A 57,195-nucleotide genomic window follows, 5' to 3' on the forward strand; every position below is an offset into this window, starting at 1 on the left:
CATCGACGAACGATGCCGGGCTGTCGGAGGTGAAGTCGACGGCTCCCGTGTTGGTGACCGTGACCGTGTAGGTCACGTCGTCGCCGGCACGAGCGGTCGCCTTGTCGACGCTCTTCGCCACCGCGTACTCCGCGACCGGCGTCACCGTCGCGCACGAGCCCTCCGTCACGCATTCGCCTCCGTCGCCGGGGACGACCGCGTTGGTGAGGAGGTGATCGCCCGTGTCGGGGTCGTTCACCGTCACCGAATAGGTGAGGACCGTGCTCTCACCCGCGGGGATGGCCAGCGACCACGTCAGCTCGGGAGCCGAGTAGACGGCCGTGTTCGTCGCGTCACCGTTGTAGGTGGCGTCGTCGATGACCTCCGACAGATCGTCGGTCACGACTGCCGGGCTGTCGACCGTGTAGTCGGCCGCTCCCGTGTTCGTCACCACGATCGTGTAGGTGAGCACGTCGCCGAGACTCAGCCGCGTCGCCGATGCCGACTTCTCGACGGTGAACGCAGCCAGCTCGTCCACGGTCGTGCACTCCGCGTCGGGATCGCAGTCGCCGTCCGGAGTCGTCGCCACCACGGCATTCGTGAGCACACCGTCACCGGTTCCGGTGGCGAGCACCGTCACCGAGTACGTGATGTCCAGCGAGTCACCCGCGGCGACCGCTCCCGACCACGTCAGGACGGTTCCGGAGACGACGGCGCCGTTCGTGGCATCGCCGTTGTAGGTCGCGTCGTCGAGCACCGGCGCGAGGTCGTCGGACAGCGCCGCCGGATCCGCGTCGGTGAAGTCGACCGCACCGGTGTTCGTCACCGTCACCGTGTAGGTCACGGTGTCGCCCACGTGGACGGTGCCGCCGGCCGACGACGTCTTCGCGACCGTGTAGGCCCGCAGCGCGTCCTCGGTGGTGCACGCGTTCACGCACGTGCCGTCCTCGCCGGGGACGACCGCGTTCGTGAGCACGCCGTCGCCGTCGCCTGCGTCATCCACGGTCACCGAGTAGGTGACCGTGACCGTCGCACCGGCGGCCAGCGGACCCGACCACGACAGCATCGTTCCCTCGACAGTGGCGCCCTGCGTCGCGTCGTCGTTGTACGTCGCGTCGTCCAGCACCGGCGACAGGTCGTCGGTGAAGGAGGCCGGCTGCGCATCCGTGAAGTCGACCGCGCTGGGGTTGGTCACCGTCACGGTGTACGTGAGCACGTCGCCCGCGCGCACCTGGCCGGTCCCCGACGAGGTCTTGGAGACCTCGAAGACGCCGACCGGGGTGTCGGTGGTGCAGTCGTCGGCTGTCGCGCACTCGCCGCTCGGGTCGGTCGGGACGACGACGTTGCCGAGGGCCAGATCACCACCCTCGCCGGCCGCATCGACCGTCACCGAGTAGGTGATCGTGACGGTGTCGCCGATGGCGAGCGGACCCGCCCAGGAGAGGGTGTTCCCCGTCACGGTGGCACCCTGGGTCGCATCGTCGTTGTAGACGGCGTCGTCGAGCACAGCGGTCAGGTCGTCCTCGATGGATGCCGGAGCCGCGGCCGTGTAGTCGACCTCCCCGTCGTTGGTGACCGTCACGGTGTACGTCACGACGTCACCGGGCATCGCCTGTGCGGCCGAGACCTCCTTCGCCACCGAGTAGTGGCGGATCGGGTTCTCGGTGTCGTCGCAGCCGCCCGGAGGACAGGTGCCGTCACCGTTGCTGAGCACGTTGTCGAGCACATGGTCGGCCTGCTGGGCGAACGGGTTGACCGTCACGGTGTATGTGACCGTCAGGGTCTGCCCGACCGGAACCGTGCCGGTGATGCCGAGGTCGGTGCCGGCGAGCGTGGCGGTCAGCCCGGCCGACGCCGTGGGGCCGGCCGTGAGCGTCGCGTCGTCGAGCACTCCCGCGAGCGAGTCGAGCGCATCGACCGTGGCCGGTGCCTGCCCGACGTTCGCGAACGACAGCGTGTACGTGACGGCCTGCCCGGCGTTCACCGCCGTGCCGTCGGCCGGATCCACCGTCTTGCTCATCTCGAGCTCGGCGGCGGGAACCTGTGCCTGATCGCACGCGGCAGCGGGGTCGAGGGCATCCGCTTCCGGCACGCAGACCGTGTTGAAGAGGATGTTGTCGCCCGCGGCGGCGTCGTACGTGACCGTGTACACGATGGTCGCCGACTGCCCGGAGGCGAGGACGCCCGACCACGACAGCTCGGGTGCCGCGTACGACACCGTACCGATCGTGGCGGACGCGTCGTCGTTGTACTCTGCGTCGTCGAGCACCTCGGTCAGGTCGTCCGCGAACGTCGCCGGGCTGTTGGCGGTGAAGTCACCGGGACCGGCGTTGGTGACGACGATCGTGTAGGTGACGGAACCTCCGTCGGCGGGCAGCTCCGTGACGTTCGGTGTCTTCTCGATCGTCAGCCGGGGCAACTCCTCCTGCGTCGCGTCGCACGGCTCGCCGCTGACCGGGTCGGTGCCCTGGTCGGTCCGCGGGTCGCAGGCCGGCACGTCGCCGTCGGCCGGCGGCGTGTTCGGTGCGGGCGGGTTCGCCGGCTGCCAGGCGACGTTGCGCACGACGCCGTCGCCGCCCGCCTGCAGCACGACCGTGTAGGTGATCGTGACCGACTCACCGACTCCGAGCGGCCCTCGCCACGACAGGAAGCCGGGGTCGATGTACGTCGGAGCGTCACCGACCGAGGCCGCCGCGTCGCCGTTGTAGGTGGCGTCGTCGATGATCCCGCGGACGTCGTCGTACACGACAGCGGGGTTCGCGTCGGTGTAGGCGATGTTGCCGTCGTTGGTCGCGGTGACCGTGTAGGTGACCGTGTCGCCGGGCCGGGAGTCCGCCGTCATCGACGTCTCCTTCTCCACGGACAGTGCGCGGAACGGGTTCAGCGTGTTGCTGTCCTCGATCGGCGTCGGCTCCTGCACGGACGACACGCTGGCGGTGTTGGTGTAATCGGTGATCGTGGAGGGCGCCGGCGTGTCCACCGTCACCTGATACGTCACGGTCATCGACTCGCCGACCGGGATGGTGAAATCGTCGTCCGGACTCACGAGGGAGCCGGCGACGGGGTCACCGCCGACCAGGTCGGGCGTCGCGCCGCCTGGCTCGTTGTCCAGCGTGATCGTGCCCTGGGTGGCGACGGTCGACTGCGGAACGTAGGTGACGCCCTCGGGCAGCACGTCGTCCAGCGTGATGCCGGTCTGCGGAATGGTGCCCGAGTTCGTCACCGTCACGGAGTAGGTCACCGTCTGGCCGCCCTCGACGATGCCGTCGGCGTCGTCGTTGGTCTTCGCGATCTGCAGCCCCGGAGGCAGCACCTCGATGGGGGCCGTGATCTCGGAGGTGTTCGGGCCGACGATGTCACCGATCAGTCCGCCCGCCGGGATCACGTTCGTCTGGGACCCTGGTTCCACGCCGATCACGGGGATCGTGATGGTGCAGCTGCCGGGGGTGAGACTGCCGTTGGGCCCCGTCGCCGGTGCCACCGTGCCGCCGGTGAGCGTCACGGTAGCGCCGCCCGGGTCTGCTGTCACCGTGCCGCCGGTGCAGGTGGTCGACGCTGTGCCCGTGGGGGCGACGCGGATGTTCGACGGCAGCGGATCGGTCAGCGTCACACCCGTGATGCCCGTCTCGGGGACGATGTTCGTGTTGTTGATCGTGATGGTGAGCGTCGTCGTCTCGCCCATCGCGATGGGCGACTTCGCAAACGCCTTCGAGCCCGTGAGCGGAGGCAGGCACGAGAACGCGGGCGTGTGGCCGTCAGGGAACGCGCCGAGCGCGGTCTGGTTCGGGGTGAACACCCACTGATCGGGCGTGCCGACGGTGACCAGGTGGTCCATCGTGCCACCGGTGCGCGCGGCGCCGCCGGTTGAGCTCGCGATGTAGACCTCATCTCCGATGGGCGACGCGACGGCGATGCGGGCGTTGTCGCCCCCGCCGTCGAGAGTGCGCAGGAGCGCGCCTGTCGACGCGTCGTAGACATAGGAGTTGCCGGTGGCGGTGCCCGTCGCGATCAGGTAGTTCGTGTTCGGGACGAACGTCAATCCGTGGACGTCCTCGGGCGCGGTGATGGTCCGCAGCAGCGGCGACGGTGCCGCCGTGCCGTAGATCTCGATCGTCGTGCGCTGGTCGGCCGAGGCGAGGAACGTTCCGTTGACGGCGACGGCGTGCGAAAGCGCGGACGGGATGATGCGCGACGCGGTGCTCGACGTGCTGTTCATGTCGATGACCGCGATTCCGGCGCTCCCGGCGCTCAGGGAGACGAACAGTTCGCTCCCGTACTGGTCCATCCATCCGGAGCCGGTCGGGATGGCCGCGTCTCCCACGGTCACGACCCGGGTCACGGTGTCGGAGGCGGTGTCGATCACGCTGACGGTGTTGGTGCCGTAGTTGGTGATGTACACCTGCGATCCGTCTTGAGAGCTCCACGCCCCCACCGACTCGGAGAAGGACGGATCGGAGATGGACGAGACCGCGAGCGTGGTGGGGTCGATGACCTGCACGCTCCCCGAGCCGTTGGCGACGTAGATCTTGGATCCGTCCGGAAGGGAGGCCACGCCGTAGGGCGTGCCGCCGACATCGATGGTGCGCACGGCCGTGTCCGTCCCGGTGTAGACCATCGAGACGGTACCGGCGTTCGTGTTGACGAAGTAGGCGATGCCCTGCTCGCTTGTGCAGTCGAAGTTGAACTCTGCTCTGGCGGGCGGTGGCGGAGTCGCTATCGCGACGAAGAAGCTGGCGAGAAGAGCGAACAGCGCGAGCAACGACCAGCGTTGCCTCGCTCGCTCTCTCCGAATGGACAGCACGCTGTGGCGTCCGGAGATGAACATGGGTAGACCCCTCGAACTAGACGATCCCCGCGCCGAGGGGATGCTATCGCCGTCAGGGCACTCCGGAATAGCGGATTCTGATGATTCGCTGATAAGCCAGACGAGGTCTGGACTCATGGCCAGGGCGTGGGTGACCTGAGGCGGACGCGGTCGCGACGTTGGTCGACTGCCGCTCCCGAACGAAGGGGCGGATCAGTCCTCCGCGGGGGAGATGCGCGGGGGCCAGGCGGTGGCGCCGAGCTCGCGGGAGATGTTCCTGGCGGTCTCCCGGAGCGCGTTCACGACCGCGTCCGGCGCGGGGGTCTGCGAGGTGGGCATGACCACGGCGACCGCGGCGACGATCGCATCCGAGGCGTCCGCGATCGGTGCCGCGAGCGACGACTCGCCGAGCACGGCCTCGTCGAACTCGCCCGCCATGCCGCGCTCGGCGATCGACGGCAGCTCCAGTGTGAGGCGGGCGACGTCGGTCACCGTGTCGCCGGTGAGGCTGCGCAGCGGCGCGGCGAACACGCTCTGCTGGAATCCCTGGTCGTACGCCAGCAGCACCTTGCCCATGGCGGAGGCGTGGGCGGGGATCGCCATGCCGGTCTCGAGCATCTGCTGGCTGTCGTCCGGACGCAGGTTGTGGTGGATCACGAGCACGTCGGTGAAGTGCGCGGCGCCCAGGCGCACGGAGAGGCGCGTGCGGCGGGCGAGCTCCTGGGTCCAGCGCATCGACCGGGCGCGCACGTCGAGGCTGTCGAGATACACGTTGCTGAGGCGCAGCAGAGTCGGGCCGAGCATGTACCGCTGCCCGCCGCGTTCCTTGGCGACGAGCCCGTGCGCGCGCAGTGATTTCACGATGCCGTGCACGGTCGACGGCGGCAGTCCGAGGGCCGTCGACAGGTCGGTGATGCCGAGGTGTCGTGCTCCCTGGAGCAGGTCGAGGATCTTCGCCGCGCGGTCGATCGCCTGGATCATGCCCGTCTCCTTCCGGTCGTCGTCGAGCCGGTCGCGCCGGTCGCCTGAACGATCTTGACAACCCGCCAGGCTCCGAGCATATTCGACATTAACGAATTCCTTTCGGATTTTCGCGACAGCCACGATGCATCAAAGGAGATCGCACGATGAAGAAGCTCATCAACGCCCCGGAAGACGTTCTCGTCGAATCCCTGAAGGGCGTCGCCGCCGCTCATCCGGAGCTGTCGGTCGACCTGGAGAACCACGTCATCACCCGGGCTGTGCCCAAGGCGCAGGGCAAGGTCGCGGTCGTCTCGGGCGGTGGCTCCGGGCACGAGCCGCTGCACGGCGGCTACGTGGGCACGGGCATGCTCGACGCGGCGGTCGCGGGAGAGGTCTTCACCTCGCCCACCCCCGACCGCGTGCAGGTGGCCACCCAGGCCGTCGACCGCGGCGCCGGCGTGCTGCACATCGTGAAGAACTACACCGGCGACGTGCTCAACTTCGAGATGGCGGCCGAGCTCGCCTCGATGGAGGGCATCGAGGTCGGCACGGTCGTGGTGGACGACGACGTGGCCGTGCAGGACTCGCTCTACACCGCGGGGCGGCGCGGCGTGGGCCTCACGGTGCTGCTCGAGAAGCTCGTGGGCGCCGCGGCCGAGGAGGGCCGCGATCTGGCCGCCGTCGTCGAACTGGCCAAGCGCATCAACGGACAGGGGCGCTCGATGGGCATGGCCCTCACCAGCTGCACCGTCCCCGCGGCCGGCAAGCCCACGTTCGACCTGCCGGACGACCAGATGGAGATCGGCATCGGCATCCACGGTGAACCGGGGCGGCACCGCGAACCCCTCGCGCCGGCGTCCGAGATCGCGCGCCAGCTCGTCGAGCCGATCCTGGGTGACCTCGACGCCGCCGGCCCCGCGATCGTGATGCTCAACGGCATGGGTGCGACGCCGCTGATCGAGCTGTACCTGATGTACGGCGAGGTCGCGGCGATCCTGGAGAAGTCCGGCGTGCAGATCGCCCGCAACCTGGTCGGCAACTACATCACCTCGCTCGACATGGCCGGCTGCTCCGTCACCGTGCTGAAGGCCGACGACGAGCTGCTGCGCCTGTGGGACGCGCCCGTGGTCACCCCCGGCCTGCGGTGGGGCGCCTGATGGCGGCCGTCGACACCGCCGTGCTGGCGGACTGGATCACGCGCTACCGCGACGCCGTCACGGCGCAGCGGGACTGGCTCACCGAGCTCGACTCCGCGATCGGCGACGCCGACCACGGGGCCAACATGGCCCGTGGCTTCGCGGCCGTGGGCGACAAGCTCGCCTTGGGGACCCCCGCCACGGTCGACGAGCTGCTGAAGACCGTCGGCATGACGCTCGTGAGCTCGGTCGGCGGGGCGAGCGGACCCCTGTACGGCACGTTCTTCCTGCGCATGGGCATGTCCGCCGGAGCGGTGGCCGAGCTGGACGGGCCCGGGCTCGCCGCCGCGCTGCGCGCCGGGCTGGAAGGCATCGTGGCGCGCGGCAAGCCGGAAGCGGGCGACAAGACCATGTTCGACGCGATGGCCCCCGCGGTGGATGCGTTCGATGCGGCGCTCGCCGGAGAGGCTTCCATGAGCGACGCGGCGCGCGCGGCCGCGGAGGCGGCGGCCGTGGGACGGGACGCCACGCTCGACCTCGTTGCGCGCAAGGGTCGCGCCAGCTACCTCGGCGAACGCAGCGCGGGGCACCTCGACCCGGGCGCGGCCTCCACCGCGCTCCTGTTCGAGACGCTCGCGGCGGCGATCGCGGACAGCGCCTGATGATCGGCATCGTCGCCGTCTCCCACAGCGCCCGGCTCGGGGAGGCGGCGCTCGAGCTCGCCCTCCAGATGGTGCCGGGTGGAGGCGTACGGGTCGACGTCGCGGCGGGCGCGGGGGTCGACGCGGACGGCACGCCCGTGCTCGGGACCGACGCGGTGGCCGTGGCGACCGCGATCGACGCGGTCGCGGCGGACTGCGACGGCGTGCTCGTGCTCATGGATCTCGGGTCGGCGGTGCTGAGCGCCGAGCTCGCCCTCGAGTTGCGAGCGAGCGACGTGCCGGTGCGCCTGGCGCCTGCGCCCTTCGTGGAGGGGCTGCTCGCGGCCGTGGTCGCCGCGGCGGCGGGAGCCGACCTCGATGCCGTGGCGGCGGAGGCCTCCGGCGCGCTGGCCGCCAAGAGCGGACAGCTCGGGGAAGCGGACGATGTCGCTGCCGGTGCAGGTGCGGGCACCGCCGATGCGGGCGCGGGCGGTGCGGACACGGGCGGTGCGGACGTGGGTGAGGCCTCCGAGGACGCCGTCGTGCGCCGGGTGACGGTGCGCAACCCGCTGGGCATCCACGCGCGGCCCGCGGCGCTGATCGCGGAGGCGGCCGCGGGGGCGGACGTGCGGCTGCGGCGGCTCCCGGACGGGATCGAGGCCTCGGCGGCGAGCCTCACCCGGTTGCTCGCCCTCGGGGCACGGCGGGGCACGGACTTCGAGCTGATCGGACGGGGACCCGGTGCCGCAGAGGCCGTGGAGCGCCTGGCCGCGTTGTTCGATGACGGCTTCGGCGAGGGCACAGAGGAAGCGCGGGGGGAGGCGACAGAGAGCGTACGACCGACCCCCGGCGGAGGAGCCGCTGCGGCCGACACCGGCGCCCCGGTCGCGATCGAGCCCGGTGCCGTGCTGCGCGGGCGCGGCGTGAGCCCCGGTCGGGTCGCGGGGCCTGTCGTGCACGTGGCGCCGCCGCTGCCCGAGCCCGACGCCGGCACCGTGATCCCGCCGGACCAGCGCGACGCCGAGGTCTCCGCGATCGAATGGGCCGCGGTGGCCGTGGCCGACCAGCTGCGCTCGCGCACGGCGCAGGCGACGGGCGAGGCCCGAGCGATCCTCGACGCCTCCCGGCTCCTGGCGTCCGACCCGGAGCTCGTGTCGGAGGCGACCGCGCTCGTGCGGACGAAGGGGCGCACGGCCGCGCGGGCGGTCTGGGAGACCGCCGCGGCGCACGAGCAGGCTCTCGTCGCCCTGGGAGGACGGATGGCCGAACGGGCCGCGGACATCCGCGACGTGCGGGACCGCATCATCGCCGAGATCCTGCGGGTGGACATGCCGGGCGTGCCCGACCGCGAGGAGCCGTTCGTGCTGGTGGCCACGGACCTGTCGCCGGCCGATACGGCGACGCTCGACGGCGGTCACTGCATCGCGCTGGTGACCGAGCAGGGCGGTCCGACCTCGCACACCGCGATCATCGCGCGGTCGCTGGGGCTGCCCGCCGTGGTGGGCCTGTCGGGGGCACTCGAGATCGCCGAGGGGACCGCTGTGCTGGTGGACGGCGAGCGCGGAACCGTGACGGTCGAACCGGGCGAGGCCGAGGTGGCGTCGGCGCGCGCGGCCTCCACGGTGGTGCGGTTCGACGGCCGCGGACGCCTCGGCGACGGACACCGCGTGCCGCTGCTCGCGAACGTCGGCGGTGCGGCGGATGCGACGACGGCGGCGTCGGCGCACGCGGAGGGCGTCGGCCTGTTCCGCACCGAGTTCTGCTTCCTCAACCGGGTCGAGGCGCCGACGATCGACGAGCAGGTGGCGGCTTACCGTGGCGTGCTGGCCGCGTTCCCCGGACGCAAGGTGGTCGTGCGCACGCTCGACGCGGGGAGCGACAAGCCGCTGCCGTTCGCGAACGCGGACGAGGAGGACAACCCGGCGCTGGGGGTGCGCGGTCTGCGCATCGCTCGCCGGAATCCGGCCCTGCTCGATGACCAGCTGCGCGCGCTCGCGCGAGCCGCGGACGCGGAGTCCGCCGAGGTCGAGGTCATGGCGCCCATGGTCGCCACGGTGGACGAGGCGGCCGGGTTCGCCGAGCGCTGCCGGGCGGCGGGGCTCGACCGCGTCGGCATCATGATCGAGACCCCGGCGGCCGCCCTGCTCGCAGCCGAACTGTTCGCGGTGGTCGACTTCGTGAGCCTGGGCACCAACGATCTCGCGCAGTACACGATGGCGGCCGATCGGCTGCTCAGCGACCTGGGCGAGCTGAACGACCCGTGGCAGCCGGCGGTGCTGCGCCTGATCGGCCTGGTCGGCGCTGCGGGACGTGCCGCGGGCAAACCCGTGGGCGTGTGCGGAGAGGCCGGCGGTGACGCCGCACTGGCCCCGGTCCTGGTGGGCCTCGGGGTGACCTCGCTGTCGATGACGCCGCGCTCGCTCGGACGGGTCGCCGCCGCTCTGGACGCCGTCACGAGCGAGGAGTGCCGGCGAGCGGCGGACGCCGCGCGGGGTGCTGCGACGGCGGTCGCCGCGCGGGAGGCGGCGGCTCGAGTGCTGTCCGAGACGGGCGAACGCTGACGTACGCATGCCGTTGACGGCATGCGATCCGTCTCATTCTGATATCGGTATGTTGCGGACGTCTCCGCGTGCCCCTTCGGCCACTACGGTGGCCGCAGGGGGGCCCAATCTGGGCGCACGCGAGGACAGGAGGGGTCATGGTCGCCATGACGCTGCACACGAGGAAGAACAGGCGAGCCGGCGTGCTCGCCGCGGTCATGGCGGGGGTACTGCTGGCGGTGCCGGCGTGCGCGTCCGACCCGGAGGCCGGGCCCAGTCCGAGCCCGTCGACCCCGGCCGAGACGCCCGATCCCTACACCGGTCCGCTCACCTTCGTGGGCGACGAGCTCGACGCGTTCGCCCTCACGCCCGAGGAGATCGCGACCCTGCTGCCCGGCGCTCCCGCGGGCGCGCTGACCGACGAGCTGGTGCAGTACTCCGACGGCGGCGGTCCGACGTTCGACCCCGCGGTGTGCGTGCTGTTCCTGACCGAGACCTCGATGCGCAGCGTCGGCGCGCGCACCGTGCCGATGGTCGACGCCCAGGACACCGCGAACAGCGGCAGGCAGGAGATCCTGCAGTTCGGGAGCGTCGAGGTCGCGGCCGAGCGCATGGACCAGCTCCTGTCGACGGTGGACGCGTGCGCGCAGTTCGACGCGCAGGGCCCTGGCTCCTTCGTCTCCGCGACGGCGCCGGAGAGCGAGGGCGTGCGTGCCTTCGCCGGCACGTTCGAGCTGACGTCGTCCGGCACCACGTGGCGCGCGCACCACGCGTTCGCCGCCGTGGGCAACGTGATCGTGCACCTGTCGCAGCCGTCCGCCGGCGACGAGGAGTTCGACGCGGAGGGGGCGGCGACGCTGCTGCGCGACCGTGCCGTCGAGGCGAAGGAGGCGCTCGTCGCCGAGCTCACCGCGCACCCGCCCGTGACCGAGACGCCGACTCCGGCCGACGCGAGCGCGCCGTGGAGCGAGTGGGAGATCACGACCACCGGGGTGGGCCCGCTCGTGTTCGGCACGGATCGCGAGACCGTGATCGCGGCGGTGCCCGGTGCCACGCTGCAGGAGGACGACTGGTCGACCACGCACGCGCGCCTCATCAGTGCGGACGGCGCCTCGTCGGTGGTGCTGCACTGGACGGAGGACGGCGGGACGCTGACGGCCGTGACGGTCGGCATCGCGAACATGCAGGGGGACACCGAGCCGGACGGCGCTGCTCTCCCGGCGGCGGGCGATGTGCGGATCGGGGCACCGCTCGCGGACGTCGTGGCGGCGTTCCCCGAGGGCACCCGGCTGCACGTGGTCTCCTCGGGTGAGTACTTCTACGAGTGGGCGGCGCGCGACGGCGGAGTGCTGCGGTTCCGCCTCGACCGGGACTTCGCCGATCCGGCTGCCGTCGTCACGGGCGTGACGGCCGAGGACGCGAAGCTCACGCCGCCGCTGGCGGTCGAGTGAGCGCGGCTCCCGGTGGGTCTCGGGAGCCGGGACTGTCTTACTGACCGATCGTTCAGTTAGTATGAGTGGGCGGGACGCTGGCGTCCCGCCCACTTTGTGCGCGACGAGGAGGTCGGCGATGACGGATGTGACGACGGAAGAGACCGCCGCGGACGTGCGGCCCAACCGCGCCATGATGGCCAGGGACCGCGCGGCCGGGTTGCTCGGCCTCGTCGTGGAGCGCGACGACCCCGGCCACGCCGTCGTCTCGATGCGGGTGCGCGACGACATGACCAACGGCTTCCGCATCACCCACGGCGGCTTCGTGTTCGCGCTCGCCGACACGGCCTTCGCGATCGCCTGCAACGAGGACGAGCGGGTCACGGTCGCGGCCGGCGCCGACATCGCCTTCCTCAAGCCGACCGTCGCCGGGCAGACGCTCACCGCCACGGCTGTGCGCCGTACCCGCACCGGGCGATCCGGGATCTACGACGTGACGGTGGTCGACGAGCAGGGCGACACCGTCGCCGAGTTCCGCGGACGCTCGCGCACCACACCCCAGACCCACTGACACCCGCCGAACCCGAGGAGCCCCCGTGTCGATGACGACCGCCCCCGCCTCCGCCCTCCGCCCGCCGTCCCTCGAGGAGCTCGACCCCGAGGAGCGCCTGAGCCGCCCCGAGCTCGAGCGCCTGCAGCTCGAGCGCCTGCAGTGGACCGTGCGGCACGCCTACAGCCGCGTCCCGCTGTACACGCGCAAGTTCGACGAGGCGGGCGTGCACCCCGACGACATCCGCTCGCTCGACGACGTGCGGCGACTGCCCTTCACGACCAAGGACGACCTGCGCGAGACGTACCCGTTCGGGATGTTCGCGGTGCCCATGGACGAGGTCGCCCGCATCCACGCCTCCAGCGGCACCACCGGCCGCCCGACCGTGGTCGGCTACACCCGCGGCGACCTCGACCGGTGGGGCTCGCTCGTGGCGCGGTCGCTGCGCGCGAGCGGCATCCGGCGCGGCATGAAGGTGCACAACGCGTACGGCTACGGGCTGTTCACGGGAGGGCTCGGCGCGCACGCGGGCATCGAGGCGCTCGGAGCGACCGTGATCCCGATGTCGGGCGGCCAGACCGCGCGGCAGGTGCAGCTGATCCGCGACTTCGAACCGGATGCCATCCTGTGCACGCCGAGCTACCTGCTCACGATCGCCGACGCCATGGTCGCGCAGGGCATCGACCCGCGGTCCACGTCGCTCAAGGTCGCGGTGCTCGGCGCCGAGCCGTGGACCAACGAGATGCGGCGCGAGCTGGAGCTGCGCCTCGGCCTCGACGCGCTCGACATCTTCGGCCTGAGCGAGGTGATGGGGCCGGGCGTGGGCAACGAGTGCCTGGAGACCAAGGACGGCCCGCACCTGTGGGAGGACCACTTCCTGCCCGAGGTGATCGACGGCGACACGCTCGACGCCCTGCCGGACGGGGAGCGCGGCGAGCTCGTGTTCACCTCGCTCACGAAGGAGGCGTTCCCCGTGATCCGCTACCGCACGCGCGACATCACCCGGCTGCTGCCCGGCACGGCGCGACCCGGCATGCGGCGCATGGAGAAGGTGACCGGCCGCAACGACGACATGATCATCCTGCGCGGAGTGAACCTGTTCCCGACGCAGATCGAGGAGCTCGTGCTCGGCATCGAGCAGCTCACGCCGCACTTCATCCTGGAGCTGTCGAAGGAGGGCCGCATGGATGCGCTGACCGTGCGCATCGAGCGGCACCCCGAGCTGTCGGTCGAGACGTGCCAGGCGGCCGCGGAGGTGCTGGCGCAGCGCATCAAGGTGTTCGTCGGTTCCACCGTCGCGGTGCGCCTGGAGGAGCCGGGCGCTCTGCCGCGCAGCGAGGGCAAGTACAAGCGCGTCTACGATCTGCGCTGACACGCGTCCCCGGAGCGCGCCGCCTGCGCGGGCGGCGGGCGTGGCGATGGGAGACTGAGGGTGATGTCCGAGATGCAGACCACGCGGCGCGGCCGCCCCGGGTACGACCAGCAGGGGATCCTCGACGTGGCCGTCGCCGCGTTCATCGAGCACGGCTACGACGCCACATCGATCGGCCGGCTGGCGGAACGCCTCGGGCTGTCGAAGTCGGCGATCTACCACCACTTCGCCTCGAAGGACGAGATCCTCGACCGCGCGCTCGACGCCGCCCTGGGCGGGCTGGAGGCCGTGGTCGACGCCCCGCCGCCCGCGCCGGACGGAGCGGGGGAGCCCGCGGCCGTCGCCCGCCTGGAACACGTGCTGCGCGGTGCCGTGCACGTGCTCGTGGAGCAGCTCCCGGCCGTGACGCTGCTGCTGCGCGTGCGCGGCAACACCGACGTCGAGCGCCGCGCCCTCACCCGCCGCCGGGCGTTCGACCGTCGCATCACCGCGCTCGTGGTGGAGGCGCAGGCGGAGGGTTCGCTGCGCTCCGATATCGACGCCGCCGTGGTCGCCCGGCTCACGTTCGGCATGATCAACTCGATCGTGGAGTGGTACCGCCCGGGCGGACGGGAGGGCGCGGACCGCCTCGCGGACGACGTGGTCGCGATCGCCCTGGACGGCCTGCGGAAGCGCTGAGGCGCCAGACCCTGGTCCCGTCCGGCGCCCCGAGCGGTCAGGCGGCGGCGAGCTCCTTGGCCACGAGCGTGAGCACGTCGTAGGTCGCCACGATCTCGTCGTCCTGGTTCTTCAGCACGGCATCCCACCGCACCTCGCCGTACTCGTCGGTCTCGCGCGGCGTGATCTGCTTCGCGGTGAGCTCCACCCGGATCTCGTCCCCGGGGGACACGGGCGTCACGAAGCGCAGGTTCTCCAGGCCGGAGTTCGCCAGCACCGGGCCCGGCGCCGGGTCGACGAAGAGTCCGGCCGCCCACGACACCAGCAGGTAGCCGTGCGCCACCCGGCCGGGGAAGAACGGGTTCGCCGCGGCGGACTCCTCGTCCATGTGCGCGTAGAACGTGTCGCCCGTGAAGGCCGCGAACGTCTCGATGTCCTCGAGGGTCACGGTGCGCGAGGGGCTCGCCACCTGATCGCCGATCCGCAGCTCGGCCAGCGACTTGCGGAACGGGTGCACGCCGTCGTTCGCCTCGAACGGTCGCGCCGCCGCCCCCTGATGCCACACGCCCGTGAGCGCCGTCATCATCTCGGGCGAGCCCTGCACCGCGGTGCGCTGCATGTGGTGCAGCACCGCGCGGATGCCGCCGAGCTCCTCACCGCCGCCCGCGCGACCGGGGCCCCCGTGCACGAGGTTCGGCAGCGGGGACCCGTGCCCCGTGGAGCTGCGCGCGTCGTCGCGGTCGAGGAACAGCACGCGGCCGTTGTACGCGGCGATGCCCGCGGCGAGAGTGGTCGCGACCTCGGGGTCGTGCGTGGCGACGCTCGTCACGAGCGAGCCGCCGCCCCTGGCCACGAGCGCCGCGGCCTCCGCGAGCGACCGGTACCCGAGGATGCTCGACACCGGGCCGAACGCCTCGATCTCGTTCACCGCGGGGCTCTGCGCGTCCGCGAAGCGCAGCAGCATCGGGGTCACGAACGCGCCGTCGGGGGCCGGGCCCTCCGTGCCGTCGCCGCGACGCACGGCCGGAGCCTCGGTCGAGCCGATCACGAGCTCGCCGCCGCCGTCCCGCAGCCTGGTCACCTGCCGCAGCACCTCGTCGCGCTGGGCGGTCGACGCGAGCGGTCCCATCGTCACGCCCTCCGCCCGCGGGTCGCCCACGACGATCCGCTCGGCGAGGCGCGCGCGCACGGCCGCGATCACGTCGTCCACGGCGTCCTCCGGCACGATCGCGCGCCGGATCGCGGTGCACTTCTGCCCGGCCTTCGACGTCATCTCCGCCACGAGCTGCTTCACGTAGGCGTCGAACTCCGGGGTCCCGGCGACCGCGTCGGTGCCGAGGATGGAGGCGTTGATCGAGTCGGTCTCGCTCGTGAAGCGCACACCGCCGGTCTGCACCGCGTCGTGCGCGCGCAGCCGCTCGGCCGTGGACGCCGAGCCGGTGAACGCCACCAGGTCGCCCAGCCGCAGGTGCGCGAACAGCTCGGGCACGCTGCCCGACACCAGTTGCAGCGACCCCTCGGGCAGCAGCCCGGACTCGACCATGATGCGCACCATCGCCTCGGTCACGTAGCCCGTGGGGGTGGCCGGCTTGACCACCGTGGGCACGCCGGCGAGGAAGGCCGGGGCGAACTTCTCCAGCGACCCCCACACCGGGAAGTTGAACGCGTTGATCTGCACCGCCACCCCGGGCAGGCGCGTGTAGATGTGCCGTCCGAGGAACGAGCCGTCCCGCGACAGGTTCTCCACCGCGCCGTCGACGTACACCTTCGCGTTGGGCAGCTCGCGGCGGCCCTTGCTGGAGTAGGCGAACAGCACGCCGATGCCGCCGTCGATGTCGACCCACGAGTCCTGCGTGGTGGCGCCCGTGCGGCTCGACAGCGCGTACAGCTCCTGCTTGCGTTCGGTCAGCGCGAGCGCGAGCTTCTTCAGCAGCACGGCGCGCTGGTGGAACGTGAGCTCGCCGAGCGACGCCTGGCCCGCGGTGCGCGCGTGGTCGAGCACCGCCGCGAGGTCGAGCCCCGCGGTCGATACGCGGGCGACGACCTCTCCCGTCGAGGCGTCGCGCACCTCGGCGGCGTCGGCGTCGGACGACGGCGTCCACCAGGCGCCGCGCACGTAGCTGGGCAGGATCTCGGTCATTGGGGTTCCCTTCATCAGTCGTCCCATTCGTAGAAGCCGCGTCCGCTCTTGCGGCCGAGCGCGCCCTCCGCCACGAGTCGTCGCAGCAGCGCGGGCGGCTCGAACCGGGGACCCAGCTGCGCGGCGAGGTACTCCGCGATGCCGAGCCGCACGTCGAGCCCCACGAGGTCGGTGAGCCGGAGCGGACCCACCGGGTGCTTGTAGCCGAGGGTCATGGCGGCGTCGATGTCCTCCGCCGACGCGACGCCGTCCTCCAGCATCCGGATCGCCTCCAGGCCGAGTGCCACGCCGAGCCGCGACGACGCGAAGCCGGGCGCGTCGGCCACCACGACCGGGGTCTTGCCGAGCGCGCCCACCCAGCCGCGGGCGTCGTCGACGAGGGCGTCATCGGTCGCGGCGCCGCGCACGATCTCGACCAGGGCCGAGGCGGGCACCGGGTTGAAGAAGTGCAGCCCGAGGAAGCGGGAGGGGCGGTCGAGCACGGCGGCGAGCTCGCCGATCGCGATCGACGACGTGTTGGAGGCCAGGGCGGCCGCGGGGGAAAGGTGCGCCTCGACGCGGGCGAGCGCCTCGGTCTTGAGCGCGATGTCTTCCGGGACGGCCTCGACCACGAGACCGCAGTCGGCGAACAGGGCCGCATCGGTGCCGGTGGCGAAGCGGCCGCGGTACGCGTCGGCCGTGTCGCCGGCGGTGCCTCGGGAGATCGAGGCGTCGACCGAGGCGAGCACGCGCGACCCGGCCGCGTCCGCCGCCGCGTCGTCGCGTTCGACCACGGTCACGTGCGCGCCGGCGAGCAGGAACGCGTGCGCGATGCCCGCGCCCATGCGGCCGCCGCCGAGCACGCCCACGCGGCCGGGCGTGGCGGGAGTCGTGGGGGTCATCGGGTCCTCCGCTCCAGGAAGTCGGTCATGCGGCGGTACTTCTCCGGGCTCTCGAACAGCACGGACTGCGCTTCCGAGTCGACCGCGGGGTGCTGGTCGCGCGGGGCGCGGAACACCCGCTTCGTGGCGATCGTGGCGGCGCGGTCGTTGCGGGCGATGCGGTCGGCGAGTGCGTGCGCGGCGCCGAGCAGTGCCTCCGGCTCGTGCAGCGCCGAGACGAGCCCGATCCGCAGCGCCTCTTCGGCCTCGACCGTGCGTCCTGTGAGCAGCAGCTCGATGGCCCTCGCGTCGCCCACGATCTCCTTGAGGCGCCACGTGGCGCCCGCCGCGGCGATGATGCCGAGCCCCGTCTCCGGGTTGCCGATGCGCAGCGCGGGGGTGGCGATGCGGATGTCGGCGGCGTACGCGAGTTCCGCCCCGCCGCCCAGGGCGTAGCCGTCGATCGCGGCGATCACGGGCATCGGCAGCTCGGCCAGCCGGACGAACGCGGTGGCGTTGATGCCGCGGAGCGCATCGGCAGCGCGTCGCTCCCGCAGCTGCGCGATGTCGGCTCCCGCGGCGAACACGCCGTCGGCTCCCGTGAGGATCAGGGTCTTCGGCGTGTGCTCCAGCTCGGCGCACAGGGCGTGCAGCGCGTCGATCGTGGCCTGGTCGATCGCGTTGCGCTTGTGCGGGCGGTGCAGGGTCGCGACAACGCGGTCGTCGTGGTGCTCGACCAGCAGCGGGGCGTCGACGTCCGGGGATGCGGTCATCGCACGGCCTCCAGGATCGTGGCGGTGCCCTGGCCGACGCCCACGCACATCGTGGCCAGACCGTAGCGCGACCCCTCCCGCTCCATGCGGCCCATCAGCGTCACCAGCAGCCGCGACCCGGACGACCCGAGCGGGTGACCGAGCGCGATCGCGCCGCCGTCGGCGTTGACGCGCGACTCGTCCAGCCCCAGGCGGCGGATGCACGCGATCGACTGCGACGCGAAGGCCTCGTTCAGCTCGATCGAGCCGAGGTCGCCGAGCGACAGCCCGGAGCGGCGCAGCGCCTTCTCGGTCGCGGGGACGGGACCGAGGCCCATGACCTCCGGTGCGAGTCCGGCCGAGGTGCCGACGACGATGCGCGCCCGTGGGGTGAGCCCGTAGCGCTCGACCGCGGCGGCGCTGGCCACCACGACGGCCGAGGCCCCGTCGTTGAGCGCGCTGGAGTTGCCCGCGGTCACGACCTCGCCGCCCGCGACCACGGGGCGCAGCCGGGCCAGCACCTCCAGGGTCGTGTCGGGGCGGGGGCCCTCGTCCACCAGGACCTCGCCGTCGCGCACCGGCACCCCGACGATCTCGGGGGCGAAGCGTCCGGCGGCGACGGCGGCGGCCGCGCGCTCCTGCGACCGCACCGCGAACGCGTCGGCCTCGGCGCGGGTGATGCCGTCCACGCGCGCGATCTCCTCCGCGGTCTCGGGCATCGTGAACGTGGCCTTGTCGCGGGCGACGAGCCGCGGGTTGGGGAAGCGCCAGCCGATCGAGGTGTCGAACGCGGCGCCGGGCTTGGCCCATGCCTTCTCGGGCTTGGCCTGCACCCACGGGGCGCGGGTCATCGACTCCACGCCGCCCGCCACGATCAGGTCGGCGTCGCCCGCGCGGATGGCCTGCGCGGCCATGGTCACGGCGGACATGCCGGAGGCGCACAGCCGGTTGACGGTGATTCCGGGGACCGTGTCGGGGAGGCCGGCGAGCAGCACGGCCATGCGGGCGACGTTGCGGTTGTCCTCGCCGGCCTGGTTGGCGGCGCCGAGGATGACCTCGTCGAGCTCGGCGGACGCGGGGTCGAGCCCGGCGCGGCGCACGGCTTCGCCGACCACGAGGGCGGCCAGGTCGTCGGGGCGGACCGTGGAGAGGGCTCCGCCGTAGCGCCCGACCGGCGTGCGCACGCCTCCGACGAGATAGGCCTCTGGCATGCGGGTCTCCTGACGTCGTCGTCCTGGGGTGGTCCGGGGGAGCGGCCGGCCGTGAATTACTGACCGATCGTAAGGTAATTATGGCACAGGCGCACGGCCGGCCGCGATCCCGGATCCCCGCGGGTCAGACCGAGAGGTCCACGCCCTTCGTCTCCCTCACCAGCGAGACCCCGATGAGCGAGATGATCGAGGCGATCGCGATGTAGAGGCCGATCGTCCATGCCGCGTGGAACTGGTTCAGCAGCGATTCGGCGATCATCGGTGCGAACGCGCCGCCGAGGATCGCGCCGAGGGCGTAGCCGATCGAGACGCCCGAGTAGCGCACGTTCGCCGGGAACATCTCCGCGTACAGCGCCGCCTGCGGTCCGTACGACAGTCCGAGCGCGAACGTCATCACGAACAGCGCCACGAAGTACCAGACGATGTTCGCCGTGTCGATCAGGAACCACATCGGGATCGCCCACACCGCGAGCGCGACGTAGCCGATCTGGAACGTGCGGATGCGACCGAGCCGGTCGGACAGGTGCCCGCCCCACAGGGTGAAGATGAGCCAGCCGAACGACGCCAGCGTGGTCGCGAGCAGCACCGGCGGACGGTCCATGCCGAGGGCCGTGACGGCGTACGTGGCGAAGAAGGCGATGAGCAGGTAGCCCGCGGCGTTGTTCGCGATGAAGATCACGGCCGTGAGTACGACCTGCTTGGTGTTCGACCGGAACAGCTGGCCGAGCGGGGCCGAGGCCTCCTTGCGGCGACGGCGCAGGTCTTCGAACACCGGGCTCTCATCGACCGCGCGCCGGATCACGTAGCCGACCGCGATCAGCGCGATCGACAGCAGGAACGGGATGCGCCAGCCCCACTCGAGGAACGCCTCGGGCGACATCGAGCTCGTCAGTGCCCACAGTGTGAACGTGGCGAGGATCATGCCGACCGGCACGCCGATCTGCGGGAAGGCGCCGAACAGGCCGCGCCGCGCCGTGGGGGCGTGCTCGACCGCCATGAGCGCCGCGCCGCCCCACTCGCCGCCGGCGGAGAAGCCCTGCAGGATGCGGAGCAGGATGAGCAGGATCGGCGCGGCGACGCCGATCGCGGCGTAGGTCGGCAGCAGGCCGATCAGCGAGGTGGACAGGCCCATCATGACGAGCGTGAACACGAGCATCTTCTTGCGGCCCAGCTTGTCGCCCAGGTGCCCGGCGACGATCGCGCCGAGCGGGCGGAACAGGAACGAGATGCCGATCGTGGCGAACGACAGGACCTGGGCGAGCCCCGGGCTGGACTCCGCGATGGGGGCGAGGAAGAGCGGGGCGAGCACGAGGCCGGCGGCCTGCGCGTAGATGAAGAAGTCGTACCACTCGATGGAGGTGCCCACGAGGGTGCCCGCGAGCACCCGGCGCTCTTCGGCGGGCATCCTTCCGGTGGACGAGGCGGCAGCGGTGGCTGAGGTCATGCGAACTCCGTTGTTCTGCGTCGGGTGAGACGGCGCGGGGGACGCCGCCGATTACTTACCGAATGATCGGTCAGTAATCGCCGAGCGTAGCGCATCGCGCGCTCCGCCACGAGAGTTCGACGCGAACCGGGCTCACACCCTCCCGAACGCGCGCAGCGGATGCTCGATCAGCTCGGTCACCCGGCGCAGGAACCCGGCCGCGTAGCCGCCGTCGCACACCCGGTGGTCGAAGACGAGCGACAGCTGCGCGATGCGCCGGGGCACGATCGCGCCCTCCACGACCCACGGCCGTTCGATGATCCGGCCGATGCCGAGGATCGCGACGTCGGGGTGGTTGATGATCGCCGCCGAGCCGTCGACCCCCAGGCCGCCGTAGTTATTGAGCGTGAAGGTCGAGCCGCGCAGGCGCTCCGGCGGCATGGTGCCCGCACGTGCCGTGGCCGTCAGCTCCCGCAGTGCCGCGTCGAGCTGCGCGACCGTCAGCGCGTGCGCCGACGGCACGACCGGCACGAGCAGGCCGCGCTCCGTGTCGGCTGCGACGCCCAGGTTGACCCCGCCGAACGAGATCAGCTCCGCGCCGTCGTCGCTCAGGCGCGACGCGAGGACGGGGTAGTCCTCCAGGGCGAGCAGCACGAACCGCGCCAGCAGCGCCGTGATCGACGGGGCCTTCTCGCCCTCGGGGGCCATCTGCCCGCGGAGGTCCCACAGCGCGGTGGCGTCCACGTCGACCCACACCGTGGCCTCGGGGATCTCGGAGCGACTGCGGGCGAGCTTGGCGCTCACGGTGCGGCGCAGCGGCGACAGGCGCTCACGCGACAGCACCGGCAGTCCGTCCAGTTCTCCCTGCGCGGAGGCCGGAGAACCGGGGGCCGCAGCGGCGGTGGCCGGGGCGGGGGCGTGGGCGCGGTGGTGCGCGGCGACCCCGTCGACCGCGTGGTCGACCGCGGCCCGCAGAACGTCTGCACGGGTGATCGCGCCGTCGGCCCCGGTCGCGGTGATCGCGTGGACGTCGAGCCCGAGGTCGCGAGCCAGGCGGCGCACCAGGGGCGACCGCACGGCCACGGGGCGGCGCGGAGACGCGGAAGCGGGGTCCGGGGCGGGGGTGCCGGGCGCAGCGGGCACGGATGCGGCGGCGGGCGCGGGCGATGCGGCAGCGGGGGTCGCGGGGGATCCCGCGGAGGGGACGCTGCGCGCAGGACGGCGGCGGCCCGTGGTGCGGGCACCCGAGGTGCCGTAGCCGATCAGCACGTTGCCGGAGCCCGCGCGTTCCTCCTGCCGGTACGCCTCGTGCTCGGGCTCTGCGCCCACGGGCGCGTCGCCGGTCACGGTTCCCGCGTCGGGATCGGCCACCTCCAGCACGGGCGCGCCCACGTCGATCGTGTCGCCGGGGGTGCCGTGCAGCGCCGTGACGACGCCCGCGAACGGCGAGGGCAGCTCCACCACGCTCTTCGCGGTCTCGACCTCCGCGATGGCCTGATCGGTCGCGATCGTGTCGCCCACCGCGACGAGCCACTGCACCAGCCCGGCCTCGGTCAGCCCCTCGCCCAGATCGGGGAGACGGAACACGCGCGTGGCGGTGCGGACCGGGGTGCTCATACGTCGTCCTCCCAGTGCAGCGTGTCGATCGCGTCGAGCACGCGGTCGACGTCGGGCAGATACCAGTGCTCGAACTTCGGCGGGGCGTACGGGGTGTCGAACCCGGTCACGCGGCGCACGGGCGCGGCGAGGTACTCGAAGCACCGCTCGAACACCCGCGCCTGGATCTCCGACGCGACGCTCACGAAGCCCGGTGCCTCGGCGATCACGACCGCTCGCCCGGTGGAGCGCACCGCCGCCGTGACGGTCGCGTCGTCGAAGGGCGACAGCGACCGCACGTCCACCACCTGCACGCTGCGTCCCTCGGCCGCGGCGACCTCCGCGGCCTCCAGCGCGAGCGGCACCGAGGCGCCGTAGGCCAGGAGCGTGACGTCGGTGCCGTCGCGGGCGATGCGCGCAGCACCTATCTCCGCGGTCACCGCGGTGTCGACCTCGCCCTTGCTCCAGTACAGCTTCTTCGGCTCGAGGAACACCACGGGGTCGGGCGAGGCGATCGCGGCGCGCAGCAGGGAGTACGCGTCCTGCGGCGTCGAGGGACTGACCACCGTGAGCCCCGGCGTGTGGGCGTAGTAAGCCTCGGACGAGTCGCAGTGGTGCTCGACCCCGCCGATGCCGCCGCCGAACGGGATCCGGATCACGAGCGGCATCCGCAACCCGCCGCGCGTGCGGTTGCCGAGCTTCGCGACGTGGCTGACGATCTGCTCGAACGCGGGCAGGGCGAACGCGTCGAACTGCATCTCCACGACGGGGCGCAGGCCGTTCATCGCCATGCCCACCGCGGTGCCGATGATGCCGGACTCCGCGAGGGGCGTGTCGAAGCAGCGCTCCTCGCCGAAGCGGGCCGTGAGGCCGTCGGTGATGCGGAACACGCCGCCCAGCGCTCCCACGTCCTCGCCGAACACGACCACGTCGGGGTCGGCGGCGAGGGCGTCGGCGAGGGCGAGGTTGAGTGCCGCGGCCATCGTCATGGTGGCCGGCGTCGGTGTGTCTTCGGCGGCGGCGGGGCGGGTGTCGTGCTCGGCGATGCTCATGCGGGGGCTCCGTTCGTGGGGGTGCCCGCGTCGGCGAGCCGGCTGCGCTCGATCTCGTCGCGCAGCAGGTGCCACTGCTCGTCGAGCTGCGGCGAGTGGGTCGCGGTCACGTGGCGGAACAGGTCTTCCGGGTCGAGGTCGGCCTCGGTGTTGAGGGCGTCGCGCATGGCGGCGGCGATCTCCTCGGCGCCGGCCGCGAAGCGCTCCTGCGTCTCGTCGTCGAGCGCGCCGCTCGCGGTGAGATGGGCGCGCAGGCGGAGGAGCGGATCCCGCGCGGTCCACGCCTGCACCTCCTCGCGCTCGCGGTAGCGGGTGTCGTCGTCGGCGTTGGTGTGCGCCTGCATGCGGTAGGTGTGGGCCTCGACGAGCGAGGGGCCGCCGCCCGCGCGCGCTCTGTCGACGGCCTCGGTCAGCACCGCGAGCACCGCGGCGACGTCGTTGCCGTCGACCCGCTGCCCTGGCATGCCGTAGCCGATCGCCTTGTGCGCGAGCGAGGGGGCGGCGGTCTGGCGGGACAGCGGCACCGAGATCGCGAACTCGTTGTTCTGCACGAAGAACACGACGGGCACGTGGAACACGGCGGCGAAGTTCATCGCCTCGTGGAAGTCGCCCTCGCTCGTGGCGCCGTCGCCGCACAGCGCCAGCACGACCGTGTCCTCGCCGCGGTGCTTGGCGGCCTGCGCGAAGCCCACGGCGTGCAGCAGCTGCGTGGCGAGCGGGGTCGCCTGAGGGGCCACGCGGTGCGCGCGCACGTCGTACCCGGAGTGCCAGTCGCCCTGCAGGAGCACCAGCGCCTCGGCCGGTGCGACACCGCGGGCGATCACGGCGACCGAGTCGCGGTAGGTGGGGAAGAGCCAGTCGTGGTCGTCGAGCGCGAGGGCGGCGGCCACCTGGCACGCCTCCTGGCCGTGGGAGGAGGGGTAGACGGCGAGGCGACCCTGGCGCACCAGGGCGTTGGCCTGCTCGTTGATGCGCCGGCCTTCGACGAGCCCGCGGTAGGCGGTGAGGAGCGTGTCGCGATCCGGCAGGACATAGGTCTCGTCGGGCACGGGCGTGCCGTCTTCCGCGATCAGTTGTACCGCGGTGTCTCGCGGCAGCAGGTCCGTGTGCAGCATCGTCCGCCTCCCTCGCCGAACTCGATGAGGACAGCATGCCTCCGGGGCGACAGTCATCCAAGAACGTGCGAGGAATCGTGGACGTTTGCTCTCCGGTTGCGCTTCCAGCGACCAAAATGTCAGGATTCAGGACGGGAGAAGGGGGTGCCGATGACGGCCCTGGATGACACGGATCGCGCGATCCTCGCCGAGCTCCGCCGCGACGCGCGCGCCTCGATGACCGCGATCGCCGACGCCGTGCACATCTCGCGCGCCGGGGCGCACGCGCGCATCAAGCGGCTGACCGATGCGGGCGTGATCACGGGGTACACGGTGCGCACGGACCCCGTGCTGCTCGGCCACCACGCGAGCGCCTACGTGACGCTCGCGATCGAGCAGGCGACCTGGCAGGACGTGCGCGCCCGGCTGCGTGCCATCCCGGAGATCGAGCACATCGCGCTCGTCGGCGGCGACTTCGACGTGTTGCTGCTCGTGCGGGCCAACGATGCCCGCGACCTCCGCCGCATCGTGCTGGAGGACATCCAGGCCATCCCGTCGATCCGCTCGACCCGCACGATCCTGATCTTCGAGGACGACGACCGCGCCTGAGCCGTTCGGCTGTGCGTGCGGCGGGTCGCCTGTGCGTTCTCCATGCCAGAATATCCGTCTGAGCAGTCCTTTTCCGGCTCGGAATGTCGGTGGCCCCGCGTTGACTGGCGGGCATGAACACCTCCGCGATCCCCGCCCTGTCCGAGGCCGTCGCCGGTCTCGACGCGGTGTTGCATGCGGGGGACATCGCCGTGCTGTCACCGGCCGACACCATGACGCTGCTGCGCGTCGCTGGCGAGGTGCAGCGCCGCGTGGAGGCGGTGGTCGTCGAGGCCGTCGCCGGTGTCGATCCGCGCCCGGCGGGCTCGGGTGAGCCGGCGTTCTGCGGCCGGTTCGGGTGCCGCTCGATGAGTGAGCTGCTCCAGCGGGTGCTCCGGGTCGATGCCGCCGGTGCGGCCAGGGTGGTGAAGGCGGCGCGACTCGTGCGGCGGGAGGTCGACCTCTCGAGCGGGGAGTGGTTGCCGGCGCGCTGGCCGGAGTTGCGCGAGGCGCTGCTCGACGGCGCCATCGGGGTGTCCGGGCTGCTGGCGGCGACCGGTCCGGTGGAACAGGCCGGCGGGCGGGTGTCGCTCGCCGATCGCTGGGCGGCAGACGCCCGGTTGGCCGTCTGTGCGCGCGGGCTCGCGCTGGGCGACGGTGCCGAGAACGGGGACGGCGCGGGTGTGAGGGACGACTCCGCCGCCGAGAGGGGCGCCGCCGAGGCGGACGGGTGTCCGCCTGCGACGCCGGAAGACCTGCGGGTGCTGGCGCAAGTGATCGTGCAGTATCTCGACCCGGACGGGGCCGAGCCCGCGGAAGACATCGCGATGCGCGCGCGGGGGATCGCCCTGGGGCGAGCGAAAGACGGCGTGATCCCGGTTCGCGGGGCTCTTCTCCCCGAGGTCGCGGGTCAGCTGCAGCGCATCTGGGACGCGTACTTGAATCCGAAGGCCGAGGGGCCTCCGCACCCCGGTGTCCGCTTCACTGCAGGTGACGGGCCGGAGGACGCGGACGGTGCGGCCGCGCGCGGGGTCGGGTGGCGGGGAGCGCTGTCACCGGAAGATCCCGACGTCTTGCCGTCGGGTGATGCGGGCGGGATGGTCGACGGGCGGACGCGCGCGCAGAAGCAGCACGACGCCCTGGCGGCGGCGCTCGGCATCGCCGCCCGACACGACGAGATGCCCAGGCTGGGCGGAGCCGCCCCCACACTCGTCGTCACGGTTCGGGCGGAGGACTACCGATCCGGGCGCGGGTGGGCGCAGGTCGAGGGAACCGAGACGCCGGTGTCGACCCGCGTGGCGGCGCACACGGCGTGCGGCGGGACGGTGCAGCGGGTGGTGCGGGGCGACGGTGGCAGGATCGTCGAGCTGGGTTCGAGTGACCGCATCTTCACGGTCGCGCAACGCCGGGCGATCGGGCTGAGGGATCGCGAGTGCCTGATCCCGGGCTGTCACGTCCCCGCCGCGTGGTGCGAGATCCATCACGTCGTGGAGCACGCCCGCGGTGGCCCGACGCACACCGACAACGGTGTCGCCCTGTGCTGGCATCACCATCGCACGCTCGACACGTCGGGCTGGCAGATCCGCATGAACGCCGGAAGACCGCAGGTGCGCGGGCCCGCGTGGTGGGACCCCGCGCGACGATGGCGGAACCCCATGCCCGCCTTTGCGTTGCACCCCGGTCGGCCCGCGCCGCCGCGGCCGTCGCAACGCAGTGCCTGAGCACCGGCGCCTGAGCACCGGCGCCTGAGCGATCCCTTCGCACTGGGACATCTGCGGCGCGCTCCGCGACAAGTCGCCCGCGAGGGGCCGACCGACAATGGGAAGACGACCGGCGGACCCACGCCGCCGTGCAGCGTCACGCTCGAAGGAGAGTCATCGATGTCCGATTCCGCCGTTCCCGTCGCCGTCGACTCGGGATCCACCGAATCCGCCGCTTCCGCAGCCGCCGCGCTGCTCGACCGCATCCAGGCGCCCGAGGGGTCGGGCCGGGAGATCCCGGACGCCGCCACCAGGGAGATCATCGGTCGCGCTCCCGTCGCCACCGTCACCGAACTCGACGACGCGATCGCCAGGGCCAAGGCCGCACAGCCCGCGTGGGAGGCCCTCGGTCACGAGAAGCGCAGCGCCCTGCTGCTCGCCGCGGCCGACGCGATCGACGCCAACGCGGAAGGCCTCGCCTACCTGCTGTCGCGTGAACAGGGCAAGCCGCTCAACGGCCCCAACGCCCGCTTCGAACTCGGCGCGTGCTCGGCGTGGCTGCGCACCAACGCCACCACCGTCCTGGAGCCGCAGGTGCTGGTCGACGACGAGACCCTGCACGCCGAACTCGTGTACAAGGCCGCGGGCGTGGTCGGCGCGATCGGCCCGTGGAACTGGCCCCTCATGATCACGATCTGGCAGATCGGGCCGTCGCTGCGGATGGGCAACACGGTCGTCGCGAAGCCCAGCGAATACACGCCGCTGAGCGTGCTCGCGCTGCTGTCGGTCATGAACGAGGTGCTCCCCGCCGACGTGCTGATCGGCATCTCGGGCGACCGCGAGGTGGGCGCCCGCCTCGCCTCCCATCCCGACATCGACAAGATCATGTTCACCGGCTCCACCGCCACCGGCCGCCGCATCATCGAGAGCTCCGCCGGCAACCTCGCCCGCCTCACGCTCGAGCTCGGCGGCAACGACGCCGGCATCGTGCTGCCCGGCACCGACGCCGCCGCGATCGCCGAGGACCTGTTCTGGGGCGCGTTCATCAACACCGGCCAGACCTGTGCGGCGATGAAGCGCCTCTACGTGCACGACTCGGTGTACGACGACGTGGTCGACGCGCTCGCCGCCATCGCCGCGCAGGTGCCGATGGGCAACGGGCTCGACGAGGGCAACGTGCTCGGACCCCTGCAGAACCGCCCGCAGTTCGACATCGTCAGCCGCCTCGTCGACGACGCCAGGAGCCGCGGCGCCCGCATCGTCACGGGTGGCGAGCCCGCCGCCGAGCTGGGCGAGCTGTTCTACCGTCCCACGATCGTCGCCGATATCGACAACGACGCCGCGCTCGTACAGGAGGAGCAGTTCGGGCCCGCGCTGCCGGTCATCCGCTACAGCGACGTGGACGAGGCGTTCGAGCTCGCGAACGCGGTCGACGTGGGCCTCGGGGCCTCGGTGTGGTCGAGCGACCCGGAGGCCGCGCGCGCCGCCGCCTCGCGCATGCAGTCCGGCACCGTGTGGATCAACTCGCACGGCGGGCTGCACCCCATGGTGCCGTTCGGTGGCGTCAAGAGCTCCGGCTACGGCCTGGAGTTCGGTGTCGAAGGGCTCAAGTCGGTCGCGGTCACCCAGGTGGTGTCCGGCCCCGGGCGCAAGGCCTGACCGTGGCAGCGGAGAACGCCGCCGCGACCGAGAACACAGCCCCGGCGGAGCATGGCGGGCGCGTGCGGTCGGTCGTGGTCGTCGGCGCCGGCACGTCCGGTGCGATCGTCGCCCGGCGGCTGAGCGACGCGGGGGTCGCGGTCACGCTGATCGAGGCGGGCGGCTACGACACCAACCCGGCCATCCACGACCCGTCGCGCGCGGGGGAGCTGTGGCACTCCGCGGAGGACTGGGACTTCTTCACCGTGCCCCAGCCCCACGCGGGCGGGCGCCGCCTGCACCTGCCGCGCGGCAAGGTCACCGGCGGCTCGCACGCGCTCAACGCGATGATCTGGGTGCGCGGCGCCGCCTCCGACTACGACCGGTGGGCGGCCGCGGGCGCGACGGGGTGGGGGTGGACCGACGTCGAACCCGTGTTCACCGCGATCGAGAACGACCTGCTCCCGGTCACCGACGACTACCCGCTCTCGCCCATCCAGGCGTCGATCATCGACGCCGCGGTGCAGGAGGGCCTGCCGCACAACCCGAACTACAACGGCGGCACGCTCGACGGTGTCTCCCAGGAGCAGGTGACCATGCGCGACGGTCGCCGCGTGAACACGTGGACCGCATACGCGCAGCCCGTGGCCGAGCGGCTGGAGATCCTGACCGGCCGCGAGGTGCACTCGGTGATCGTGCGCGACGGCCGCGCCGTCGGCGTGCGGCTGGGCGAGGGGGACGACACGGAGGAGGTGCTCGCCGACGAGGTCGTCCTCGCGGCGGGCGCGATCGGCTCCCCGGTGATCCTGCTGCGCTCCGGCATCGGCCCGGCCGCGCAGCTGGAGGAACTCGGTATCCCCGTGGTGCTCGACGCGCCGGGCGTCGGAGCGAACCTGCACGACCACCTGCTGTCGCCCGTGATCTTCACCACGGAGAAGAAGCCGGTCGGCCCTCCGCAGCCCGGGGTCTCGGTGACCCAGAGCCACCTGTTCTGGCGCAGCCGCGAGGGCCTCGCCGAACCCGACACGCAGCCGATCCACTTCTCCGTGCCGATGTGGGGCGAGCTGGAACCGCGCGGGAACGACGGCTTCACGCTCATGGCGGGACTCGTTACGCCGCACAGCCGCGGATCGCTGCGGCTGACCGGCACCGGGCTCGCCGACCCGCCCGCGATCGACCTCGCCGCCCTGGAAGACGACCGCGACGCGGCCGCGCTCGCCGCATCCGTGCGGCAGTGCCGTCGCATCGGCGCCCGCCCCGCGCTCGCGGAGGAATGGGGGGCGACCGAGGTCTACCCTGGCCCCGACGTGGCGGACGCCGACGTGGAGGACTGGGTGCGGCGCACCGCCATCACCTACCACCACCAGGTCGGCACGTGCCGCATGGGCACCGACGACGCGGCCGTGGTGGACCCGCAGCTGCGTGTGCGGGGCATCGAGGGCCTGCGCGTGATCGACGCCTCGGTCATGCCGACCGTGCCGACCGGCAACACCAACGCGCCGGCGGCCATGATCGGCGAGCGTGGCGCACGCTTCGTCCTGGCGGGCTAGGACGCGGCGTGCGATCAGGGGGAGGGCGGGGTGGCTGGGCGGCGCAGCGTCGACAGCAGTGCGTCGAGCGCGTCGTTCAGCCGTCCGTCCCCCGCCGAGTCCGGCATCAGCACGGAGATCATCTGCCACCCGGCGTTGCGCGAGGCGATCTCGTTGACCGCGGTCTCGATGTCCACATGATCGGCGAGCTCGCCGTCCTCGCGCGCCTCCACCAGGCACTGGCGGAACAGGTCTCGCCAGTGGAGGTTGTTCACGCGGTGGATGCGGGTGACCTCCTCGTCCTGCGAGGCGTGGTCCCAGAAGGCGATCACGACCTTGGCGTACAGCGGCCCATTGGGGCTGTAGGGGAGGATCTCGCGGCACATGCGCTCCAGGGCCTCGAGCCCGCGCACACCCTCGATGCGCGCGTGGATGCGGTCGTTCGCGAGCGTGTAGAGGCGCAGGAACGCCGCGGTGAGCACGCTGCGCTTGTCGGGGAAGTAGCGGGCGATCGCACCGTGTGCGTATCCGGCCTCCGTCGCGATCTCGCGCATCGTGAGGTTGTCGAACCCCACCCGGATGATGACCTGCGTGGCCGCGTCGGCGATGTGGTTGCGGCGTTCGTCGTGGTCGACGATCTTCGGCATCGAGATCCCCCTTGTGCTCCGCGGGCGTTTTCCTGCGGTTTTTAGTCACCAATTGGTGACCAATGTAACGCGATCGTAACCCAATATCGGCAAGGCATGACTACGCTTTTTAAAATCACCAACCGGTGACTAACTCGAAGAGGAGTTTCCATGAACATCCATCGACTCACCCGTCGGGCGGCCGGCGTCGCGGCGGCCGCGGGAGTGCTCGCCCTGGCGGCCTGCTCCTCGACCTCCCCCGCCGACACCACCCCCGGCGCCGACGGCGAACTGACCACCCTCACCGTCGCGACTATCGGCCTCGTCTCCGACGGCGCCCTGATGCTGGGCCAGGAACAGGGCTTCTTCGAAGACGAGGGCCTGCGCCTGCAGACCTCGGTCGTCGCGAACCCGCCCGCCGGACTCGCGGCGGCGCAGAGCGGCCAGGTCGACATCGCCTACGCCCCCAGCATCCCGCTGCTCAACGCGCTCGCCAGCGGCGTGCCGCTCCGGGTCGTCGCCCCCGCCGACGGCTACATCGACGGCGCAGCCGCAGCCGAAGACCCCGCCGAGGTCGACGACACCGGGCTCTACGCCTCCGCCGCGAGCGGCATCACCGACCTGGAGGACCTGGAGGGCGCGACCATCGCGATCCCCGCCCGCAAGGCGCAGCTCGAGGTCGTGATCTCCGACGCGCTCGACCGCGCGGGCGTCGACCCCGCCTCGGTCGAGTGGGTCGTGCTCGACTTCACCTCTGCGGTCGCCGCGCTCGGCAGCGGCACGGTCGACGCCGCGGGACTCGTCAGCCCCTTCACGGGGGAGGCTGCTGCGGCCGGGGCGACGTTCGTGACCGCGCCGTCGGTCGGCTTCTTCGAGGAGGGCGCGGTCGGGCTGTGGACCACCGGCGAGAGCACGCTGAACGGCAAGGCCGAGGCCATCGCCGCGTTCCAGCGGGCCGTGGCCAAGAGCAACGCCTACGCCAACGAGCACCCGGAGGACGCGATCCAGGCCGGCATCGACGCCACCGGCTCCACGCTCTCCGTCGCCGACGTGAAACTGCCGTTCTGGCCCGCCGAGGTGGCCCCCGTCGACCTCGACCGCGTGAACGAGAAGCTCGTGAAGCTCGGCTTCCTGCCCTCGCCGGTCGACCTCGAGGGCGTCGTCGTCGCGGCGAAGTGAGCGTCATGACCCGTTCCCCCCTCGTCCCCCCGCTCGTCGGAGCCGCCGGCGTCGTCGCGGCGCTGGCGCTCTGGGAGTGGTCGGCCACCGCCGGCCCGCTCTCCGGTTCGCCGCTGCCGCCCGCGACCGCCGCGCTCGCCGAGGCCGCGCGCCTGCTCGGCACCCCGGCGACCTGGACCGCTCTGGGCGACACGCTCGCGATGGCGCTGACCGGGCTCGTGCTCGCGATCGTGTGCGGCGTGGTGCTCGGCGTCGCGATCGGCACCTCGCCCCTCGCGATGCACGCCACCCGCGTGCCGCTGGAGTTCCTCAAGCCCATCCCGCCGATCGTGATCCTGCCCGTCGTGGTGCTCGTGCTCGGGCCCACCCTGGGCATGGGCGTCTTCCTGGTGTTCTTCGGCTGCGTGATCGCGATCGCCGTGCAGGCCTCGGCCGGCGTGTTCGACACCGACCCCGTGGCCACCGCCACCGGGCGCTCCTACGGCATGGGTCGCGCCGAGGTGCTGGGGCGCATCGTGCTCCCGAGCGCCCTGCCGTACATCGGCACCGCCGTCCGCGTCGCCGCGCCCACGTCGCTCGTGGTGGCCGTGGTCGCCGGGCTCCTCGGCGGCGGGCCCGGCCTCGGTCAGAGCCTGCTGCTGTCGCAGATCACGGGCAACCAGCCCCAGCTGTTCGCCTACGTCCTGATCCTCGGTGTGCTCGGCCTGCTCGTGCAGGGGCTCAGCCAGTGGGGCGAGCGGCGGCTGCTGCACTGGCACCCGCAGTACCGGAAGCAGGTCGTGTGATGACGCTGACCACCTCGATCCAGACCCCCTCGCGCCTGGCACGGCGCCGCGGGAGGAGCGGCCTCCCGCGGGGCGTGCTCGTCGGCGCCGAGATCGCCGTGCCCGTGCTGCTGCTCGCGCTGTGGTGGGTCGCCTCCGCGGCCTCCACCAACGCGTTCTTCCCGCCGCTGCAGACCATCCTCCAGCGGCTCTGGCAGCTCGCGCAGACCCCGGCGTTCCTGCTCGACGTCGCGTCGTCGGTGGGCAATCTCGCGCTGTCGTTCCTGCTCGCCTGCGTGATCGGCGTGCTGCTCGGGCTCGTGCTCGGCCTCATCCGGCCGCTCAGCTGGTTCGTCGAGCCGACCGTGCACTTCTTCCGCGCGATCCCGCCCGTCGCCCTCGTGCCGATCTTCGTCTCCCTGATCGGCTTCGGCACCGAGACCCGCATCCTCTCGATCACGCTCGCCGCGGTGTTCCCCATCCTCATCTCCACGATCGACGGGGTACGGGCGGGGGAGCCGACGCTCGACATGGTGAGCCGCGTCTACCGGCTCACCGGACCGGAGCGCCTGTTCGCCGTGATGCTCCCCGCCGCGGGACCCCGCATCCTGTCGGGCATGCAGGTGAGTCTCATCACGGCGTTCGTCGTGATGATCGCGAGCGAGATGCTCGGCTCGTCCACCGGCCTGGGCGCGGCGACCCTGCTCGCGCAGCAGTCGTTCGCGATCCCCGACATGTGGGCGGGCATCCTCGTGCTCGGCATCATCGGCTACGCCGCCACCGCTCTGTTCACCCTCTTCCGGCGCCGCGTGCTGCGCTGGTACATCGCCTCCCAGCAACAGGAGAAGAACGCATGACCACCATCGACAGCGCCCCCGTGCGCCTCAGCGTCGAGGGCCTCGCCAAGTCGTACCCCACCCGCAACGGCCCCGTGCCGGTGATCGCCGACCTCACGTTCGACGTGCGCGCCGGCGAGGTGTGCTGCATCGTCGGGCCGTCCGGCATCGGCAAGACCACGCTGCTGAAGTGCCTCACCGGGCTCCAGGGCATCACCGCGGGTCGCGCCGCGATCGACGGGGTGCCCATCGACGGTCCGCCGCAGGAGATGGCGTTGGTGTTCCAGGAGTACACGCGCTCGCTCATGCCGTGGCTCACGGTGCAGAAGAACGTGCGACTGCCGCTGAAGCACCTGCGCCTGCCCGCCGCCGAGCGCGAGGAGCGGATCACCGCGGCGCTCGCGGCCGTGGGACTCACCGGCGCCGAGGGCAAGTACCCGTGGCAGCTGTCCGGCGGCATGCAGCAGCGCGTCGCGATCGCCCGCGCGATCGCCTACCGCCCGGAGGTGCTCGTGATGGACGAGCCGTTCGCCTCGGTCGACGCCCAGACCCGGTTCGAGCTGGAGGACCTGTGCCTGCGCATCCGCGACCGGTTCGGCATGACGATCGTGATCGTCACGCACGACATCGACGAGGCCGTGTACCTGTCCGACCGGGTCGTGGTGCTGGGGGAGCGGCCGGCCAGGGTCACCGAGATCATCGACGTCGACTTCGGCGGTCAGCGCGACCAGCTCACCACGCGGGCGCTGCCCGCGTTCGCCGAGCTGCGCACGCGCATCTTCGAGCTGATCCGGAGGGCGGGCTGAATGGCGCACGCGGACGAGGCTCGCGGCTACGAGCGCTTCGAGGGCACGGCGGCGGAGTTCACGTCGGACTCCGAACCGTGGTGGCCCGAACCCCGGCGGCCCCGGGAGGGCGCACCGAACGTGATCGTGATGCTGATCGACGACCTGGGGTTCAGCGACCTCGGCCCGTTCGGCTCGGAGATCGACACCCCGCACATCGACGCCCTCGCGGCGGACGGCTGGGTGTTCACCAACTACCGCACCGCGCCGATGTGCTCGCCCGCGCGCGCGGCCCTGCTCACCGGGCTCAACCCGCACCGCGCGGGCTTCGGCTTCGTGGCGCACGTGGATCCGGGGTACCCGGGCTTCTCGTGCGAGCTGCCCGCCGCAGCGCCCACGCTCGCGGAGTCGCTGCGGGCGGGCGGTTACGCGACCTTCATGGTGGGCAAGTGGCACCTGACGCTCGAGTCGCGGCTGCACGACGGCGCCGACCGCAGCACGTGGCCGCTGCAGCGCGGATTCGACCGCTACTTCGGCAGCATGGACGGCTTCACGTCGCTGCACCATCCGCACCGCCTCGTGCAGGACAACTCGGTGGTGGACGTGCGGGAGTTCCCCGACGGCTTCTTCCTGACCGACGAGCTGACCGACCGCGCGATCGGGATGATCGACGACCTGCGGGTGAACGAGCCGGACCGACCGTTCTTCCTCTACTACGCGCACACCTCGGTGCACGGGCCGATCCAGGCGAAGGACGCCGACATCGAGAAGTACCGCGGCCGCTACGAGGCCGGGTGGCAGGCGCTGCGCGCGCAGCGGTTCGCCAGGCAGCGGGAGCGCGGCATCGTCCCGCCGCACGCCGCGCTGCCCGCCGACGCTATCGCCGACGGCGCGGACATCCCCGAATGGGACGAGCTGAGCGCCGAGGAGCAGCGGCTGTTCGCGCGGCACATGGAGGTGTACGCGGCCGCGGTGGACGAGATCGACCAGAGCGTCGGCCGGCTGCTCGACCGCCTCGACCGCAGCGGAGAGCGCGACAACACGATCGTGGTGATCGCGAGCGACAACGGCGGCACGGCGGAGGGCGGCCCCACCGGCACCCGCAGCTACTTCGCCCAGTTCGGGTCGCACGGCGGGATGCCGGACGACTGGGTGCGCGACGTGCCGCGCGACGTGGACGACATCGGCGGCCCGCGCGTGTTCGGGCAGTACCCGACCGGGTGGGCGCGCGTGTCGAACACGCCGTTCCGCTCGTTCAAGGCCACCACCTACGAGGGCGGGGTGCACGCGCCGCTGATCGTCTCGTGGCCCGACGCCCCGCTCACCGGCGGGCTGCGCGACCAGTTCGTGTTCGTGTCCGATCTGGCGCCCACGATCCTGGAGCTGTGCGGCGTCGCCCCGCTGACCGAACGCCACGGCCAGCCGGCGCTCGCGATGGACGGCGGCAGCATCGCGCCCGTGCTCGCCGACCCCGCCGCCGAGGGCCGCGAGGCGCAGTACTTCGAGTGCGTCGGCCGCCGCGCGATCGTGGAGGGCGACTGGAAGGCGCTGTCGACCGTGCCGCCGCGCAAGGACGAGGGGCCCGAGGGCGGGGTGTGGGAGCTGTACGACCTCGCCGCCGATCCCACCGAGACGCGCGACGTGGCGGCCCTGCACCCCGGGCGCGTGCGGGCCATGGCGGCGCGCTGGCACGCGGAGGCGTGGCGCAACACCGTGTTCCCGCTCGACGACGAGGGGGCGCTGTTCCGGCTGCGGCCCGACACCGAGGAGCCCCTGTCGGCTCCGGTGGACCTCATCCCGTTCCGCCCGCCGCTCGAGCGGTTCCGGTCGTCGAAGCTCACGGTGCTGCGGTCGTTCGCGGTCGAGGTGGAGCTCGACGCGGGCGCGCACACGGAGGGCGTGATCGTGGCGCACGGCGACCAGGGCGGGGGCTACCTGCTCGCGCTCGACGGGGGTGCTCCGCTGCTGGCGTACAACGCCTACGGCGTGATGCACCGCGACCGCGGGACGCCGCTCGACCCCGGGCCGCACACGCTCGTGCTCCGCGTGGACGAGCTGGCAGGGCTGCGCTGGCGCCTGACGCTCGAGGTGGACGGCGCGCAGGCCGCCCGGATCGACGCGGTGCCGATGCTGCTGGGCATGGCGCCGTTCACGGGCATCAGCGTGGGCTACGACTACGGCGGCCCGGTCGACTGGGAGCTGCACGAGGCCCACCGTTCGTACCCGTTCCGTGGCGGGCAGCTGCGGCGCGTGCGCTACGTGCCGGGCGCGCGCTCGGCGCACGACGCGACCGAGCTGCGCGCGGTCGGGAAGGCCGTGCTCGCGGTGGCCGACTGAGCGGCCGCCGACCGAGGCCGCGCCCCGGCCGGCGCCGACGTCTGAGGGGTCGTCGGCACCGGCCGTGGCGTGTCCGCGCAGGAACCGGACGACCGCGGCGTCAGGCCGTGAGCCGGGCGACCGCGACGAGCACGAGCGCCACGAGCCCGAATCCGGCGCCGAACACCGTGAGCACGAGCGGCAGCCCGCCGCCCGGCAGGGGACCGGCCGCCCGGGCGGTGAGCACCGCGGTCGTGCGCACCTGGCGGCGACGGGCGGCGACCCACAGCACCGCGGCCGTGGCCACCCCCAGCACTCCCGGCGCGAAGCCCCATGCCTCGGCCGCGGACGGCAGCATCGCCGGGAAGACCCGCAGCGACAGCAGTGACCCGATCGCGATCGCGAGGGCCGTGCGCCGCCACGCGAGCTCGGTGCGCTCCGGTTGCAGCCCGGGATCGTACAGGCGCTCGGGTTCCGGCTCCTCGGCCGCGGCGGGGCGACGCCTCACGGCCGCGCTCCCGTCAGCGCCACAGCACTCCCGCGAGCACGAGCAGCCCCACCGTGACCACCACGGCCGCGAGGAGCACGGCCGAGAACGCGCCGGGGAGCGGGCGGGCCTGCCGCAGCGCCCGTTCGGCCCGCATCCACTCCGCCCACGCCAGGGGCACCACGGCGGTGCCGGCCACGATCAGCAGCAGCGAGGCCGCGAGGCGGAAACCGGGGTGCAGGTCGAGCCCCAGCACCTCCAGCGCCACGCCACCGGCGATCAGCGCGAGACCGGTGCGGGTCCAGGCCAGGAACGTGCGCTCGTTCGCGAGCGAGAACCGCGGATCGGGCTCCTCGCCCACGCGGTACACGGAGGCGGGGAAGCGGCGCATGGCCTCATGGTAGCGGCGCACCGGGTGCTCAGCGCTCGTGTACCGCGCGCCCGGCGAACCAGGTCGACACGACCTCGGTGTGCACGATCTCGTCTGCGGGGCCCGCGATCGCATCGCGCTCGAGCACCACGAAGTCCGCGGACTTGCCCGGAGCGAGCGAGCCCGTCTCCGCACCGAGGCCCATCGCGGTGGCGGCGTTGATCGTGAACACCTCCAGCGCCTCCTCGGCCGTGATCGCCTGCTCCGGCCACAGCGTGCCTGGGGCACGACCGAGCGGATCGGCGCGCGTCACCAGACCCTGCAGGCCCTCGAGGGTGTTCGGCGACTCGCTCACCGGCCAGTCCGAGCCGCCGGCCACCAGCGCGCCCTCGTCGAGCAGGGTGCGGTTGGGCTGCGAGTGCTCCGCCCGCTCGCCGAGCACGTCGGCCAGCGCCTGCGGGATCACGCCCGGGTACCAGATGAACGGCGAGATGTCCGCGGACACGTCCAGTGCCGCGAGCCGGGGGATGTCGCTCGGCGCGAGGAACTGTCCGTGCGCGATCTGTACCGGCGTGGTGAACCCGTCCGCCCGCAGCCGCTCCGTCGCGTCCAGCACCAGGCGCGCCGAGCCGTCGCCCGTGCAGTGCACCTTCGCGCCCAGCCCCCGCGCGGCCACGGTGCGCAGCCAGTCGGTGAGCTCGTCCAACGTCATGGTGGTCTCGCCGTGGAAGTGCGCGCCGTGCACCGGGTCGGCCGGGTACGGGTCGAGGAACGACGCGGTGCGCGCGGGCGGCACGCCGTCGAGGAAGATCTTCACGAAGTCGGGGCGGTGGTGCGGCGTGCGGAACTCCTCGCCGCGGTCGAGCAGCGGCGAGCCGATCGGGTCGAAGCCGAAGATCTCGTCGTTGATGAGCAGCGACGACACCACCCACGCGTGCAGCTCGTCCGCGCGGTCGAGCCCGGCGAGCGCGGCCAGGATGTCGACCGACACCCCCGCGTCCTGGAACGCGGTGATGCCGAACGAGTTGAGCAGTTCCACCCCGCGGCGCGAGGCGGCGGCGTGCTGCTCCGGGGTGAGCCCGCCGCTGCGGTCGTACGCCTCCTGCACCGGGATGCCCGCGGCCTCCAGCAGCACGCCGGTCGGGGTGCCGTCGTCGGGGTCGAGCAGCGTGACCCCGGAGGCGGGGACGCGGTCGGCGGTGATGCCCGCGAGCTCCAGGGCCCTGGTGCTCGCCCAGCGGTTGTGCCGCGAGTCCTCCATGAGCGCGACGGGTCGCCCGCCCGCGGCCTCGTCGAGCCGCTTCCGCGTGGCCGTGTTCGCCAGGGTCGGCAGCAGCGTGGTGGCCACGGCGCCGCCGACGATCCACGCGTCCTCGGGCAGCGTCGCCGCCTTCTCCCGCACCCGGTCGAGGATCTCGTCGAGCGTGAGCGACGGCGCCAGCGACAGCTCGAACAGGTCGGTGCGGCCCGCGAGCGCGTGGTGGTTGTGCACGTCGACGAAGCCCGGATAGACCGCGGCGTCGCCGACGTCGAGCAGCCGCGTGCGTCGTCCGCGCAGCGCCTCGACGTCGGCGCGGTCGCCCACCGCGACCAGGCGTCCGTCGCGCACCGCGAACGCCTCCGCGCGCGGGTTCGTCCTGTCGGCCGTGCGGATCGTGGCACCGGTGACGATGAGGTCGGCGACGTCCGTCATGTCAGGCGTCCCCGAACGTCGCCGGCTCGAGCTCCGGCGTGTGCAGCGTGGTGGACAGCAGGCGTCCGTGCGCGCCGAACGTGAAGTGGGTCGGCACCTCGCCCGTCTCGTCCAGGCCGAACAGCACGCCGTGCGAGCGGATCGCGTTCGCGTCGCGGTGGTCGGCGATGGTGACGGAGGCGCACGGGATCACCTTCTCCCGCCACGCGAACACGTAGATGCCCGGGCGCACCTGCCACACGCTGTTCTCGTCCGTGTCGGCGAGCCCGCGCTCGGGGCCCGCGAGGCACTGCCACGAGTACCACCGCGGCGACAGGTACACGTGCTCGTAGGCGTGCTCCTCGCTGTACACCCACTCCACGCGGCGCCCGATCAGGGTCGTGGTGGGGGCCGCCTCGGCTCCCGTCACGGTGAAGCCCTCGAGCTCGCCCGGTGCGAAGTGGTGCTGCACGCGCGTGCGGCCCTGCTCCGGCGCGGGCAGGATGTCGGAGATCACGGCCAGCGTGCGGCCGTGGCGCAGGTCGAGGATGAGCGACACGGCCTCGTTCGGCAGGTAGCGGTGGTGGAACTGCACGAAGTACAGCTCGTCGTCCACCTCGAACGCCTCGTAGTCGTCGGTGTCGGAGAACGCCTCGGTCGGGTCGTCGGCGCCCGGCCGGTAGTCCCACTCCACGGTGGTGTCGGCGAAGCGGTGCACGATGCGGGTGCCGCGGCCGTCGACCACGGTGAGCTCGCGTCCGCTCAGCGCCGTGCTGTGCGGGGCCTTGTTCGCGTCGAAGCCGGGGGCGAGACCCTCCAGCGGCAGCCAGGTGGAGGTGTCGGCGGGGTTCAGCGTGGTGGTCATGGGGTTCCTTCCTTCGGAGGCGGACGGTGGGGGAGGGTCAGCGGTCGCTGAACCGCTCCAGGTCGGTCGCGAGGCCGTCGTACACGGCGGGCTTCGCGCGGCGCAGGTAGGCGGCGTACACGATGCCGCCGATCAGGGCGAGCACCAGCAGCAGCGGCATCAGGCGGATCGCGAGCTCCTCCGAGCCGGCCACGATGTTGAAGTTCACGATGGCGAGGACCGAGATCGCGGCGATGCCGAGGAAGCCGATGCCCGGCGCGATGAACGTGCTCCACCAGCGCTGGTCGCCCCTGCGGCGGAAGTAGACCACGATCGAGATCGCGGCCAGCCCCTGCAGGATCAGCACGCTCAGGGTGCCGAAGCCGAGCATGGCTGGTACGAGCGTGAGGATGGGGTCGGCGCCGGCGATCGCGAACAGGATCGCCACGACGCCCGCGAACCCGGCTTGCACGATGCCCGCGAGCTGCGGGGCGCCGTTGGGGCGCGTGCGGGCGAGCGCCTGCGGCAGGATGCGTGCGCGGCCGAGCGAGTACAGGTAGCGCGTGGCGGAGTTGTGGAACGCGAGCATGGCCGCGAACAGGCTCACCAGCAGCAGCACCATCATCACGGTCGTGAGCGGGCCGCCCAGGTACTGCTGCGACAGCGAGAAGATGAGGTCGCCCGTGGGCAGGTGCTCCAGCGCGGTGGCCTGCGCCTGCGCCACGCCGGTCGCGCTCACGACCGCCCACGTGGTGACGCCGAGGATCACGCCGATCGCGATGATCGAGGTGTAGGTGGCGCGGGGGATGGTGCGCAGCGGCTGCTTGGCCTCCTCGCTGAACAGCGCCGTCGCCTCGAAGCCGAGGAAGCCGGTGGCCGCGAGCAGCAGGCCGATCGGCAGCGAGCCGGAGAACACGGCCTCGGGGCTGAACGCCGACACGTCGTACCCGGTCTGCACCAGCACGGAGATGTCGAACACGACCAGCATCAGCACCTCCAGCACCAGGCACACGCCCAGCACCTTGGAACTGAAGTCCACGCCGATCCGGGCGAGCACGAAGCACACCACGATCGACAGCAGACCCCACACCAGCCAGTTCACGTCGAGCCCGGTGAGGTCGCGGATGATCGTCTGCATGAAGAAGCCGCTCGTGCCGATCGTGCCGACCACGAAGAAGTTGTAGCCGAGCGTCGCGATGAGCCCGGCGATCAGGCCGCCCGTGCGGCCCAGGCCCTTCACGACGAAGGCGTAGAAGCCGCCCGCGTTGACCAGCTGCTTCGACATCTGGGCGTAGCCCACCGCGAACAGCAGCAGGATCGCCGCGACGAGGAAGAACGACATGGGGGTTCCGCCGCCGTTGCCCAGTGCGATCGCCAGCGATGCGACCACCACGATCCCGGTCAGCGGAGCGACCGCGGCCAGGACGAGGAAGACGATGCCGGCGACGCCGAGGGCGCCCGGTCGGAGGGAGGTGTGGTGCGGCGTCGTGGACGCGGACAGCTGCTCTGCCACGTCGGCTCCTTTGCTCGGTGACGGCCGTGCGGACACGGCATCGACGACGAGGGGAATCGTCGATAGAGCGAGTCTGCTGCCCGGCCGGCCGCGGCGCTTGACCGTGAGCGAAGGACGATGGTGCCACGGTGCACACCCGCCCCGGCGCCGTTCTTCGCCCGGCGGCGGGGGAGCAGGATGACCGGGACGACACCGCCGCCGTCCCCCGCGCACCGCCGGGGCCCGGCGGCAGGGAGGACGACATGGATCTGCGGCTCGACGGCACCACGGCCCTCGTCACGGGCGCCGGCAGCGGCATCGGCCGCGCGGTCGCGCACGCGCTCGCCGCGGAGGGGGTGCGCGTGGCCCTGCTCGACCGCGACGCCGCCGCCGTCCGCGGCACGGTCGCCGGACTCCGCGCCGCCGGGCACGCCGACGCCGTGGCGGTGGTGGCCGATGTCGTGCGCGAGGAGCAGGTGCGCGACGCCGTGACGACCGCGGTCGCGACGCTCGGCCGGCTCGATGCGGTGGTGTGCTGCGCCGGGATCTCCGGCCCGGTGGGCACGGCCGTGGAGGACACGACCCTCACGGACTGGAACACCGTCTTCGCGGTGAACGTGACGGGGCCGTTCCTCGTGCTCAAGCACGCGCTGCCCGCCCTGCGGGCCGCGGAGACCGCGGCGGTCGTGCTGCTCGCGAGCGACTCGGCCGTCGTGGCCTCGCCCGGCATGGCCCCGTACTGCGCGTCGAAGGCCGCACTGGTGCAGTTCGGCCGGGCGCTGTCGGTCGACCTCGCCGGCACCGGCATCCGGGTCAACGCGGTCGCGCCCTCCGTGGTGGACACACCCCTGAGCCGCGGCGACCTCGGAGCGGACGCGTTCGACGATCCCGCCTTCCCGGTGCAGACCGCCGAGGAGGTGGCCGCGCACGTGACGTACCTGGTGTCGCCGCGCAGCCGCCCGGTCAACGGCGCCACGCTGCTGAGCGACTTCGGCTACACCGCCCGTTCGGGTTTCCCCGCCTGACGCGACCGCGTCCGGCCCCGCGGCGCCCCGCGCCAGAACACACAACAGGAGCACACATGGCAACCGTGGTCGGATCGAGCGTCTCCGGACGCGTCGTGGTCATCACCGGAGGCGGCACGGGCATCGGCGCCGCGGTCGCGGAGCGCTTCGCGGCCGAGGGCGCCCACGTGGTGGTCGTGGGGCGCCGGCCGGAGCCGCTGCACGAGGTGGAACGGGCGGTGGGCGCCGTGCCGATCGTGGCCGACGCCGCCGACACGGCCTCCGCGAAGGCCGCGGTCGCCGAGGTGCTGGCGCGCTTCGGCCGCATCGACGTGCTGGTCGCGAACGCGGGCGGCCACGGCTTCTCGCCCGTGGCCGAGACCGACGACGCGAGCTGGGAGGCCGCGATCCGCGCGAACCTCACGACCGCGTTCACGATGGCACGCGAGGCGCTTCCCGCGCTGATCGAGGCGAAGGGGCAGATCGTGGTGGTGTCGTCGCTGGCCGGGCTGTTCGCGGGGCCCTCGGTCGCCGGGTACACGGTCGGCAAGCACGCGCTGATCGGCCTGACGCGCACGCTCGCCCGCGACTACGGGCGACACGGCGTGCGCGTGAACGCGATCTGCCCCGGCTGGGTGCAGACACCCATGGCCGACGAGGAGATGGACGAGTTCGCGTCGCACGCGGGACTCGGGTCGCGCGAGGAGGGGTATGCGACGGTCACGGCCGACGTGCCGCTGCGGCGTCCGGCCCGTCCCGCCGAGATCGCCTCGGTCGTGCGGTTCCTCGGCTCGGGGGAGTCGTCGTACATCACGGGCGCGGTGATCGTGGCCGACGGCGGCTCGCACGTGGTCGACGTGCCCACGATCGCGTTCGATCACGCCGGCATGTGACCGGCGCGTCCCGCGTCAGCCGATCCTGATCTCGAACCCCTCGTCCGTGGGGGCGATCGCGACCTGCGTGAGGTCGTCCACGTGCACGGTCGGGGCGTGGGCCGTGGCGTGACGGCCCACGCCCACCACGCGCATGCCCGCGGCGTGCGCGGCCTGGATGCCCGCACCGGAGTCCTCGAACACGACGCAGTCGGCCGGGTCGACGCCGAGCGTGCGCGCCGCCAGCAGGAACCCCTCCGGGTCGGGCTTGGAGGCGGAGACGTTCTCGGCCGTCACCGCGAGCGCGGGCAGCGTCAGCCCGGCCGCCCCCATCCGGGCGGTCATGAGTGCCACGTCGGCCGACGTGACGATCGCGTGCGGGTGCTCGCGCAGGGCCGCCAGCAGCGCATCGGCGCCGGGGATCGCGACGACCCCCTCCACGTCCTGCGCCTCGGTCGCGAGCATGAGCTCGTTCTCGCGGAGGTTGATGGCGTGGTCGCGCTCCGGGAGCATGATCGCCATGCTCTGGTGGCCCTGGCGGCCGTGCACCACGCTCAGCACCGTCTCGGGGTCGATCCCGTGCGGCTCCGCCCACGCGAGCCACAGCCGCTCCACGACGGCGGTCGAGTCGACGAGGGTGCCGTCCATGTCGAGCAGGACGGCGCGGGCGCGGAGGGTCTCGGTCATCCGTTCAGGCTAACCCCCGCCGCCGCCCTCAGCCGCCCAGGTAGGCGCGGTGCAGCAGCTCGGGATCGTCCTGCAGCGTCTGCGGTGCGCCCTGGAACGACACCCGTCCGCCCGCGACGACCACGGCCTCGTTCGCGAGCCCGAGCGCCAGCTGGGTGAACTGCTCCACCAGCAGCACGCCCACCCCGGACTGCGCGATCGACTGCACGATCGGCATGAGCCGCAGGAACACCACGGGGGCGAGCCCGAGCGACATCTCGTCGATCAGCAGCACGTGCGGCTTCGCGGCGAACGCGCGCGCCAGCACCACCATCTGCTGCTCGCCGCCCGACAGCAGCGCGGTCGGGGCGTCGATGCGCTTCTCCAGCTCGGGGAACTGTGCCAGCACGGCGTCGATCTCGCCCGCGGTGCGCGCCGTGAGCGACAGGTTCTCGCGCACCGTGAGCGACGGGAACACGGCCCGCCCCTGCTCGATGTGCACGATGCCGCGCCGCGCACGGGCCACGCGCGACAGCCTGTCGATCGGCTCGCCGTCGAGCGTGATCGTGCCGGCCGAGTGCGGGGTCACGCCGGACACCGACTCGATCAGGCTGGTCTTGCCCGCGCCGTTCGGTCCCACCAGCGCCAGCACCTCGCCGCCGCCGACCCGCAGCGACACGTCCGAGATCACCGGTCCGGCGCCGCGGCTCACCGTGACGCCGTCGAGCACGAGTTCGCTCATGTCAGCAGCTCCGTCTCTCCCATGTACGCCTTGACGACGTCGGGGTTCGCGAGGACCTCCGCCTGCGGTCCGCTCGCCAGCACGCGCCCGAAGTCGAGCACCGTGAGGGTCGGGCACACCGAGCGGACCAGGTCGAGGTCGTGTTCGATGATGATGAGCGCGACGCCGTAGCGCGCCGGCAGCTCCCGCAGGCGCGCGGCCAGGGCCAGGTGCTCCTCGTGCGACAGCCCGGCGGCGGGCTCGTCGAGGATCAGCAGGCGCGGGCGGGCGGCCACGTTCGCGGCGACCTCCACGAGCCGCCGCGTCCCCACGTCCACGCTCGACAGGCGGGCGCGCGCGGGCGGGCAGCCGAAGAAGGCCAGTACCTCGTCGATGTCGGCCGCGGCGAGCCGGCGCCGCGCGACGAAGCGCACGTAGCCGCCGACCGTGAGCGCGGGCGGCACGCGGTCCTGCTGGAACGTGCGACGCAGTCCGAGGCGGGCGCGGCGGGTGGGGGAGAGCCCGGCGAGGTCGCGGTCGCCGAGCAGCACGCGGCCGTCGTGCTGGGGAAGGAAGCCGCTGATTGCGTCGACGAAGGTCGACTTGCCCGCGCCGTTGGGCCCGATCAGGCCCATGATCGACGCGGCGGGCACCTGCAGCGACACGTCGTCCAGCGCCTTCAGGGCGCCGAACCGCACGGTGAGCCCCTCGACCGTCAGCACGGGCGCGCCGTCGAGCGCCGCCTCGTCCACGGTGGCCGTGGTGGTCGTGGTGATGGCCGCCGCGTCCGCGGTCGCGTCCGGAGGCAGGGCCGACAGCTCCGCGTTCCTGGTGCGACGGTCGGCGCGGCGGTACAGGAGGTTGCGGATGCCCTGGCCCAGGTTCGTGCCGCTGGTGAGAGCCTGCACGCCCAGCACGCCGAACACCACGAAGCCCCAGTCCTGCGGCACCCCCCAGCGCTTGAGCAGCTCGGGCACCAGCACCCACAGGATCCCGCCGAAGATGGCCATGTCGATCAGGTGCGCCCCCGACATGATGGCCAGCACGTACAGCGCGAGCGACTGCAGCGGGGTGAAGCTCGACGCGAACGGCAGCTGCACCTGCCCGGCCAGCAGCCCGCCCGAGATGCCGCCGAGCGCCGCCGAGACCGCGAACGCCGTGAGCTTGGCCGTGCGCACGCTCTGCCCCGCGGCCGCCGTGCCGCGCTCGGAGAACGCCACGGCCTTCCAGCTGGCACCCCAGCGGCCGCGCTGGAGGAAGAACACCGCGAGCCCGCACACCGCGAGCACCACGATCGAGAGGAAGAAGAACTGCCGGTCGTTGGAGAACAGGCCCGGCCGCTCGACCGCGATGCCGTCGGCCGAACCGGGGAACTGGATCTGCACGAGCGTGACATCGGCGGCCGCGGCGAACCCGAGCGTCACCACCGCGAGGTTCACGCCCCGCAGTCGCAGCGCCGGCAGCCCGACGAGGATGCCCACGAGCCCTGCGGCGACGCCCCCGAGCACGAGCCACACCAGGAACCCGCCGGGGGCCTGCATCACGTTCAGCAGCGACACGATCCACGCGCCGACCGCGGCGAACGTGAGCTGGCACAGCGCGATCATCCCGGCGGAGCCGGTCACGATGCCGAGGCCGAGGATCGCGATGGCCGCGGTCACGGCGCTGATCGCGAGGAAGACGAAGTAGCCGGGCAGGGCAGCGCTGAGGATGGCGCCGGCGCCGATACCGACGGCGGCCACGGCGAACGGCCAGGTGAGACGGAACCAGGGGCGGTCAGCGAGCGGCATCCCACACCTCCTTGCGCTGCGTCCAGAGCAGCAGGACGACGATGAACAGGAACGGGAGGAAGTTGCGCACGAGCGCGACCTCGTCGATCTGGGCGACGAGTCCGCCGAGCACGCCGAGCACGAGGCCGCCGACGACGGCGAGGTCGAGGCGACGGAATCCGCCGAGCAGGGCGGCCGCGGCCGCGGGCACGATGAGCATCGACAGGCTGGTCGCGTCGTTGGACTGCGACGGCGCGACGATGATGATCGCGATGGCGCTGATCACGCCGGTCACGAACCACACCGCGATCGACAGCGGCCGCGAGCGGATGCCCAGCAGCTCGGCCGTGGTGGGGCGCTCCGACAGGGCGCGCAGCTGGGTGCCCACGCGGGTGCGGCGCAGCACGAGCCGTACGAGCAGCGCGGTCACCACGGCCATCGCCACGGTCGCGACGGTGACCTGGCTGATCACGACGCCGCCGAGCGAGAACGCGGGGCCGGCGATGATGGGCGTGAACGGCTGCGGCTTGTTGCCGAACAGGATGAACGACAGCGAGATCAGCAGCAGCAGCGGACCCACGGTCATGGCGGAGCGGGTCGTGGTGGACGCCTCCGACAGCCAGGTCGCGGCGATGAAGCCGATGGCCGCGGCGAGCAGCCCGGCCACCAGCACGCCGAGGACCGAGCCGAGCCAGATCGGCAGCCCGAGCTCGCGCACGAACCACACAGCGGTGAACGCGCCGAACATCCCGGTCGCGGCCTGCGCGAAGTTCACGACCCGGACGAGCCGGGACATCAGGGTGAGGCATACGCCGAGCACGGCGTAGAGGCCGCCGGCGGCGAGTCCGGCGATGGCGCCTTGCAGCATCAGGCGTCCTTTCTGGTGAGGGGTGGTTCCTGAGCGCCCTTCGCCCGCGAAGCGAGACGAAGGGCGCTCGGGTCATTCGCCGATGCGGAGCCAGTCGTCCGCGACCTTCTCCCAGGCGTTCGTGCCGGACTTGAGGATGATCGGCCAGCCCGCGGTGTTCTGCGTGCCGAACGCGTAGGGCGTGCCCACCATCGGATTCTCGATCGGCTCCATGCTCTTCAGCGCCTCCGAGACGCTCTCGCGCGTGATGTCTCCGTCGATGCTCTTCAGCACCTCGATGAAGTACGTCGCGGCGAGGTAGCCGCCCTGGCTGAACGAGGTGAGCGGGATGTCGTTCGCCTCCATCAGCTCGCGCCAGTCGGCGTTGATCTCGTTGTCGTCCGTGAACGGGTAGAACTCGGCGGGGACGTAGATGCCCGCCCCCGCGTCGTCGATCGCGTCGGCGAAGTTCTCGCTGTAGACGCTCGTGAGGTACAGCCAGGTCACGTCGTCCCAGCCCTGGGCGTTCGCGGCCTTGACCTGACCGATCGCGTCGGGCTCGACCGGGTTGATCGCGAGCGCCTTGCAGCCCTGGTCGCGCGCCTTGACGATGTACGGCGTGTAGTCCGAGGCGCCGTAGGGCACGGTGTCGTCGATGTACTTCGGCTCCTTGCCGGTGATCTCGGTCCACTTGTCGATCGCGGCCTGGTAGGTCGGCCGCGTCGAGCCGGCGATCTCCAGCAGGATGCAGATGTCGTCGAGGCCGAGCACCTCGGAGCCGTACTGCAGCGTGAGGGTCATGTCGTTGAACGGGCCGACGTTGGCGGGGGAGATGTTGTCGCTGTCGAAGCAGCCGGTGTCGACGCCGATGCCGGGCAGCGACAGGATGCCCTCCTGCTCGTAGTACTTGGCGTTGATCTCGCACTCGATCAGGCTCGCGGAGCCCACGAGCGCGACCGCTCCGTCGCTGCCGACGATCTCGCGTGCCGAGGCGGTGGCCGTGGCCGGGTCGCCCTTGTCGTCGAGCATCTTGTACTCGATCATGCGTCCGTCGAGACCGCCCTCCTCGTTGAAGGCGTCGAACACGGCCGCCGCGGCCTGAGAGGCCTCGGGGAACGTCGCCGGTCCGCTGATCGTGTTGACCGAGCCGACGACGATGGGGGCGCCGTCGCCCCCGCCTGCGCCGTCCCCGCCGGCGCAGCCGGCGAGAGCCATGGCCGCCACGGCGAGGACTGCCGCGGTGCCGGTTGCTCGTCTGTTCATGTGCTTCCTGCCTCTCGTGTTCGTGTTCGTGGTGCTGTGTGTCGTGCGGGCGCGCGGTGCGGTGGGGCGCCGGTGCTCAGTCGTGCAGCGCGCGGTTGACCAGCTCGGTGTCGGTGAACTGCTCGAACGCGACGATCTCGCCGTCCGCCACGCGCCAGACGTGGGCGACGCGCGCCGCGAAGAACCGCCCGGTGCGCTTGTACGTGCCGGAGTAGGTGCCGATGCCGACCACCACGTCGCCGCCGTCGACCACCTCGTCGATCGCGACGGTGTAGTCGTCCCACTCCTCCTGGATGCGGGCGAACACGTTCTCGGCCACCGCGTCGGGGCCGATGTAGGTGCCCGCGTACGGGAAGCCGGCGGCCTCGGTCCACTCGATGTCGGCGGCGAACGGCGCGAGCATGCCGTCGAGGTCGCCTCGGTCGTTCGCGGCGTAGTGGCTGCGCACCAGGTCTGCATTGCTCATCGTGGTCTCCTCGGCTCAGACGGGCTGCACGTCGGGGTAGGCGACGGTGCCCAGGGGGTAGATGCGGCCGCCGGCGCGCGAGTGCTCCGACTCCCCGTCGCCGTTGAGACCGAGGAAGATGCCCGTGGTCTGCAGCTGGTAGCCGAGGTCGTGCAGCCACACGCTCGCGACGGCGATGCGGAACTCGCGGAAGCAGAACAGGTACAGGCCGTCCGCGAACTTCCACACGGTCGACAGGTCCATGTCGCCGTGACCGCGCTGCACCCCCTCCAGGCACTGCCAGGCGTAGCGCTGACTGGACACGTACACGTGCTCGTACAGGTGGTGCGGGCTGTAGCGGTAGACGTTGCGCTTGCCGATGAGGTCGCGGCTCGGGCCGGGGACCTCGCCGCTCGCCGGGGCGCCGTCGATCGTGGCGGCCCAGAAGTCCTGCCCGACCTGCGGCGTGCCGTCCACGGCCTCCGCGGCGATGCGCGAGCGCACCACGGTCGCCCGGCGGGTGGTGCTCGAGAACACGACCGTGAGGGCTTCGCGCTCGCGGCTCTCGAACGGGATGTTGACGAACACGACGTCGTCGCGCACGCGCACCGCGTCGTAGGGGTCGCGGCCCGAGGAGCCCAGGCCCTCCCAGGTGACGGCGTCCTCGTCGAAGCGGAGCGCGAGGCGGCCGCCGTCGTCGAGCGTGAGATGGATCGCGGTGCCGGCGAGGCCGGTGCTGGGCAGCCGGTAGGTGTCGATGCCGGCGGCGAACTCGTCGTAGGTGCGCCATTCGTCCAGCGCGGGATCGGTCGAGAGGTCGGTCATGGGGGTCCTGACGTCGCACGCGGCGGGGCTCCGTCGCCCCGGGCACCGCGTCGTCGCGGTGCGCTTGCCTCATGCTCCGGCGCGGTCGGGGGAGCCCTCAAGGGCGCGGCATCCATCGCGCGCCGAGAGTCAACCGGCGTGCCCTCCCGGGCAAGTCCGGAGTCTCTCCCGTTGCGGGGAGGGCGCGGGTGCCGGCGGGCGGCGCGGCCGGGAACGACGGGACGCCGCGGCGCGCCGGGTCAGGGGGCGCGGGCGGAGAGGCGCGGTCGGGACCGCCGCGGGTCAGTGCGTGCTGCGGTACTCGCTGGGCGAGACGCCGTAGGCGGTCTTGAACGCCCGGCTGAAGTGCGCGGCGTCGACGAAGCCCCAGCGGGCGGCGATGGCGGCGACGGGGCGGTCGGCGAGCATGGGGTCGAGCAGATCGCGGCGGCACTGCTCCAGGCGGCGCGTGCGGATCCAGGTCGACACCGTCACGCCCTGCTCCTGGAACAGCCCGTGGAGGTGCCGCGTGGAGATGAAGTGGGCGGCGGCGATGGTCGCCGGTCCCAGGTCGGTCGAGGCGAGGTGGCGGTCGATGTGCGCGCGGATGCGCTGCATGAGCGCGCGGTGCGGATCGGCCGAGGCCTGATCGAGCCCGAGCTCGCGCGTGAAGACGGTCGTGACGAGGTCGAGCGCGCTGTGCGCGAGGCGGGCACCGGTCGTGCCGGCGAGCTGGTCGAGGTTGCCGGCGAGTTGCGTGAGGTAGGGCACGACCATGCTGCCCAGTCCCTCCTGGCCGGAGATACGCACGGCCGTGAGCTGGCCGATCATGTCGGCGGGCAGGCTGATGAGGTGCTTGGGGAACATCACGACCATGGTGCGGAAGTCCTGGTCGAACACGAGCGAGTAGGGCCGGTCGGTGTCGTACACGGCCAGGTCGCCGGGCTGCAGCACGGCCTCCCTGTCGTCCTGGATCAGCAGACCGGTGCCGGCGAGCATGAGGCTGACCTTGAAGTACGAGCGGTCACCCCGCGCGATCAGCTCCGTGGTGCGCTCGACCACGTGCGACGTGGCGCGGATGTCGTTCACGTGCACCTCGTCGACCGAGGCGCCGCGGATCACGCCGCGGAACTGGTCGGCACCCGCGGTGGAGACCTGCAGGGGGACGAACGACTCGGAGACGGCGGCGCGGAAATCACTGATGTTGCGCGCGACCAGGGTCGACACCGATTCGGCGGGGGCGGCGAGTGCACCGTTCATGACTGATCACCTCGGGCTGGTGGAACGACGACGTTGTATACGATCCGTTCCGCGATGCTATCACCGGGACCGCGGGAGCGGGATGCCTTCTAGGATGTGGTCCGTGAGTGACGGGGCGATGAGGATGCTCGCGGATCGGGTCGTGCGGGTGCTGCGGCAGGTGCGCGGACCGGGCACACCTGAGGCGGTGTACGAGGCGACGGCGCTGATCGTGGGGGCGGCCTTCCTGGTGCTCGGGTTCGTCGTGGCGCTGCCCGTCTTCTGGGGGCACGAGCTGTCCATCAGTGGCGCGGGGTCGATCGGGGTGTTCGCGGCCTACGGCGGCGCGGCGACCGCGGCCATCGCGTTCGCGCTCGGGCGGCTCGCGGTGCGCCCGGAGCGTGGTGACCCCGCCGTCGCGCGCGACGGCTTCAGCGTGCCGGGCGACCGCCTGCGCTGGTACGACCTGATCGCGATCGCGTTCGCCCACGCCGCGATCGCCTACCTGGGCTGGCTGGGCATCGCCGAGCTGCTGGAGCGCAGTTTCGTGGACGCTCCCGTGTTCCCGTTCCCCGGCGCGATCCTGATGGCGGTGGCCTTCGCCCTCACGTCGTACGTGTCGTTCCTCAGCGCGGTGGCCCTGACTCCGATGGTGCTGTCGCTCGTGCTGGCGGTGTTCCTCGTGGTCGGCGCGTTCGCGAGCATGCTGGCCTCCAGCGACGTGCACTGGTGGCGCGACAACCTGTCGGCGCTGGGCATGAGCAGCAACAGCGCCTCGGTGGCCTTCAACGCGACGCTCGTGATCGCGGGCGTCATGGTCACAACGATCGCCCGGTACGCCACGGCCGGACTCCCCGCCGACGACCGGGCCGAGCGCCGCGGACGCCTCGTGGTGCGCGGCGGACTGATCCTGATGGGGATCTTCCTCGCGTGCGTCGGACTGTTCCCGGTGGACGAGTTCTTCCTGCTGCACAACACGGTCGCGACCGGCATGGCCGTGGTGTTCGCGGTGGTCGTGGTGGGGCTGCCGTGGTTCCTGCCCACCATCCCGCGCGTGTTCGTCGGCCTCGGCTGGGCGTACGTGCTGGTGATCGCGCTGCTCGGCGCGTTCTTCGCCGTGGGCTACTACAACCTGACGGCGGTCGAGCTGATCGCGGCGGTGCTGATCTTCAGCTGGATCATCGTGTTCCTGCGCACGGCGGGCTCGATCGGGCCGCGCACGCCGTCCGCGGCCCAGGTGCGACGCGCGGCCGCGGATGCGCCTGCCGCGCACGGCTGACGGGACGCGGGCCCGGACGAGGCCTCAGTCGCGCAGCACGTGCGTGGCCTGGCGGGTGCGACGCAGCGCGTCGACCGTCTCGGCGTAGCGGCGCTTGGCCACGCCGATGAACAGGCAGTCGACCAGGGTGAGCTGGGCGATGCGGCTGACCATGGCGCCCGCACGGAACGTGGATTCGCGGACCTCGGTGAACAGCGCATGGTCGGCGGCGTGCGCGAGCGCGGAGTCCTTGGCCGAGGTCACGGCGACGGTGGCGGCGCCGTTCGCGCGTGCGGACTCCAGGAAGCGCACGGTCTCGAGCGTGGACCCGGCGTGCGAGAAGCCGATCGCGACCGTGGGGGCGGTGTGCAGCACGGTCGCGGCGACGGCCTCGTGCGGGTCGGCGAGCAGGTGCGCGTTGCGGCCGACGCGCAGCAGCTTGTGCGCCAGGTCTTCCGCCACGAACTGGCTCGCGCCGATGCCGTACAGCAGGATGCGGTCGGCGCTGTCGATCGCCTCGATCGCGGCCTCGAGCACGTCGAAGTCGAGCTGTGCCACGGTCTCCTCGATCGCCAGGAGCTCGAGCGCCGCGAGCTTGGACACGGCCTCCTGCAGCGTGTCGTCTTCGGCGATCTCGGAGCCGAAGGCGCCGCGGGCGGAGAACTGCGCGGCCTCCTTGCCGAGCTCGGTCGCGAGGGCCATGCGCAGCGGGGCGTAGCCGCTGAAGCCGATCGCCCGGCAGAACCGCACGACGGAGGCGACGGAGGTGTGGCACTTCTCGGCGAGCTCGTTGATGGTCGTGTCGATCACGATCGAGGGGTTCTCGCGCACCACGGTCGCGATGCGGGCGAGCGAGGGCGGGAGCGTCGATGCGGCCGCTTCGATCGTCGACTGGATGCTCAATCGGTCCTCCGGGGATGTGGGATTCTCAAGTATGTCGCGACGGGGTCAGGACTCGAATGGTAAATTCTTTTCAGTAAGCCTACGGTCCATGTAGTGTCTTTTCGCACTGTCCACCGCGTCCCCGAGGAGAGCCGATGAGCGCCGCGCCGACCGCCACCGTCGATCTCGGCAAGTCGCGCTGCCGTGTCGTCGTTCACGCGGAACCGCGCCAGGAGCGCTCCGGGCTCGGCGCCCCCGGGCTCGCCGCGGCCGGAGGCGTGACCGCGGCCCTCGACGCGATCCTCCCGCTGCTCGACGGACTCCCGCGCCTCGGCGCGATCGGCGTCGGCGCGGCCGGAGCGTGGTTCGCCCCGGACGCGGCCGCCGACCTCGCGGGCCTGCTCGCGGCGCGCACGGGGGCCAGCGTCACGGTCGCCTCCGACGTGGTCACCGCCCACGCGGGAGCGCTCGACGGGGGAGCGGGCGTGCTGCTGATCGCCGGGACCGGCGCCGCAGCCCTCGGCATCGACGCGGACGGTGCGCGCCTGATCGACGGCTGGGGACCCGAGCTCGGCGACTTCGGCAGTGGCTCCTGGCTCGGCCGCGAGGCGTTGCGGGCCGTGCTGCGCGCCGATGCCGGTCTGGGCGGCGCGACCGCCCTCACCGCGGCGGTCGCGGAACCCGTGGGCGCCCCCGCGACGGTGCAGGCCTGGCTCGCGGAGGACGGCCCCCTCGCCCGACGCCTGGCGACCCTCGCCCCGCTCGTGCTCGACGCCGCCGAGGCCGGAGACGCCGTGGCCGCCGGGATCGCGGCCGAGGCCGTCCGCCTGCTCACGGCCACCGCTGCCGCCGCCTCCGCCGTCACGACCGACGTGGTCGTGCACGGCGGGCTCGGCGACCACGCGTGGTTCCGCGACTCCCTGACCTCGTCCCTGCGTGCGGCCGGTCGTCGCGTCGTCCCGGCGCAGGGCGACGCCCTCGCCGGCGCGCTGCTGCTGACCCGCCGCGTCGACCTCCCCCACGAAAGGTTCGTGCACCGTGCCGAATGACGACTCCCGCCTCACCGACCTGCTCTCCGTGCTGGAGACGCTCGACACCGAGGCGTCGACGACCGAGCGCGGCGACCTCGACCTCCTCGAGACGACCGAGCTGGTGCGCCGCATGAACGCCGAGGACCGTCGGGTGCCCGAGGCCGTGGCGGAGCGGACGGCCGAGATCGCCGCCGCGGTCGACGGCATCACGGAGCGGTTCCGCCGCGGCGGACGCCTGATCTACATCGGCGCCGGAACTGCTGGTCGCATCGGCGTGCTCGACGCCAGCGAGTGCCCGCCCACGTTCGGCACCGACCCGTCGATGGTGGTCGGCCTGATCGCGGGGGGCGAGACCGCGATCCGCTCGGCCGTGGAGAACGCGGAGGACGACGAGAGCGCCGCCGGAGAATCGCTCGCCGCGCTGGACCTCGGTGAGAACGACACCGTGGTCGGCATCTCCGCGTCCGGCCGCACCCCCTACGTCGTGGGCGGCCTGGAGTACGCCCGCCGCGTCGGCGCCCTCACCGTGGCGATCGCGTCGAACGCGCACTCCGCCATCGGCGCGGTCGCGGACATCCCGATCGAGGTCGTCACGGGCCCCGAGTTCATCTCCGGCTCGACGCGGCTGAAGTCGGGCACGGCGCAGAAGCTCGTGGTCAACATGCTCACGACGCTCTCCATGATCAAGCTCGGCAAGACGTACCGCGGCGTGATGGTCGATCTGCTCGCCACGAACGAGAAGCTGCACGCCCGCTCGATCCGCACCGTGTCGCAGCTGTCCGGGGTCGGCGTCGACGAGGCGGCCGCGGTGCTGCGGGAGGCGCACGGCTCGGTCAAGCTCGCGCTGCTCATGCTCGCCACGGCGGCGCCCGCAGAGACGGCGGCGGCCGCGCTGGCCGGTGCCGACGGCATCCTCCGCGACGCGATCTCCGCGCTGGCCTGAGCCGGCCGTCGACGCGCCCGCTAGCGTGAGGGCATGCCCCTCGCTCTCGTCACCGGTGCCGCCCGCGCGAACAGCATCGCCGCCGGCATCGTCCCTCGCCTCCGCGCCGCCGGGTGGACCGTCGTCACGAGCGATCTGCACGACGCCGACCACCCTGCCGACCTCTCCACCGCGGAGGCGCCCGGCGCGCTGATCGACGAGGTGCACGCGGCCCACGGACCGATCTCCGCACTGATCCTGAGCCACGCGCACGACGTGGAGTCGGGCATCCTCGACACCACGGCCGAGAGCTTCGACCGGCATGTCGCGGTGAACGCGCGGGCGAGCCTGCTGCTGATCGCGGCCTTCGCGCGGCAGGCGCCGCCCGAGGGTGGGGCGATCGTCGCGCTCACGAGCGACCACGTGACCGGCAACCTGCCGTACGGGGCGTCGAAGGGTGCGCTGGACCGGCTGGTGATCTCCGCGGCGCGCGAGCTCGGGCCCCGCGGCATCTCGGCGAACGTGCTGAACCCCGGCCCGATCGACACCGGCTGGATGGACGACGCCACGCGCGCCGGCCTCGGGGAGATGACGCCCCTCGGCCGGCTCGGCACCCCGGCGGACATCGCGGCGGTGGTGGAGTTCCTCGTGTCGGACGAGGGCCGCTGGATCTCGGGTCAGCTGCTCCAGTCGGACGGCGCCTTCTCCGCGCGGTTCTGAGGCCGCGCATCGCGGCACCTCACGCGCGGATCAGTGCCCGCATGCACACGCCGCGCCGCCCCCGCAGCACGAGTCCGCCGCGGCACCGCCGTGCGCCTGCGACGACTCCGGCACGTCCATCGCGGGGTTCTCGTCGAGGAACCCGTACGGCTTGAACCAGAACCCGGCGTAGTCCACGGGCATGATGGGCCAGTCCTCCGGCCGCGGGAAGTGCGTGAGCCCGAACGTGTGCCACAGCACGAGGTCCTCGCCGTCGATGCTCCGGTCGCCCGCGGTGTACTCCGGAAGACCCGCGCCGCCCTGGTGCGCGTTGGGGTAGCGGCCGGCCGGCCAGATCTGCCCGTGCTCGTAGCGCGTCGCCCACAGGTGCTTGGTCGCGAACGCGGCGCGCGCGGCGACCGACGAGGCGGGGTCGGCCAGCAGCAGCGCGGTCGGCTCCGGCACCAGGTGGTACGCGGTCGGGCGGCCCACCCGGTTGGTGTGCGAGGCGCTCTGCACCTCCCACACGCGCGCCACGGACGAGTCGGCTTCGCGCTGCGCGGCCTGCTCGGTCTCCAGCACCGTCTCCGACCAGGTGAACGCGTTGCCGAACGGGTTCTCCGGTCCCATCGGCACGCGCTGTGCATCGACCTCGACCAGCCGGTTGTCCGCGCCGTCGATCGCGACGTCGAGCCGGGCGCAGAACAGGTGCTGGTGCACGGGGGCGAACACCCCGGGGGCGAGCTCGGTCGCGTGCTTCTGCCGTACGCCCGGCTCTCCGGCGGCCGCGAACACGATGCCGGTCGCCTTCGCGACCACCTCGATCGAGCCGTCCAGGCCGAAGTTCCAGTAGAAGCCGTAGTCGTAGTTGCCGATCGTGGAGAAGTAGGAGATCACGAAACGGCGCGACCGGCGCACGTCGGAGCGCCCGGACAGATCGGTGTGCTTCCAGAGGATCCCGAAGTCCTCCTCGTGCATGCAGATCACGTTGGGGATGCGCACGGGGTGGCCGTGGTCGTCGGCCACGTAGCCGTCGAGGTAGCGGATCACGCCGAGGCAGTCGCAGCCGAGCTCGAGGTGGTTGGCGTTCTTGCCGAGCAGGTACTCGCCCGCGTCGAAGTAGCTGATCCAGAAGCGCCCGGGGGCGGTGTCGCCGTAGGGCACCACCATCTCGGGCACGCTCGCGCGGTGCAGCACGGAGCGCCCCTGGAACGACACGTCGTGCAGCACCAGGCCCTCGCGTGCGTTGAAGCCCACGCGCATCGACCAGCCCTCCCACTCCACGAGCGAGCCGGAGACGTGGAAGCTCGTGCCCTGCGGCTGCGTGATCTCGATCGGCTTCAGGCTCGTGCGCGCCTCCCCCTGCACTTCCGGGTAGTAGTTGCCGTGACCGGCCGGCACGGGCACGTCGCCCTCGTCCTCCACGCGGATCACGGCGTTCGCGGTGAGGTCGATGTGCACGATGAGGCCCTCGACCGGGTGCGCCCAGGGGGAGTCGTTCTCGTCGTAGCGGAGGAACGTGAGCGAGCGGATGACGCGGCGGCCCACCTCGTCGGCGCGACCGGTGTAGCCGGGGGCGAGCGGGGAGCAGAACGCCAGGTCGATGTGTTCCTCCAGCCCGCGGCGTGCCATGGCGGCCCGCCACTCGGGGGAGGCCTTCGCGATCGCCTCGGCGCGCTCGTACTCTTCGAACAGGTACTGCGGCTGCCCGTACGGCGGCGCGTCGTTGGGCACGCGCTCCGCGTTC

The 57,195-nt window shown here is 72.3% G+C and carries 48 protein-coding genes (2 of these 48 only partly in view); 22 read left to right on the forward strand and 26 right to left on the reverse strand.

The features are described 5' to 3' along the window. On the reverse strand, window positions 1–4,804 hold the 5' portion of the coding sequence (locus tag KE274_RS04810) for a DUF11 domain-containing protein (protein ID WP_211541499.1). It extends 374 nt beyond the left edge of the window; only the first 4,804 of its 5,178 coding nucleotides appear in the window; it begins with the start codon at window positions 4,802–4,804; its stop codon lies off the left edge, out of view. Window positions 4,805–4,996: 192 nt separating this feature from the next. Further along, entirely contained in the window at window positions 4,997–5,764 is a 768-nt protein-coding gene (locus KE274_RS04815; RefSeq protein WP_211541500.1) for an IclR family transcriptional regulator, read from the reverse strand. A 146-nt stretch (window positions 5,765–5,910) separates the two neighbouring features. Between KE274_RS04815 and dhaK the strand changes: the two genes are divergently transcribed. From dhaK to KE274_RS04850, 7 genes are all read left to right on the forward strand, one after another. Next, window positions 5,911–6,903: a dihydroxyacetone kinase subunit DhaK gene (gene dhaK / locus KE274_RS04820; RefSeq protein ID WP_211541501.1), complete on the forward strand. Its 993-nt coding sequence runs from the start codon at window positions 5,911–5,913 to the stop codon at window positions 6,901–6,903. Next, entirely contained in the window at window positions 6,903–7,544 is a 642-nt protein-coding gene (dhaL, locus tag KE274_RS04825) for a dihydroxyacetone kinase subunit DhaL (RefSeq protein WP_211541502.1), read from the forward strand. The genes dhaK and dhaL overlap by 1 nt, the downstream gene beginning before the upstream one ends. Then, window positions 7,544–10,084, forward strand: coding sequence for a phosphoenolpyruvate--protein phosphotransferase (gene ptsP / locus KE274_RS04830; RefSeq protein ID WP_211541503.1), 2,541 nt, complete (start codon window positions 7,544–7,546; stop codon window positions 10,082–10,084). The genes dhaL and ptsP overlap by 1 nt, the downstream gene beginning before the upstream one ends. Window positions 10,085–10,221: 137 nt before the next feature. Beyond that, window positions 10,222–11,514 carry a sensor domain-containing protein gene (locus KE274_RS04835; RefSeq protein WP_211541504.1) on the forward strand — a complete coding sequence of 431 codons (1,293 nt, stop codon included), beginning with the start codon at window positions 10,222–10,224 and terminating at the stop codon, window positions 11,512–11,514. Between the two features lie 118 nt (window positions 11,515–11,632). Beyond that, on the forward strand, window positions 11,633–12,064 hold the full coding sequence (gene paaI / locus KE274_RS04840; protein WP_211541505.1) for a hydroxyphenylacetyl-CoA thioesterase PaaI: 432 nt from the start codon (window positions 11,633–11,635) through the stop codon (window positions 12,062–12,064). Between the two features lie 31 nt (window positions 12,065–12,095). Next, complete coding sequence (paaK, locus tag KE274_RS04845; protein ID WP_211541697.1) at window positions 12,096–13,415, forward strand: phenylacetate--CoA ligase PaaK; 1,320 nt, start codon at window positions 12,096–12,098, stop codon at window positions 13,413–13,415. A 63-nt stretch (window positions 13,416–13,478) separates the two neighbouring features. Next, window positions 13,479–14,093 carry a TetR/AcrR family transcriptional regulator gene (locus KE274_RS04850; protein ID WP_211541506.1) on the forward strand — a complete coding sequence of 205 codons (615 nt, stop codon included), beginning with the start codon at window positions 13,479–13,481 and terminating at the stop codon, window positions 14,091–14,093. 37 nt (window positions 14,094–14,130) lie between these two features. Here KE274_RS04850 and paaZ read toward each other — a convergent pair whose 3' ends face one another. The 8 genes from paaZ to pdhA form a co-directional block, all read right to left on the reverse strand. Further along, entirely contained in the window at window positions 14,131–16,212 is a 2,082-nt protein-coding gene (gene paaZ, locus KE274_RS04855) for a phenylacetic acid degradation bifunctional protein PaaZ (RefSeq protein ID WP_211541507.1), read from the reverse strand. Between the two features lie 14 nt (window positions 16,213–16,226). Then, window positions 16,227–17,093, reverse strand: coding sequence for a 3-hydroxyacyl-CoA dehydrogenase family protein (locus KE274_RS04860; RefSeq protein WP_211541508.1), 867 nt, complete (start codon window positions 17,091–17,093; stop codon window positions 16,227–16,229). Further along, entirely contained in the window at window positions 17,090–17,845 is a 756-nt protein-coding gene (locus tag KE274_RS04865) for an enoyl-CoA hydratase/isomerase family protein (protein ID WP_211541509.1), read from the reverse strand. Before KE274_RS04865 ends, KE274_RS04860 begins: the two co-directional genes overlap by 4 nt. Next, entirely contained in the window at window positions 17,842–19,035 is a 1,194-nt protein-coding gene (locus KE274_RS04870) for a thiolase family protein (protein ID WP_211541510.1), read from the reverse strand. Before KE274_RS04870 ends, KE274_RS04865 begins: the two co-directional genes overlap by 4 nt. A 124-nt stretch (window positions 19,036–19,159) precedes the next feature. Further along, complete coding sequence (locus KE274_RS04875; protein ID WP_211541511.1) at window positions 19,160–20,479, reverse strand: MFS transporter; 1,320 nt, start codon at window positions 20,477–20,479, stop codon at window positions 19,160–19,162. Window positions 20,480–20,611: 132 nt separating this feature from the next. Continuing rightward, window positions 20,612–22,075 (reverse strand): dihydrolipoamide acetyltransferase family protein, encoded by a 1,464-nt coding sequence (locus KE274_RS04880; RefSeq protein WP_211541512.1) that lies wholly within the window; start codon window positions 22,073–22,075, stop codon window positions 20,612–20,614. Then, complete coding sequence (locus KE274_RS04885; protein ID WP_211541513.1) at window positions 22,072–23,106, reverse strand: alpha-ketoacid dehydrogenase subunit beta; 1,035 nt, start codon at window positions 23,104–23,106, stop codon at window positions 22,072–22,074. Before KE274_RS04885 ends, KE274_RS04880 begins: the two co-directional genes overlap by 4 nt. Further along, on the reverse strand, window positions 23,103–24,221 hold the full coding sequence (gene pdhA, locus KE274_RS04890; RefSeq protein WP_211541514.1) for a pyruvate dehydrogenase (acetyl-transferring) E1 component subunit alpha: 1,119 nt from the start codon (window positions 24,219–24,221) through the stop codon (window positions 23,103–23,105). Before pdhA ends, KE274_RS04885 begins: the two co-directional genes overlap by 4 nt. A 150-nt stretch (window positions 24,222–24,371) precedes the next feature. On the opposite strand from pdhA, the gene KE274_RS04895 reads away from it, so the two are divergent. The 4 genes from KE274_RS04895 to KE274_RS04910 all read left to right on the forward strand — a co-directional run bounded on the left by KE274_RS04895 (window position 24,372) and on the right by KE274_RS04910 (window position 29,676). Next, window positions 24,372–24,809 carry an Lrp/AsnC family transcriptional regulator gene (locus KE274_RS04895; RefSeq protein ID WP_211541515.1) on the forward strand — a complete coding sequence of 146 codons (438 nt, stop codon included), beginning with the start codon at window positions 24,372–24,374 and terminating at the stop codon, window positions 24,807–24,809. A gap of 113 nt (window positions 24,810–24,922) precedes the next feature. Then, entirely contained in the window at window positions 24,923–26,509 is a 1,587-nt protein-coding gene (locus KE274_RS04900; protein ID WP_211541516.1) for an HNH endonuclease signature motif containing protein, read from the forward strand. Window positions 26,510–26,668: 159 nt separating this feature from the next. Then, entirely contained in the window at window positions 26,669–28,147 is a 1,479-nt protein-coding gene (locus KE274_RS04905; RefSeq protein ID WP_249185839.1) for an aldehyde dehydrogenase family protein, read from the forward strand. A 62-nt stretch (window positions 28,148–28,209) separates the two neighbouring features. Continuing rightward, window positions 28,210–29,676, forward strand: coding sequence for a GMC family oxidoreductase (locus KE274_RS04910; RefSeq protein WP_211541699.1), 1,467 nt, complete (start codon window positions 28,210–28,212; stop codon window positions 29,674–29,676). A 14-nt stretch (window positions 29,677–29,690) separates the two neighbouring features. Here the strand turns inward: KE274_RS04910 and KE274_RS04915 are convergent, their stop codons facing one another. Further along, window positions 29,691–30,302, reverse strand: coding sequence for a TetR/AcrR family transcriptional regulator (locus KE274_RS04915; RefSeq protein ID WP_211541517.1), 612 nt, complete (start codon window positions 30,300–30,302; stop codon window positions 29,691–29,693). Between the two features lie 150 nt (window positions 30,303–30,452). Between KE274_RS04915 and KE274_RS04920 the strand changes: the two genes are divergently transcribed. The 5 genes from KE274_RS04920 to KE274_RS04940 are packed head-to-tail and all read left to right on the forward strand — an operon-like array spanning window position 30,453 to window position 36,182. Then, complete coding sequence (locus KE274_RS04920; RefSeq protein WP_211541518.1) at window positions 30,453–31,460, forward strand: ABC transporter substrate-binding protein; 1,008 nt, start codon at window positions 30,453–30,455, stop codon at window positions 31,458–31,460. 5 nt (window positions 31,461–31,465) lie between these two features. Further along, complete coding sequence (locus KE274_RS04925) at window positions 31,466–32,245, forward strand: ABC transporter permease (protein WP_211541519.1); 780 nt, start codon at window positions 31,466–31,468, stop codon at window positions 32,243–32,245. Then, on the forward strand, window positions 32,245–33,081 hold the full coding sequence (locus KE274_RS04930) for an ABC transporter permease (RefSeq protein ID WP_211541520.1): 837 nt from the start codon (window positions 32,245–32,247) through the stop codon (window positions 33,079–33,081). Before KE274_RS04925 ends, KE274_RS04930 begins: the two co-directional genes overlap by 1 nt. After that, window positions 33,078–33,866, forward strand: coding sequence for an ABC transporter ATP-binding protein (locus KE274_RS04935; protein ID WP_211541521.1), 789 nt, complete (start codon window positions 33,078–33,080; stop codon window positions 33,864–33,866). The genes KE274_RS04930 and KE274_RS04935 overlap by 4 nt, the downstream gene beginning before the upstream one ends. Beyond that, a complete protein-coding gene (locus tag KE274_RS04940; protein WP_211541522.1) occupies window positions 33,867–36,182 on the forward strand; it encodes an arylsulfatase in 2,316 nt (771 codons plus the stop codon). It begins immediately after the preceding gene. A gap of 100 nt (window positions 36,183–36,282) precedes the next feature. Here KE274_RS04940 and KE274_RS04945 read toward each other — a convergent pair whose 3' ends face one another. From KE274_RS04945 to KE274_RS04965, 5 genes are read right to left on the reverse strand one after another with little or no spacing between them, the layout of a single operon-like run. After that, window positions 36,283–36,669 carry a DUF202 domain-containing protein gene (locus KE274_RS04945; RefSeq protein ID WP_307872150.1) on the reverse strand — a complete coding sequence of 129 codons (387 nt, stop codon included), beginning with the start codon at window positions 36,667–36,669 and terminating at the stop codon, window positions 36,283–36,285. Window positions 36,670–36,682: 13 nt separating this feature from the next. Further along, on the reverse strand, window positions 36,683–37,039 hold the full coding sequence (locus KE274_RS04950; RefSeq protein ID WP_211541523.1) for a YidH family protein: 357 nt from the start codon (window positions 37,037–37,039) through the stop codon (window positions 36,683–36,685). 28 nt (window positions 37,040–37,067) lie between these two features. Continuing rightward, window positions 37,068–38,711 (reverse strand): amidohydrolase, encoded by a 1,644-nt coding sequence (locus tag KE274_RS04955; protein ID WP_211541524.1) that lies wholly within the window; start codon window positions 38,709–38,711, stop codon window positions 37,068–37,070. A 1-nt stretch (window position 38,712) separates the two neighbouring features. Next, the gene (locus tag KE274_RS04960; RefSeq protein ID WP_211541525.1) at window positions 38,713–39,555 is read right to left on the reverse strand and encodes a molybdenum cofactor biosynthesis F family protein; all 843 of its coding nucleotides are present in this window, start codon (window positions 39,553–39,555) and stop codon (window positions 38,713–38,715) included. 37 nt (window positions 39,556–39,592) lie between these two features. After that, window positions 39,593–41,047: an APC family permease gene (locus KE274_RS04965; RefSeq protein WP_211541526.1), complete on the reverse strand. Its 1,455-nt coding sequence runs from the start codon at window positions 41,045–41,047 to the stop codon at window positions 39,593–39,595. A 242-nt stretch (window positions 41,048–41,289) separates the two neighbouring features. Between KE274_RS04965 and KE274_RS04970 the strand changes: the two genes are divergently transcribed. Continuing rightward, a complete protein-coding gene (locus KE274_RS04970) occupies window positions 41,290–42,051 on the forward strand; it encodes an SDR family NAD(P)-dependent oxidoreductase (RefSeq protein WP_211541527.1) in 762 nt (253 codons plus the stop codon). 56 nt (window positions 42,052–42,107) lie between these two features. Continuing rightward, the gene (locus KE274_RS04975; RefSeq protein WP_211541528.1) at window positions 42,108–42,923 is read left to right on the forward strand and encodes an SDR family NAD(P)-dependent oxidoreductase; all 816 of its coding nucleotides are present in this window, start codon (window positions 42,108–42,110) and stop codon (window positions 42,921–42,923) included. A 15-nt stretch (window positions 42,924–42,938) separates the two neighbouring features. Here the strand turns inward: KE274_RS04975 and KE274_RS04980 are convergent, their stop codons facing one another. The 8 genes from KE274_RS04980 to KE274_RS05015 form a co-directional block, all read right to left on the reverse strand. Beyond that, window positions 42,939–43,589: an HAD-IA family hydrolase gene (locus KE274_RS04980; protein ID WP_211541529.1), complete on the reverse strand. Its 651-nt coding sequence runs from the start codon at window positions 43,587–43,589 to the stop codon at window positions 42,939–42,941. Between the two features lie 28 nt (window positions 43,590–43,617). Then, window positions 43,618–44,310, reverse strand: coding sequence for an ABC transporter ATP-binding protein (locus KE274_RS04985; protein WP_211541530.1), 693 nt, complete (start codon window positions 44,308–44,310; stop codon window positions 43,618–43,620). Continuing rightward, entirely contained in the window at window positions 44,307–46,079 is a 1,773-nt protein-coding gene (locus KE274_RS04990) for a branched-chain amino acid ABC transporter ATP-binding protein/permease (RefSeq protein ID WP_211541531.1), read from the reverse strand. Before KE274_RS04990 ends, KE274_RS04985 begins: the two co-directional genes overlap by 4 nt. Further along, complete coding sequence (locus KE274_RS04995; RefSeq protein ID WP_211541532.1) at window positions 46,066–46,926, reverse strand: branched-chain amino acid ABC transporter permease; 861 nt, start codon at window positions 46,924–46,926, stop codon at window positions 46,066–46,068. The genes KE274_RS04990 and KE274_RS04995 overlap by 14 nt, the downstream gene beginning before the upstream one ends. Window positions 46,927–46,998: 72 nt before the next feature. After that, the gene (locus tag KE274_RS05000) at window positions 46,999–48,168 is read right to left on the reverse strand and encodes an ABC transporter substrate-binding protein (protein WP_211541533.1); all 1,170 of its coding nucleotides are present in this window, start codon (window positions 48,166–48,168) and stop codon (window positions 46,999–47,001) included. Window positions 48,169–48,244: 76 nt separating this feature from the next. Continuing rightward, window positions 48,245–48,634, reverse strand: coding sequence for a nuclear transport factor 2 family protein (locus KE274_RS05005; RefSeq protein WP_211541534.1), 390 nt, complete (start codon window positions 48,632–48,634; stop codon window positions 48,245–48,247). 15 nt (window positions 48,635–48,649) lie between these two features. Further along, complete coding sequence (locus KE274_RS05010; protein WP_211541535.1) at window positions 48,650–49,438, reverse strand: MoaF C-terminal domain-containing protein; 789 nt, start codon at window positions 49,436–49,438, stop codon at window positions 48,650–48,652. A gap of 282 nt (window positions 49,439–49,720) precedes the next feature. Further along, the gene (locus tag KE274_RS05015; RefSeq protein WP_211541536.1) at window positions 49,721–50,677 is read right to left on the reverse strand and encodes a helix-turn-helix domain-containing protein; all 957 of its coding nucleotides are present in this window, start codon (window positions 50,675–50,677) and stop codon (window positions 49,721–49,723) included. Window positions 50,678–50,780: 103 nt separating this feature from the next. Here KE274_RS05015 and KE274_RS05020 point away from each other — a divergent pair, with 103 nt between their 5' ends. After that, on the forward strand, window positions 50,781–51,935 hold the full coding sequence (locus tag KE274_RS05020) for a DUF998 domain-containing protein (RefSeq protein WP_307872151.1): 1,155 nt from the start codon (window positions 50,781–50,783) through the stop codon (window positions 51,933–51,935). A 24-nt stretch (window positions 51,936–51,959) separates the two neighbouring features. Here KE274_RS05020 and KE274_RS05025 read toward each other — a convergent pair whose 3' ends face one another. After that, window positions 51,960–52,817, reverse strand: coding sequence for a MurR/RpiR family transcriptional regulator (locus tag KE274_RS05025; RefSeq protein WP_211541537.1), 858 nt, complete (start codon window positions 52,815–52,817; stop codon window positions 51,960–51,962). Window positions 52,818–52,951: 134 nt separating this feature from the next. On the opposite strand from KE274_RS05025, the gene KE274_RS05030 reads away from it, so the two are divergent. From KE274_RS05030 to KE274_RS05040, 3 genes are read left to right on the forward strand one after another with little or no spacing between them, the layout of a single operon-like run. Then, window positions 52,952–53,845, forward strand: coding sequence for a BadF/BadG/BcrA/BcrD ATPase family protein (locus KE274_RS05030; protein WP_211541538.1), 894 nt, complete (start codon window positions 52,952–52,954; stop codon window positions 53,843–53,845). Beyond that, a complete protein-coding gene (murQ, locus tag KE274_RS05035) occupies window positions 53,835–54,770 on the forward strand; it encodes an N-acetylmuramic acid 6-phosphate etherase (protein WP_211541539.1) in 936 nt (311 codons plus the stop codon). Before KE274_RS05030 ends, murQ begins: the two co-directional genes overlap by 11 nt. Before the next feature lie 33 nt (window positions 54,771–54,803). Further along, window positions 54,804–55,469, forward strand: a complete 666-nt coding sequence (locus KE274_RS05040) for an SDR family oxidoreductase (RefSeq protein ID WP_211541540.1) — start codon at window positions 54,804–54,806, stop codon at window positions 55,467–55,469. 30 nt (window positions 55,470–55,499) lie between these two features. On the opposite strand, the gene KE274_RS05045 is transcribed toward KE274_RS05040, so the two are convergent. Beyond that, window positions 55,500–57,195 carry the 3' portion of a primary-amine oxidase gene (locus KE274_RS05045; protein ID WP_211541541.1) on the reverse strand. Its footprint extends 293 nt past the window's final position, so the window shows 1,696 of its 1,989 coding nt (coding positions 294–1,989); the start codon falls outside the window, past its right edge; the stop codon is at window positions 55,500–55,502.

Origin of the sequence: Microbacterium paraoxydans (assembly GCF_018224615.1) — a bacterium.
GTDB lineage: Bacteria > Actinomycetota > Actinomycetes > Actinomycetales > Microbacteriaceae > Microbacterium > Microbacterium paraoxydans_B.

What these genes read in the sequence shown, in the direction of transcription:
- KE274_RS04815 (WP_211541500.1), bottom strand. Translation starts at nt 5,764, where the DNA reads ATGATCCAGGCGATCGACCGCGCGGCGAAGATCCTCGACCTGCTCCAG.
- dhaK (WP_211541501.1), top strand. Translation starts at nt 5,911, where the DNA reads ATGAAGAAGCTCATCAACGCCCCGGAAGACGTTCTCGTCGAATCCCTG.
- dhaL (WP_211541502.1), top strand. Translation starts at nt 6,903, where the DNA reads ATGGCGGCCGTCGACACCGCCGTGCTGGCGGACTGGATCACGCGCTAC.
- ptsP (WP_211541503.1), top strand. Translation starts at nt 7,544, where the DNA reads ATGATCGGCATCGTCGCCGTCTCCCACAGCGCCCGGCTCGGGGAGGCG.
- KE274_RS04835 (WP_211541504.1), top strand. Translation starts at nt 10,222, where the DNA reads ATGGTCGCCATGACGCTGCACACGAGGAAGAACAGGCGAGCCGGCGTG.
- paaI (WP_211541505.1), top strand. Translation starts at nt 11,633, where the DNA reads ATGACGGATGTGACGACGGAAGAGACCGCCGCGGACGTGCGGCCCAAC.
- paaK (WP_211541697.1), top strand. Translation starts at nt 12,096, where the DNA reads ATGACGACCGCCCCCGCCTCCGCCCTCCGCCCGCCGTCCCTCGAGGAG.
- KE274_RS04850 (WP_211541506.1), top strand. Translation starts at nt 13,479, where the DNA reads ATGTCCGAGATGCAGACCACGCGGCGCGGCCGCCCCGGGTACGACCAG.
- paaZ (WP_211541507.1), bottom strand. Translation starts at nt 16,212, where the DNA reads ATGACCGAGATCCTGCCCAGCTACGTGCGCGGCGCCTGGTGGACGCCG.
- KE274_RS04860 (WP_211541508.1), bottom strand. Translation starts at nt 17,093, where the DNA reads ATGACCCCCACGACTCCCGCCACGCCCGGCCGCGTGGGCGTGCTCGGC.
- KE274_RS04865 (WP_211541509.1), bottom strand. Translation starts at nt 17,845, where the DNA reads ATGACCGCATCCCCGGACGTCGACGCCCCGCTGCTGGTCGAGCACCAC.
- KE274_RS04870 (WP_211541510.1), bottom strand. Translation starts at nt 19,035, where the DNA reads ATGCCAGAGGCCTATCTCGTCGGAGGCGTGCGCACGCCGGTCGGGCGC.
- KE274_RS04875 (WP_211541511.1), bottom strand. Translation starts at nt 20,479, where the DNA reads ATGACCTCAGCCACCGCTGCCGCCTCGTCCACCGGAAGGATGCCCGCC.
- KE274_RS04880 (WP_211541512.1), bottom strand. Translation starts at nt 22,075, where the DNA reads ATGAGCACCCCGGTCCGCACCGCCACGCGCGTGTTCCGTCTCCCCGAT.
- KE274_RS04885 (WP_211541513.1), bottom strand. Translation starts at nt 23,106, where the DNA reads ATGAGCATCGCCGAGCACGACACCCGCCCCGCCGCCGCCGAAGACACA.
- pdhA (WP_211541514.1), bottom strand. Translation starts at nt 24,221, where the DNA reads ATGCTGCACACGGACCTGCTGCCGCGAGACACCGCGGTACAACTGATC.
- KE274_RS04895 (WP_211541515.1), top strand. Translation starts at nt 24,372, where the DNA reads ATGACGGCCCTGGATGACACGGATCGCGCGATCCTCGCCGAGCTCCGC.
- KE274_RS04900 (WP_211541516.1), top strand. Translation starts at nt 24,923, where the DNA reads ATGAACACCTCCGCGATCCCCGCCCTGTCCGAGGCCGTCGCCGGTCTC.
- KE274_RS04905 (WP_249185839.1), top strand. Translation starts at nt 26,669, where the DNA reads ATGTCCGATTCCGCCGTTCCCGTCGCCGTCGACTCGGGATCCACCGAA.
- KE274_RS04915 (WP_211541517.1), bottom strand. Translation starts at nt 30,302, where the DNA reads ATGCCGAAGATCGTCGACCACGACGAACGCCGCAACCACATCGCCGAC.
- KE274_RS04920 (WP_211541518.1), top strand. Translation starts at nt 30,453, where the DNA reads ATGAACATCCATCGACTCACCCGTCGGGCGGCCGGCGTCGCGGCGGCC.
- KE274_RS04925 (WP_211541519.1), top strand. Translation starts at nt 31,466, where the DNA reads ATGACCCGTTCCCCCCTCGTCCCCCCGCTCGTCGGAGCCGCCGGCGTC.
- KE274_RS04930 (WP_211541520.1), top strand. Translation starts at nt 32,245, where the DNA reads ATGACGCTGACCACCTCGATCCAGACCCCCTCGCGCCTGGCACGGCGC.
- KE274_RS04935 (WP_211541521.1), top strand. Translation starts at nt 33,078, where the DNA reads ATGACCACCATCGACAGCGCCCCCGTGCGCCTCAGCGTCGAGGGCCTC.
- KE274_RS04940 (WP_211541522.1), top strand. Translation starts at nt 33,867, where the DNA reads ATGGCGCACGCGGACGAGGCTCGCGGCTACGAGCGCTTCGAGGGCACG.
- KE274_RS04950 (WP_211541523.1), bottom strand. Translation starts at nt 37,039, where the DNA reads ATGCGCCGCTTCCCCGCCTCCGTGTACCGCGTGGGCGAGGAGCCCGAT.
- KE274_RS04955 (WP_211541524.1), bottom strand. Translation starts at nt 38,711, where the DNA reads ATGACGGACGTCGCCGACCTCATCGTCACCGGTGCCACGATCCGCACG.
- KE274_RS04960 (WP_211541525.1), bottom strand. Translation starts at nt 39,555, where the DNA reads ATGACCACCACGCTGAACCCCGCCGACACCTCCACCTGGCTGCCGCTG.
- KE274_RS04970 (WP_211541527.1), top strand. Translation starts at nt 41,290, where the DNA reads ATGGATCTGCGGCTCGACGGCACCACGGCCCTCGTCACGGGCGCCGGC.
- KE274_RS04975 (WP_211541528.1), top strand. Translation starts at nt 42,108, where the DNA reads ATGGCAACCGTGGTCGGATCGAGCGTCTCCGGACGCGTCGTGGTCATC.
- KE274_RS04980 (WP_211541529.1), bottom strand. Translation starts at nt 43,589, where the DNA reads ATGACCGAGACCCTCCGCGCCCGCGCCGTCCTGCTCGACATGGACGGC.
- KE274_RS04985 (WP_211541530.1), bottom strand. Translation starts at nt 44,310, where the DNA reads ATGAGCGAACTCGTGCTCGACGGCGTCACGGTGAGCCGCGGCGCCGGA.
- KE274_RS04990 (WP_211541531.1), bottom strand. Translation starts at nt 46,079, where the DNA reads ATGCCGCTCGCTGACCGCCCCTGGTTCCGTCTCACCTGGCCGTTCGCC.
- KE274_RS04995 (WP_211541532.1), bottom strand. Translation starts at nt 46,926, where the DNA reads ATGCTGCAAGGCGCCATCGCCGGACTCGCCGCCGGCGGCCTCTACGCC.
- KE274_RS05000 (WP_211541533.1), bottom strand. Translation starts at nt 48,168, where the DNA reads ATGAACAGACGAGCAACCGGCACCGCGGCAGTCCTCGCCGTGGCGGCC.
- KE274_RS05005 (WP_211541534.1), bottom strand. Translation starts at nt 48,634, where the DNA reads ATGAGCAATGCAGACCTGGTGCGCAGCCACTACGCCGCGAACGACCGA.
- KE274_RS05010 (WP_211541535.1), bottom strand. Translation starts at nt 49,438, where the DNA reads ATGACCGACCTCTCGACCGATCCCGCGCTGGACGAATGGCGCACCTAC.
- KE274_RS05015 (WP_211541536.1), bottom strand. Translation starts at nt 50,677, where the DNA reads ATGAACGGTGCACTCGCCGCCCCCGCCGAATCGGTGTCGACCCTGGTC.
- KE274_RS05030 (WP_211541538.1), top strand. Translation starts at nt 52,952, where the DNA reads ATGAGCGCCGCGCCGACCGCCACCGTCGATCTCGGCAAGTCGCGCTGC.
- KE274_RS05040 (WP_211541540.1), top strand. Translation starts at nt 54,804, where the DNA reads ATGCCCCTCGCTCTCGTCACCGGTGCCGCCCGCGCGAACAGCATCGCC.